This is a genomic window from Niabella beijingensis (assembly GCF_020034665.1).
GTDB lineage: Bacteria > Bacteroidota > Bacteroidia > Chitinophagales > Chitinophagaceae > Niabella > Niabella beijingensis.
Genome location: NZ_JAIQDI010000001.1, coordinates 2,068,439 through 2,126,109, shown reverse-complemented (window position 1 = coordinate 2,126,109; position 57,671 = coordinate 2,068,439). Strand labels below are relative to the sequence as shown.

The window sequence follows — 57,671 nt, the reverse complement described above, 5'->3', positions numbered from 1 at the left end:
CACTTCGCTGTAGTAAGCCAGGCGGTGCTTTGTGCTGGTGAACCGGGCATCCTCTGCAAATTTTGCCGTGGTAAGGGCACTGCCGGCTACCAGCACGACGGAGACGGGGGAAGCGCCTTTTCCACCAGTGGCCTGCTGAACAGGCCGGTATTTGATAAACCCATCCAGCTCCTTGCCGGCGGTGCTGCGCCCGACCCCTATTGTCAGGTTTTTGCCAAGGCCATAATCAAAGCCCATACGCATGGAAGCCTGATCCAGTCCGAATAGTTCCCCGATACCGTCATTGACCCTTCCGAAGCGGTGCAGGATGCGCACGTCCAGCACTTTTTTTCCGATAAATTCGATGGAGTGGCCATTGATAACACGGCTCGATTTAAAAGCGCCGGTGATCGCTGTTTTTGTGCCGGAGCCTGCTGAATCGACCAGACCGATAAGGTCGGTTTCCTGGGCCCTGATCAACGGTGCTATAAAGAGCAGGAATGCTGCTGCCAGATACTTCATGTGGTTTGGTTTTCAGGTGAACAGTTATTTTAAAACGGAGTAGTTACAGTTAACAGCCACCAGGGCTGTCTTCGCGATTTTATCGCGGACGACCCCCGGAATGGAAATGTTATAGTCACTGATGGTTACCGGAAATTTTGCAATGGCCTGTACGGTACTGCCGGAGACCTTCAGGGTTCCTGTGGTGGTGATCTCTTTTTTTACACCGTGCAGTTCCAGAGTGCCTTTTACAGTAACAGGATAGCTGCCGGGCTTCTGGAAGGAGATGCCCTGGAGGTTCATCCTGCCTTTAAATGCGGCCTTGGGGTATTTACTGCTTTCCATATAATTCTCATTAAAATGCTCCTGCATCAGCGCCCGCCGAAATTCAAAACCTTTTACCAGTACGGCAAATTCCAGCTGTCCGGTTGCTGCATCAAAAACGCTGGTGGCTGATTTATTGCTGGCCTCTATGTCTTCCAGTGCCGTTCCGGCTTCAAAGGAGATGGTACCGGTTTTTGTAAAATATCTTTGTGCGGGTACCGCTGCTGCGGATACAATAAGGATACAAATAGTGAGGGCTGTTTTTTTCATTGTAAAAAATTTATTGAACAATACTGCATTTATTAAGCACCACATCCATCAGCTTGCCGGTGCAAACTCCTTTGATGGTCACCTGTCTGCCTGCGGACAGATCTTTTACTGCGGCGGCTTCCGTATCATAAAAGCTGCAGGTAACCGATGCCAGCGGATCTCCGCTGTCGAGAAAAACGGTTGCCTGCCCGGCTGTGTCGATCTGTATGTCCGTGATCTTTCCCGTAACAGCAATGATCTTCTCCACATACTTCTTATTGGCTGTTGCTTCATCGTTATTAAATGCGGCAATCAGCTCACCGGCACCTGTCCGGATTTCGGCCTCCGCTGTTTTTATGTCGGCGGGCTTTCTGTTGTACTGATAATAAGCGTAGCCGGCGCCCAGCACAATGATGATGAGCAAGAGCAGCAAAACCAGTTTTCCTTTTTTCATGATGCTAGTTATTTATGGCTCCGCCGTCGATCCAGCAACCCAGGGTTTTCTTCTCTGCCGCGGTGAGGGCCGGCCCGCCCTTGGGCATCCGGCTGTTGGTAACAGCTGCATCTTTTATATTGGAGGCTTTTGCTTTTATCTGGTCATAGGTCTCCAGCGCAAAAGGAGCTCCGCCTCCGGTTTTATGACAGCCCTGGCATTTTGCCTGGATCAGGGGAAGCACGTTTGCTGCAAATTTTGCGTTAACACCATCGCAGGGATCTGCGGGAGGAGGATTGTCTATTGAATTTTCTTTGTCGCCGCCGCAGTTTGCGAGCGAAACGGCAATACATGCCAATAAGATTCCCGTTGAAAAAAAAGAATTTTTTTTCATGATTACAGATTTAAATTGAATAAGAGGATTATATGTTACTATACTATTGCATTACAGATCTTTTTTGATAGAAATTTGTGTGCCTACTCCGCCCAGGCTCAGATTTCCATATCCGATCTCACCCATCGGGATCTTTACATAGGGCGCGATCTGAACAGATACATGATTCCATTTCTGCTCGTAGCCGATGGAAAGATTGGCAACGGCATAAACACTTTTTCCCCTGCCGGAAACATCCCGGTTGATCTGGACCGGCCCATCCCCCTGATCCAGATCATAGATATAGCTTTGTTTTACGATCACAGTGGGCGATACGCCCGTGCTTATAAACGCTTTGTTCTTTTTAGAGGCCACTACGTCATAACGGACATTTACCGGTACATCTACCATGGTACAGGCTCCTTCGATATTGGATACCCGGGAGGACACCGGGTTTCCGTTGGGATTGAAGTCGGCGTTGTTCACATCATAGGTCATAGATTCATACACCACACCCGACTCAAGGGAGAAGCGGGACTGCCCCAGCTTTCGCTGCACCAGTACACCGGCATTCAGTCCCGGCTTACTGGAAACAGTACCCCGCACCATTCCCAGGTTGGAACCCGCCAGCAGTCCCACCTGCCAGCGGGTGGTCGCAGTTCTTCCCCTGGAAGTTTCCGTTGACGGAGACGGATCGTAAAAGCCGGGCAGGGCAGGCTGGGCCGGACGTTCGCCTGCCGGTTTATCACGTAATGAAAAGAACGGCTTCCGGGCAGCCGCAGTATCGGCATGCTGCTGCGTCTTTGCCCCCTTTTCCGGGATATTAAAAGCAGGTGGGCCGCTGCTGATAACCGGATAGAGGTTCTTTTGTGGAATCATGGCTGCCAGATCCGGTGCGCCGCCCTTCGCCGGGTAATTGTCTGCAGTGCCGCCCGGCATAAAAGCAGGAGGAAGACCGCCTTCTTCGACAGGTGGAGATGTTTCGCTTTTTAGGATACCGGAAGGCTCCCTGTCGTTTGAGCTGATTCCGCCAAGACCTGCCAGGGGGGCCTGCTTCAGAAAAAACACCAGGCCGGTGGCAATCAGCAGCAGCACGGCTGCTGCAAGCTGCATGTAACGCCATGGTATAAAGAACCGGCGTTGTCGGGTGTTTTTTTCGGCAGGGAGCATTTTCGTCCTGTAAAACGCTTCCCATGCGCCTTCCGGGGCATCCGGAGGCTGAAAACGGCTGGCTGCATCGCGAAAGAGTTGATCCAACTCTTCATCGTTCATATGTGAAAATTTTTTACTCATTTAATTGCTCCAGCATTTCCCTGAGATTTTTGCGGGCCTTCATGAGGTTGGTTTTTGACGTACCTACTGAAATGCCCAGTGTCTTTGCTATTTCTTCATGGCTGTATCCTTCGATGGCAAACAGGCTGAAGGTGTTGCGGTAGGCCGGACTTAACCGTTGGATCAGCTTTACCAGGTCCAGGTAAGCCATATCATCAACCGCGCTGCCTGCAGCCGCTACATCCGGATGGTCTGTGCTGCTATCGACCCGGTCTGCCGTTCGTTTAGCAGCTTTGTAATGGTTGATGCTAGTATGGATCATTATTTTCTTTAACCAGCTCATAAAGATTCTTGATAAAAGATCCTGGTCGCCCGGTTCCTGAAACTGCGCTATGCCCCTGAATACCCGCACAAATCCGTCATTGACCATTTCAAGTGCTTCCTCTTTTGAGGAGGTATACCTCATGCAAACCGAAAGGGCAAACCCGAAATACTGTTCATACAACCGCCTCTGCCAGGAGGGGGTGCCCAACTTACAGCCACCTACAATACTCGACAGGCTATACTCGGTCTTAGGAGGTACTGACAAACACTATGAATGAGGTTATGAAATGGTTTATATACTGTACATACAGCAATTTCCTGTCAGGGGTTGCCTCGGATTAAAAAAAACTGCACTAAATTCGGAAAAGCAAAAGTAACGGGTTTTGAAAACCGGGGAAGGGGAGGCGGGAAAATATATTTATACCGGGGTGGATGAGGTCTGTTGCTGCTCAAACTGCATTTTATGCAGCCGGGCATAAAAGCCATTCTGCTGCATCAGCGCTTCATGAGAGCCCATTTCTACCAATACGCCTTTATCCAGCACGATGATCTTGTCGGCCTTGCGGATGGTGCTCAGGCGATGGGCAATAACTATGGAGGTGCGTCCTTTTACAAGCGTCTCGGTGGCTTTCTGAATAAGGAGTTCACTTTCTGTATCAATGGAGGATGTGGCCTCATCCAGAATCAGGATGGAAGGATCATACAACAGGGCCCGGATAAACGAAAGCAATTGCCGCTGCCCCAGCGAAAGGGTGGCGCCGCGTTCTTTCACATTATAATCATAGCCTCCCGGAAGCCGCATGATAAAATCATGCATATCGATCATTTTGGCCGCAGCGATCACCTGCTCCCGGGAGATATCTGGATTCCGGAGCGTGATGTTATCAAGAACAGAACCGGAAAAAAGAAAGACGTCCTGCAATACCACACCGATATTTTTCCGGAGGTATTCCGGAGATAAGGACTGAATGTTCCTGCCGTCTACCTTTACAGTGCCCTTCTGAATGGTGTAAAAGCGGTTCAGCAGGTTGGTGATCGTCGTTTTGCCGCTTCCGGTATGACCTACAATCGCTACGGTTTCTCCCTGCCGGATGTGAAAGCTCAGGTTTTTCAGCACCCAGTTCTCTTCAATATAGGCAAAAGACACCTCTTCAAAATCAACCACACCCTGCACCCGTTGTTCCGGGTCCTGGTAGCCGCCGTCCGGAGGATGGTCCGTATCGGGATTGTCCATTACAGTGAAAACACGCTCGCTGGCGATAATGCCCATTTGCACAGTATTGAATTTATCTGCCAGCATCCGCAGCGGGCGGAAAAGCAGGTTAAGACAAAGGATAAAAGAAACGATCACGCCCTGCTGACCCTGCTTCAGTTCCAGCGCTTCCCTGGCAGTATACCAGATCACCAGCCCGATGGAAAGGGCAAGGACAATTTCGATCACAGGAAAAAAAACGGAATAGGCAAAAATGGAACGGATGTTCGCGTCCCGGTGCTGCCTGTTGATGGTATTGAATTTATCAAACTCTCTTTTTTCCGCGTGAAATGCCTGTACCACATTCATACCTGAAAGGTGCTCCTGTACAAAGGCATTCAGGGCTGCCACCGCATTCCGTACCTTAAAGAAAGAACGGTTGATGCTCTCTTTAAAATAATAGGTGGCGATGATCATAATAGGAAACGGGATCAGCGCAATAAGTGTCAGTTTCCAGTCGATCCAGAACATATACAGCAATACACAGAGGATGGACAGCAGGTCTGCTATGATCGGGATCAGTCCGTCGGAGAAGATCTCATTGATGGACTCAATATCATTGATGGTGCGGGTAGTAAGCGTGCCGATGGGTGTACGGTCGAACTGGCGCAGGTTGAGCCGGAGGATCTTTTTGTAAATGGAATCCCGCATATCCTTTACCACCGCCTGTCCCAGCCAGGCCGTTGTGAAGGAGAAGGAAAAGCGCATTACCGTTTCGATAAGAATAATGACCAGTTGGATGATGGTAACATAAACGACCATGCGGGGCAACGAGTGTGCTACATATTTATCCACCGTAAGCTGGATGAGCATGGGGCGCACCGGTGTGATTATGGCTAAAAAGATCGCCAGAATAACAGACAGGTAGAACTTTTTTTTGTACGGTGCTGCGTATTGAAAAACCCGTCTGACCTTTGAAACATCAAAAAATGCTTTTTTTGAATCCGCCATGGACCTGCAAGATAATTATTCTGAAGACAATTTTTTTTAAAGACGCGTAAACTTGTATCTTTCATGCTTCTAAAATGAAATGCATATGGCATCCATAACACTGGCAATCGACATTGGCGGCTCCAAGGTAAAAGGCTGTACGCTTGACGAAAAGGGTGAGATGATGCAGGAGTATACCAAAATGCCCACTCCTGTTCCTGCCACTCCGGAAAACCTGGTGCAGTCCATAAAAGATCTTGTAAAAGATTTCCGTTACGACCGGATCTCTGCGGGATTTCCCGGTTATGTGAGAAATAATATCGTATATACCGCACCCAACTTGGGTTCTCAATACTGGAACAAAGTAGATCTGGCAGCATTACTGACCCAGGTACTGGGAAAACCTGCAAGAGTGGTGAATGACGCCGATATGCTGGGACTGGGCTGTATTGCGGGAAACGGGTTTGAAATGATGATAACACTGGGCACTGGTTTTGGTACGGCTTTTTTTCTTGACGGGAAATTGCTGCCACACCTGGAAATAGGACAGCATCCCTGCTTTAATAGTAAAACCTATGATCAGTATATCGGCCAGCGGGCGTATGACGATCTGGGTAAAAAAGAATGGAACAAGCGCCTGCAGGCAGTACTGCGGATACTGCAGACCACTTTTAATTACGATCATTTGTTCATAGGGGGCGGACTGGCAAAAAAAATAACGCTGGAGCTGAAAGAAAATATGAGTATTGTAACCAACGTGGATGGTATTGACGGCGGTGTACGTTTATGGCACCAGTAACAATGAGCGGCTCCATTAACCATAAATAAAAAGGCTGCTTCAAAAACCGGTGCGTTATTGCTGAACCAGGTTCAGCATAACAACAAAGACTTTTAAAACAGCCCCCTATGCAAATACAGTATCAGGGTTTTAGATATCTTCTTCTCCCGTAGATTTTTTATAGGCTTTGATGAACAGCGCTCCCAGGTTCTTGTAAGGGGGAATATAGTCCTCCATTCCGGTTATATGCGCCGCAGCCCTGAATTCTTTCCAGAAAGGGATCCAGTCTACATCCTTCTTATTCCTGAGGTTTTCCAGGAATATCCGGATAAACGGCAGGTTGATATCCCGGTAACCTGTTTGCTTGGAGGAGATAATATGAGCATCGCTCGATTTTTTCAGGATCGAATCGATCAGGTTGAACCCGCCGCAGGATCCCATAAATACAACCCGGGAGGTGGGGGTGATATAACTGACGCTGGTAGGCGCATGATAACTGTGGCCGCGGTGAAATGTAACGGTCGGCGAAAGGTTATTGTTCTGTAAATAATCTTCCATGGCGGTCTGCGCTACATAATCCTGGTCCTCTTCATTCGGCAGCGGACGGTTGGCGTATACATAAACCGGAACCCCGCTGGTAGTTTTTGCCACCACAAATTTGCTGTTGCTCTGATCTACCTTCCATTTGGGGTCATTGGCGAATGTGCGCACAAAAATGTCAAAATCCATTTTACCGTCATCATCCCCGTAAAAGAACATCTGGGTAATGACCTCGCCCTTTTCGTTTGTCAGATTGGTAAAGGGTACCTTGTATACAGGCGGGATCCCCAGCTCCGTGGTAAGATTGATATTATTACGCTGGTCTGCGGACAGGAATAATTTGTACAGGATATTGTAAATGGCGATGCCCCGCTGGTTGCCGCTGCGCCGGTTGGCTTCCAGGTTGTTTCTGATATTGGCCAGCATCTGTTTTGCCAGGTCGGGGAGGGTTTCATAAACACTGGCATAGGAATCGGCTACATCCACTCCGTCCTCCAGTCCTTTTGATTTTTCGAGTCCTTTTGCAAAAGCCGACATCAGTCCCTGCACATCATTTTCACTTTTAAAGGTTGCAAAAAAGCTTTTCAGGGTATTATAAGAGGCTGCCTGACTGATAAATTTACGGTAATGATCAAAATGCATGGCCAGGAGCAGGGAATCACCACGGTTATTGATCTTTTTCATCATCAGCGGAAACACACCGCCTACATAGCTGCTGGTATAAATAAGCCCGTCGGTAAGCACCGCCAGGTAATACAGTTCCTGGGCATTCAGTGGCTGTATGCATTTATAACGTACGGCATCCGGTGACTCATGCAATCCATTGATCTCCGACACGAAATCATCAGCGGCTTTCCGCTGCAGCCGTTTTGTGAGCTCTGCAAAACCAATAGCGGTATCCCCATTCATGGCCCTGCGGGTATAATCGAGCTGTGTGTTCACCAGCAGGCGGTAGTATTTATAGCGGTCGTCCTTGGCGGCATCCAGTTCGGCAATAGAGATCTTTCCCTTTACCAGGTTGTCCAGGAAGGGAAAATAGATCTGACCGCTTTTTTGTTGAGACAGGTCCACCACGGTTTTTACAAATCCATCATCTTTGATGCTGCGGATCTTGCTGCCCAGCTTATTATAGGCCTGTGCGTAAGAATATAGCTGCTCCGGGTATTGCCGTCCCGCAATTTTGATCAGACTGTCGGCAGCCGGGGCATCCGGATAATTGGTCAGTGCCTGGAAGACCTTATGCGGATACTGATTGCAGTATTTGATCAGGAGAATGTCCTTTATTTGTTTGTAACTGGGGTTTTCCTCAAAAATCCGGGGTAATGTGGCCGTATAAACGATGTCGTAAGGGAAATAAGAAACAAAAGGCACCAGCGATTCCTTTTTTTGATTCACATCGATCAGCTTTTTATACAGTGCGATGATCTGGTCAAAATGGGTAGGGTTAACCTCTTTTTTCAGCCAACCGGTGCGCATATGGCTTAAAATAGACACTAAACCGGAAAGATAGCCGGTTTTCATGCGATTATCGATGCCGGAATTGGTCTCTATTTCATATTGCAGCCAGTCTACTTTTGCTGTAACCGCTTTTGTGGCAATCTGGCTGGCACTCTCATTGTTATCAATTGTAAAGCTGTCATTGGCCTTGCCATCGCTTCCCAGTAATAATTTCTGCTGCTTGTCCACGTTATCGTGGGCCAGCTGCCGGGTAATAGGGATTGTATATTCCGGGATAGCGCCATTTTCTGCCTGAGAAAAGGCCTGGGTAACGGAAACAACCACCAATCCTAAAACTAATGCCGATCTTTTCATAAAATACGTACTAAAATTCTTTGCAATGCGCAAAACTACCTCCTTTTTTGCAGGAAGCAGGTCTGCGTTCATCTTTTAACAAAACCAAGACGCAAAAAATCAGATATCGGTTTCCCCGGTTTCTTTTTTATAGGCTTTTATGAAAATGGCTCCCAGGTTCTTATAGGGGGGAATATAATCTTCAAACCCCGGAACGTTCGCCCGGCCTTTAAATTCTTTCCAGAAGGGAATCCACTCAATGTCTTTTCCCGTACGAAGTTTCTCTGTTAACAATAAAAAGAAGGGTTTGTTGATGGCGGTCTTCCCGATCTGTTTAGAGGCAATAATATGGGCATCCTCAGATTTCCTTAAGATGGAGTCGATCAGGTTAAATCCTCCGCAGGAGCCCATAAATACCAGTTTGGAGGAGGGAGACATATATTCAATGGTAGACGGTGCATAATAGCTGTGCCCCCGGTGGATGGTAACTGTGGGGTAGAGGTTGTTTTCCTCCAGGTAGGCGTTCAGCGCGCGCTGGGCCTTATCATCCTCACCTTTCAGCTCGTCCAGCGGGCGGTTGGCATAAATGGAAACCGGATTGCCTTTAATGGATTTGATAACAACCCATTGCTTGTTGCTGCGGTCGATTTTCCAGTTAGAATTGAACATATTCAGAAACCCGTTGAAAATATTGCGGCCGTCCTGGTCTCCGTAAAAGAATACCTGGCTGATCACTTCTCCCTTTTCATTGGCCAGTGAGCTGAAGCTGACATCATATACAGGAGGAATGTGCAATTCCTTGGTGAGGTCGATATGATTAGAGGAGTCTGCAGAAAGGAACAGGTTGTACAGGATGCTGTAAATGGCCACCCCTTTTTTATTACCCGCCTCTTTGTTGCGGTCAAGATTTCCCTTTACATCATTCAGCATCTGACCGGCCAGCTCGGGAAGCGTTTCATATACACTGGCATAAGAATCAGCCACATCCACCCCGTCTTCCAGTCCTTCGGTTTTTTCGAGGTTGCTTACAAATGTGGTCATCAGGTTCTTGGCATCATCCTTATTGGCAAAAGTGCTGAGGAATTGTTTTAATGTATTATAGGCTGCTGCCTGACTTAAAAACTTGCGGTAATGGTCAAAATTGAGGTTCTTCAGCAGCTCATCGCCCTTATTACCCGCTTTTTTCATCATCAGGGGGTATACGCCGTTCGTATAGCTGCTGGTATAGATCAGCCCGTTGGTGAGTACCGCCACATAATACAGCTCTTCTGCATTCAGGGGCTGCAATACCCGGAAGCGGATGGCATCCGGCCGTTCGTGCAACCCGTTTATGGGCGCCACAAATTCATCCCGGGCTTTTTGCTCCAGTTTGCTCAGCAGGCTTTTATAGCCGATGGCCGTATCCCCGGCAGAAGCACGCCTGGAATACTCGATCTGGGTATTCACCAGCAGCCGGAAATATTTGACCGGGTTGTCTTTCACGGCATCGATATCGTCGATGGTCAGTTTGCCGGTGGAGATGATATCCAGGAAGGGAAAATAGAACTGGCCGCTTTTGTTACTGCTCCGGGCCATGTTCACAATACTTTTTATAAGTGGATCATCTTCAATATTCTGGATCTTGTAGCTGAGTTTGTTGTTGGCCTGCGCATAATCATAAAGCTGCTGCGGATATTTATGGGCCATTACTCTTATCAGGCTGTCTGCATGGGGTGATTCCGGATACATTTTCAGTGCTCCAAAGGTCTTTTGCGGATAACGTTCACTCAGTTTGATCAGTATGAGGTCCCTGGTATCCTTATAGCCCGGATTGTCCTTGAAAACACGGGGCAGAATAGCGGTGTAGGCAATGTCATAAGGCAAAAAGCGGATGACCGGAGCAATGGACTGTTTATTCCGGTCGGCTTCAACACATTTTTTATAGGTGGCAATGATCTGAGGCAGGTAGGCCGCATCCACCTCTCCCCGTCCCCAGCCGGTTTTTACAAAACGCAGGATCTCGGAGATCCCCGACAAATAATTCGCCTTAAGCCGCTGATCCAGAGCCGGATCGGTTTCTATTTCGTATTGCAGCCAGTCTACCCTTTTGGTAGCGGCATCGCTTACCGCGTTATTTACCTGCTCATCAGAGGAAACTTTCAGGATGGCGTCGGCTTTTCCGTCACTGGCCATCAATGCCTTCTGATCTGCATCCACCGTTTCATGAAGTTTCAGCCGTATCATGGCAGGCGTATAGGCAGGGATGGTATCCACCGTTTCCACCGGTGCGGGGGCCTGCTTTTTTTTTCTTTTGGATCTTCTTTGTGCGTCTACCTGTACCGACAACAGCAGCAGTAAAAGGAAGGGTATAAACTTCTTCATATACATAAATCACAAGTTACGTAGCCTGGGTAAGAATATTTGGTTAAAAATCATGCAAAATTTATACCATGATACCGGCATCCGGCGATTGAGCCGTTTTCTGTGTAATTTTATAATTATAATTAGATTAATTTATTATTAACTCTATGTAATCAGGGCGCCCGGAATACGGCAGATCAAAAAAATACGGTTAGGTTTGCTTTAAATTTCTGTTAAATGGACAATAAAGGGTATAAAATTCTGGTTGCGGATGACGAACCTGACATCCTCGACATTTTATCTTATAACCTGATCAAAGAAGGCTATGATGTGACCACCGCCAAGGATGGCGAGGAGGCGATCGATCTGGCCAATAAGGTGAAGCCCCACCTGATCATCCTGGATATGATGATGCCAAAGAAAACAGGCGTCCAGGTATGCCAGGTGCTCAGGGCACAATCCACCTTTAAGGATACCCTGATCATGTTCCTTACTGCATTGAATGATGAATCCACGCAGATACGCGGACTGGAGACCGGCGCAGACGATTATGTGAACAAGCCGGTGAGCCCCAAAGTGTTATTGAGCCGGGTGAGCGCTTTGTTAAGACGGATCCACAAGGAAGATAATAAGATCATTAAGGTAGGGCCGGTAACCATTGATCCTGAAAAGTTTGTAGTGCAGAACGGGGATAAGGAGATCATACTGGCAAAAAAAGAATTCGAACTGCTCTACCTCCTGGCATTAAAACCGGGCCGTGTTTTTTTAAGAAATGAGATCCTGAACGCGATATGGGGCAATGATGTGATTGTGGGCGACCGTACCATTGATGTGCATATCCGGAAAATACGGCAGAAGCTGGAACTGGATTGCATCACCACTGTTAAAGGGGTGGGCTATAAGTTCGAGGTATAAAGCGGGAATTATTCAATGGACTGATCATGTTTGACCCTAAAAACCTTTCTCCCAGAAAATTATCCTTCTATACAGCGCTTGGACTGGCCACGCCTATCAGTATTGTCGACTATGTGCTGGAGCAGAAGTGGCAACCCGCGGTGGTCTCCTTTTTTGTGGTGCTTGTTGGTGGTTATCTTTTGGTGAGCTTTGTGCTGGAGCGTTTTATCTACCGCAAGATCAAAGTTATTTATAAGTTCATCTACCAGACAAAAGCCACCCGCCGGCAGGAGACCTATTATAAATACATCCTCCCCAAAAAAAGCCTGGATGAGGTAGCTGTTGATGTGGAAACCTGGGCACAGGAAAACCAGCAAAAAGTGGCCACCCTTCAGGCAAATGAAGAATTCCGAAGGGAATTCCTGCAAAATCTTTCCCATGAATTCAAAACCCCTGTTTTTGCGATACAAAGCTATGTGGAGACCCTTTTGAGCGGTGATATGGTAGATCCCGTTATCAGCCGGAAGTTCCTGGAAAAAACAGCCACCAATGTGGAACGGCTGACCAACCTGCTGCAGGACCTGGATGAGATCTCCAGCCTGGAACGCGGTGAGATCACTATTGTAAAACGGAATTTTGTGATCCAGGACCTGCTGAAGGATTCATTCGAAGGCATATCGATCAAGGCAGAACAGAAAAATATCCACTTCAGCATAAAAAAAGGGTGTGAGGCCCCCATCATGGTGAACGCTGATAAGGAAAAGATCCGGCAGGTAGTGATCAATCTGCTGGAAAATGCCATTAAGTACGGGAAGGTGAACGGGAGCATTAAGGCGGGTATTTACAAAACAGATGATAAGCGGATCCTGGTAGAGATCAGCGATGACGGAGTGGGTATTGCTGAAAAAAGTCTTCCCCGGATCTTTGAACGCTTTTTCCGTACGGAAACGGGCCGCAGTATGGACGTTACCGGCAGCGGGCTGGGACTGGCCATCTGCAAACATATTATTGAAGCCCATCAGCAAACCATCCATATCCGCAGTACGGAGGGGGTAGGTACTACTATTGGGTTTACACTGGCAGCCAAGAAGGATTGAGAACGGGAGGCGAAAAGTAAGAAGTGATGGTGCAGGCCGGCCTCGGGAATACAGGATCTGCGTTATTTAATACCGCCCAAAAATAAGCGAGCTGCAATTACCTCCGAAACCAAATGAATTGGACATTACATGCCTCAGAGGCCGTTGCTGGTAGCTTAACACCGGTGTAAGTCCTGTTTTTTCAACCGGTGTTTCAAAATTTAAAGAAGGGTAGACCTCCTGGTGATACAGGTTCAGGATGCTGTAAATGGCTTCCACAGCACCGGCGGCACCCAGGGTGTGGCCGGTGTAGGATTTGGTACTGGCAAATGCAGGAACCTGGTCAAACAGCCGCAACATGGCCACACTCTCCGTTTCATCATTGTTTTCTGTAGCCGTACCATGCGCATTGATGAAATCGATCGCGCCCGGTTCAAGCCCCGCTGTTTGCAATGCGCCCTGCATACAAAGAAAGGGGCCATCGGCATTCTCCGAAGTGGAGGAGGGGTGGTAGGCATCATTGTTGTTGCCGAATCCTTTCAGTTCGGCATAAACCGTATGGGAAGGGGTGATGTGCTCTTCTTTTTCAAGCACGATAAATCCGCCGGCTTCACCCAGGTTCAGCCCCTTACGGGCACTATCAAAAGGCCGGCAGGGCTCATTGGAAAGGATCATCAGCGCATTAAAGCCATTGATCGTGAACTTCGCAAGACTGTCGGTGCCGCCTACAATGGCCCGTTCTGCCAACCCGTTCTGCAACAGGCGTGCGCCATACATAATGGCATTGGCGGAAGAAGAACAGGCTGTATTGAACGTGTTGACGATACCCCCGATCGTAAAGAAGGATTGCAAAAAAAGTGTGCTGGCACTATTGGAATAGGAGCCCAGGAAGGGGCTGTTGTTGGCTTCCGTAGCATTGGCATCTGCATACATTTTGTCTGTAAGACACATGCCCCCCACAGTGCTGGCGCTGATAAAAGCAGTAGAACGGTCGCGCAACTGTGCAGCAGACAACCCTGCATCGGCAATGGCTTCCTTCATCGCATGCAGGGCGATCAGATCGGTGCGTGTTACCTCCGGATAGCTGCCCGGAAGGGCTTCCAGAAGGGTCTCCGTGCTTTTCTTTATTTCCCCGAAGGGAAGCAATGCGGCATATTTTGATTCCAGGTAAGTGGCTGCGCCGATACCGGAATTGCCGGCTGCGAGCGCCTGCCGGTTTGCCGCTACAGAATCGCCGATTGCAGAAATAAGACCCAGACCGGTAACTAAAATCCTGCCCAAAACAGAAACTTATTTTGTACGATGCTGTTCGATATAATCGACCATCGTATTAACGGTGGTCAGTATTTTCCGGCCTTCCTTGGGATCCTGGATGTTGATGCCGTATTCCCGGGAAAGCATTACGATGAGCTCGATAGAGTCGATCGAATCCAGGCCAAGCCCTTCGCCAAACAGCGGCTCCTCATCCTTGATGTCCTCGGGTTTGACATTATTCAGGTTCAGGAACTTTATGATCTGTTCTTTTACCTGTTGTTTCAGTTGTTCTTTTTCCATTATTTGTTCTATAAATAGTTATCAAAAATAAGCATCTTGGATGGTTACAGCCACCCGGGGTACAGATGCGGATTAAATAGGTATTGTTTTAAGTGGCAGCGGTAAATTGTTTCAGGAAACGGACATCATTCTCACTGAACAGCCGGATATCGTTGATACCATATTTCAGCATCGCCGGGCGTTCCACACCCATACCAAAGGCAAAGCCGGTATATTTTTCCGGATCGATGCCACAATTCTGCAGTACATTGGGATGCACCATTCCGCAACCCAGTATCTCCACCCAGCCGGTCTTTTTACAGATATTACACCCTTTGCCGCCACAGATAAAACAGCTCACATCCATTTCTGCACTGGGTTCGGTAAAGGGGAAATAAGAAGGACGGAAGCGCACCCGTACGTCTTTCCCGTACATTTCACGCACAAAGAAATACAGTGTTTGCTTCAGGTCGGCGAAGGATACATTCTCGTCGATATACAGCCCTTCCACCTGGTGAAAGAAGCAATGGCTCCGGGCGCTGATGGTTTCGTTCCGGTATACGCGTCCGGGGCAGATCACACGGATCGGTAATTTTCCCTTTTCCATTTCCCGGATCTGGGTATTGCTGGTGTGGGTACGCAGCAGCCAGTCAACGGCCGTGTTTTCGCCGGCATCCACGTAAAACGTGTCCTGCATATCGCGTGCCGGGTGGTGGGCCGGCATGTTCAATGCCGTAAAATTATGCCAGTCGTCTTCGATCTCCGGTCCTTCGGCCACAGCAAATCCCAGCCGCTGGAAAACGGAAATGATCTTCTGACGCATCAGGGATATCGGGTGGCGGCTTCCCAATGGCATTTCATCACCGGGAAGGGAAAGGTCCGGTCTGCTGTTCTGGGCGCCGTTGGCGGCAGCTTCAGCAGTTTCCTTCAGCTGTGCGTATTTTGCCTCTGTGAATAATTTGAATTCATTCAGCAGCTGACCGGCTTCTTTTTTTTGTTCAGCCGGTACATTCTTCATTGCTCCCATTACCTGTTTTACCTGGCCCTTGGAGCCCAGCCATTTGATGCGGAAGGCTTCGGCTGCCTGTTCGCCGGTACCGGAGAATTCAGTGATCTCTTTTTTATACGTCTCTAAGGTTTGAATCAAATCCTGCATAGCGGGCAAAGATAATTAAAATGGAGGAGGCAAGATACCGGTAATTTCGGGGGGATGAAACCATTTTTTGCAGGATGTGCATCACTCCGGGAATAGTATGGTTTGCGTATGGGCAAATGTGCCGGGAACGTTGTTTTCGCAGGGGGATAAAATGATGTAAATTGATATAGAAAACAGGCGAATCACTAAAAACAAATGAAAACACCATGCAATTAACTGTTATTCAGCAAAAAATTTGCGAAATAAGAGGTCAGCACGTAATGATGGATTACGATCCCGCTGAACTCTATCAGATCGACACCAGGCAGCTGAAGGAGTCTGTACGGAGAAACAGGAAACGCTTTCCGGAGGGTTTTATGACTGCGCTTACAAAAAGAGGAATACGATGCTTTACGGTCGCAATTTGTGACCTTAAAGCATTTCCCTGCTATTGACAATGAACCAGTAGCTTCAAAAAAAGGCCTGGAAAAACAGGGAGCGGATTGGTTATCAATGAACCGGTGCTGCGGCAGACAATAAACGATTATGGACTTTGGCAGGACTGGAGCGGGAAAGGGAGGATACCAGGAACAATAAAAAAACCTTACAGGGGTTACCTGTAAGGTTTTAAAAAGCTGTAGGGGGAGGGCTCGAACCTCCACGAGGCAGTTAGCCGCAACACAAAATCCGTGGTGGTCAACCCCGGTCGGTCCTGACCGAAATCAGCACCGGCTCTATGCTGTGTTTATCCTGTGCTCCTCACCCCCGAGACAAGAGGGCATGTCTGCCAAAAATTTCATCACCCCACAGTGTAAAAGAACGCCGCTTTTTTCAGCGTTTGATAGAACAAAAATAGACATTACAGGGGGATCATTCCAAATAATTCAATAAAAATTTTGAAAATATAGAAAATGTTTAAATATTTGCAATGATTGTTAAATTATTTAAAATCAATATTGCCTAAATGAACAATAAATTGAATCTAGACAAACTCGATCTGCAGATCATCCAGCACATGATGGAAGATGCTGAAATTTCCTATGCCGACCTCGGCAAAAAACTTTTTGTATCCGGAGGAACGATACATGTGCGGATAAAGAAACTGCAGAAGGACGGCATAGTGAAAGGTACAAAATTAAATACAGATTTAAAACTGTTAGGGTATGATGTGATTGCTTTTATCGGGATCTATCTGAAGGAAAGCTCACTGTACGACTCGGTGGCAAAAGAGTTGTATAAACTGAAAGAAGTGGTGCGACTGAACTATACGACCGGGAACTACAGTATGTTTGCGGAAATCATTTGTAAGGATATCAGTGAACTGCGGAACGTACTGCATGAGAAACTGCAAAAGATCAAAGGCATTGAAAGAACTGAAACGCTGATCTCTCTTGAGGAAAGTTTTGCCAGAAATGTAAGGGTGCTGGATTAGATGCTGTGGGCATCGAGGTGGGAGCATCCGGCATCAAAGGCCCGGCGCCCTCACAGTTTTCCTCTTACGTTCAGCGCATCCCGCAGTCCGTTTCCGAAAAGATTAAAGGCCAGCACAAGGATCATGATCGCGAAGCCCGGAGCCAGTGCCAGCATTGGGTTTTGAGTAATGATGAAATTGTAGTTCTCTTTGATCATCAGCCCCCAGCTGGGTTGCGGCGGTTGTACCCCCACACCTAAAAAACTCAGTCCGGCTTCAATAACGATCGCGGACGCAAAATTTGCTGCTGCAATAACCAGTACAGGACCCATAATATTGGGCCAGATATGACCTGCAATGATGCGGGCATTTTTAAAACCAAGCGCCTTTGTTGCTTCGATGTATTCCAGTTCTCTTACCGCGAGTACCTGCCCTCTTACAAGCCGTGCCACGTTTACCCACATGGTAAGTCCTACTGCAATAAATACCTGCCAGAATCCTTTTCCCAGTGCCAGCGTGATCGCAAACACCAGCAGCAGGGTGGGAATGCTCCAGATCACATTGATGAACCACATAATGATTTCATCGACCCGGCCGCGATAATATCCGGCCAGTGATCCCAGTATCAGTCCGATGCTGATGGAAATAAGCACGGTAATCATTCCCACACTTAAACTGACTCTTGTGCCTACGATCAGCCGGCTTAAAATGTCCCGGCCGTAGCTGTCGGTACCCAGCCAGAATGTTTTTGTTTCCAGGGGTACGGGGGCCAGCAGGGATTTTGCAAACCCAAGCCGTTCCGTGACGCCTTCGTCAATATACTTTTCTACAATGATACTGTCTGCGGTATAGTGATGTGCTGTGATCGGAATATAGTCCCAGCGGTCCGGGCTGCCGCTGACCAGCCGTTGAAAAAAACCGGCAGCGGGCGGTGCCTGTTCTTTTTTTACTTTGAGGAAGGATTGTTTCCAGCCGGGTTTGGCACCCCCTATTTCCAGGATGATCCGGTTGGCATTGGGGGAAGCGTCCTGCGCCAGGAAATAACAGAAGATCGCCACAAGGGCCGAAAAAAGGATCACATACAAACCAATAACCGCCCCCTTGTTTTTTCTGAGCCGTTTCCAGGCCGGCTGACGGAATATTGAGAAGAATTGCATGGATCTCAAATGTAAGAAAAATGGTGGTAAGCAGCTTATTTTACACGCCGGCCTTTCCACTCGTATTTACCAAAGCTGCCCAGGAACCCGGCAAGCACGGTATAGGCGATGTGCAGCGGCTGAAAAAAGAAAAAGTATTTTAATAATGCTCCTTTGTCAAAAAACTGCGCCACGCTTTTTATAAACGGGTATTCAATAATGGTCTTTAAGATCCAGAAAACAAGCAGGGCATAAAAATAACTGAAGTGTATAAACCCTGCAATGAACAACACCGGAAACGAGAGGTTAAAAAGATATACCAGGAACAATACTGCAAAAATCCGCTTGTCATCGTACGTGGTGGCCTTACTGGCCCAGCGGATGCGCTGGTTAATGAAGGCGTTCCAGGTGGGAGCAGCACCGGTTTTTACAATGGCCTGTTTTGATTTCAGGTAGGCTACCTGTTCGGGGTAACGCTTCCAGATCTTATGCATCAGAAGCATATCATCGCCGGAAGCGATCTGATCGATGCCGGCGAAGCCGTTTACATCATAGAAGACCGACCGCCGGTAAGCGAGATTGGCACCATTGCACATGGTGTGTATATTCTTATAAACGGAAGCCCCGGTGATGCCCTGTAATGTAAGAAAATCCAGGTCCTGGAACCTGTTGATCAGAGAAGGCTCCTCCATAAATGCAACGGGAGCTGCTATAAAAACCGCACGGGTTCCGGTGATCAGCCGGGCAAAACTTTGCAGCCAGTCCGGAGATACCAGGCAATCCGCATCCGTGCAAACAATCCAGGCATTTTGTGCGGCAGCGATCCCTTCTTCAATGGCTTTTTTCTTGTAGGAATTGAGCGCATCATTACGGAGTGAAAGCAACCGGACAGAAAACGCATCGTTGTTTTCAGCAAACTGTTTAACAACGGTTGCGGTCTGATCATCCGAATGGTCATCTACAACAATGACCTCAAAAAGCGATGAGGGGTAGGTCTGTTTCTTTATTGACTCCAGCAGACGGAGGATCGTTGCTTCCTCGTTCCTCGCAGGAATGATGACGGAGAAAGTGACAGGATGCCCCTTGTCCGCAACGGGAGCTTCCGTGGATTGCAGGGGGATCTGTTTCCAGCTTTTTGTATAAAACAGGATGAGCAGGGCATAAACGATCAATAAAAACAATACAATGCCGGTCAGCCACATGCAGCAAAACTAACGGTTCCGGCTGAAAACAGGAAAGTAAGGTAAGTGCAGAATGATACGGCATTCTATACTTTATGGGTCACACTATAAACCATAATTTTCTCCGGGAGCTAGGTGTTCTCAAAGAGCGCCTGTACGGTCCTGTCCTGCAATAACCGGTGCCCGGTTTCCAGTGCGGTTGTTTTTGCATAGGCTTCGATACCTTTTATAAAATCAATACCACGGGCTGCGGGGATCACCCTGTCGTATTTACCAAAATACAATTGAACCGGTGTCTTGTTGGCCGCAATGATTTTTTTTATCTGCGCAATATCCGGTTTAAAGAAACGAAAAGCAGTCCAGGAGTTATACAAGGTCTGCCGTACTTCTTTTGCATGCAGGTAGTGGGTAACAAATTTTTTTATCCCGGGATTAATAAATCCCAGCCTGCTCAGTATCCCTGCCAGTTTTATCAGCCATTGCGGGTACTTCATCGTAAGATAAAACAGCCGGTTGCCGGCCCGGGTATAAGCAGAGAACCCGTACCAGCAATTCAATGCCAGCCCATCCGGAGCCAGCAATATCAGGCGGCTGATGGTATGGGGGTAGTGCTGGTAATAGGAAAGGCTCATGCGCCCGCCCAGACTGAACCCGACAAAGATCAGTTGCTGTTCCGGAGAAAAACCTTCCGCTTTTAAAATATTATTTATAATTTCATGGAGGTTATCAGGTGTATAATGTAACCCCTGTTGCCAGTTGGTGCTTCCGTGAAAAGGAGCGTCAATCATGAGAAATGTATAACGATTGTCCGGATTTTTTAAAACGGAAAAAGATCTTGCCGATTCGTTGAAACCGTGCAGGCAGATCACCGGCTGCGGACCGTTTCCGTTGTGCCGGTAACTTATTTCAGATTGTTGATATGTAACAAATTTTTGAACCACCGATTTTGATTAAAATCAACCGGAAAATAAATCTTCTAATACAAAAATAGACTAACTTTGGTTAGTTGTCAAAACAACTATATGCCAAACAACCAATTTAAGAAAAGTGAGTTGTACAGCTTCATTACCGGTGTGGCAAGTACGGCAATTGCCCGGCGGTTGCAAAAAAAGTTCAACCAGGCCGACCTGAGCCTTACCATCGAGCAATGGAGTGTATTGTATCATTTGTGGAAGGAAGACGGCATCAGTCAGCAGGATCTTTGCAAGGCTACCTTCCGGGATAAGCCCAGCATGACAAGGCTGGTGGATAATCTTGAAAGGGCCGATATGGTAAAGCGGATCCATTCCAGAGCCGACCGCAGGAAGAACCTGATCTTTCTGACCGATAAGGCCAAGGAAATGCAGGACACCTGTTACGGCTTTGCGGAAGAAACCATTGAGGAAGCACTGGCGGGTGTGAGCGACGACAAGATCGATGTTTGTAAAGAAGTGTTGAAAATTGTATATGAGAACCTGAGATAGGAAGAACAGCCGGCCTGTTTTTTCCGGAGCAGATGACCGATTTTAAAAAACTTTTAAAACAAAAAACAATGGATGCTGCTGTTAAAAAAGAAGAGATCACCAGGGGCGCCGAGTGGCTGATAAAAGAACCCGTGCCGGCCCAAACATTTATAGCCAATGAATTTGATGAGGAGCAGATCATGATACGCGACCTGTGCAACCAGTTCCTTGAAGCAGAAGTGTGGCCCATCCTCGACCGCATCGATAGTATGGAGCCGGGATTGATGAAGTCGCTGGTACAAAAGGCCGGGGAACAGGGGTTGCTGGCAACCTCGTTTCCAGAGGAATACGGCGGACTGGGAAAAGATTTTGTGACCTCAACCATCATCAACGAATACCTGGGAGCGGGACACTCTTTTTCGGTGGCCATTGCCGCACATACCGGAATCGGCACCCTTCCCATTTTATATTTTGGCAACCCGGAGCAAAAGCAGCGGTATATTCCAAAGCTGATCACCGGCGAATGGACGGGGGCGTACGGTCTTACAGAGCCAAACAGCGGCAGCGATGCGCTGAGCGCCAAAACCACCGCCAGACTGAGTGAAGACGGCAAGTATTATCTGCTCAACGGACAGAAATGCTGGATCACCAACGGTGGCTTTGCCGATGTATATACGGTTTTTGCAAAAGTGGACGGCGATCAATTCACCGGTTTTATCGTGGAGCGGGGAATAGAAGGATTTACACAGGGCCCCGAAGAGCAGAAAATGGGAATCAAGGGATCCTCTACCGTGCAGCTGTATTTTCAGGATGCAAAGGTTCCCGTGGAAAACGTATTGGGCGAGATCGGTAAGGGGCATAAGATCGCCTTTAACATTCTCAATATCGGGCGGTTGAAACTCTGTGCAGCAGCGCTGGGCGGTGCCCGCAAAGCGTTTGATACCTCACTGGAATACGCAAAGACCCGTGAACAGTTCAAACAGCCGATCAGCAATTTCGGCGCCATTAAATATAAACTGGCGGAAATGGCCATCCGGATGTTTGCTGCGGAATCGGCGCTGTACCGTACTGCAAAATGGATCGACCAGTTCGAACAGACGCTGCTGGAAGAGGGCAAGCCGTTCAATGAAGCCCTGCTGGGCGCTGCAGAGGAATATGCCATCGAATGTGCGATGCTGAAGGTTTTCGGAAGTGAGCTGCTGGATTTTGTGGTGGATGAGGGGGTACAGATCCACGGCGGAAACGGGTTTAGCGCCGAGTATAATATTTCCCGTGCCTACCGCGACAGCCGTATTAACCGCATTTATGAAGGTACGAATGAGATCAACCGGCTGCTGATCCTGGACATGACCCTGAAACGTGCGATGCAGGGCCGTCTGAACCTGATGGGCCCCGCAATGGAAGTACAGAAGGAATTGATGAGCATACCGGATTTTGGCAGTGAGGAAGCAACGCCTTTCGGAGAAGAACGGAAGCTGATCGCGAACCTTAAAAAAGCCATCCTGATGGTAGCGGGTGCCGCTGCGCAAAAGCTGATGGCAAAAATAGAAGGAGAGCAGGAACTGCTGATGAATATTGCCGACATGGCAATGGAAGTCTTTCATGCAGAAAGCATGTTATTGCGCACGATGAAAACGGCGGCAACAAAAGGGGAAGCTGCCGCAGCGGATTATGCAGATATGACCCGCGTTTACCTGTACGACGCGGCCGATAAGATCAATAAGGCCGGGAAAGATGCCATTAACGCATTTGCGGAGGGCGATGAGCAGCGCATGATCCTGATGGGTTTGAAGCGATTTACCAAGGCTCAGCCCTTCAACAGCAAGGACGCACGGCGACGTATCGCTGATAAACTAATAGAAACGGGTTATTATTATTTTTAATACCTACATGAGGACGATAAGAACGGGGTTTGACCCCGTTTTTTTGTGCCCGGCTTTAAACCCACACATTAAAAATTTTTACGTTTTTGCCGGAGCTCTTTATATTTGCGCGAGAAATTAACTAATATGAGAACGACTTTATTTATCGGGGTCCTGGTGGCCGCGATCATTTTACCGGGACCCGTAACTGCGCAGGACAACAAGACGCTTAAATTTGGAAAAGTAACTGCGGCCGACTTTACACCCAAATCTCCCGTAATTGACTCCAATACCAATGCACTGGTTTTATCGGATGTGGGTACTTCCCGGATCGAAGGCAATAACAAGGGCTGGTTCTCGCTGATCCATAAACGGACCACGCGGATCAAGATTCTGAACAAAAAAGGTTTTGATGCAGGAAATGTTATTGTCGGCTTGTACAACTCACAGGATGGTGAGGAAAAGCTTACGGATATAAAGGGTATCACCTATAACCTTGAGGGTGGCACTGTACAACAGACAAAGCTCGAATCGTCCAGCATCTTCAAGGAAAAGCTCAGCCGGAACTGGTCGGTGAAGAAATTCACCTTTCCCAATCTGAAGGAAGGATCCATCGTGGAATACACTTATACCATCGAGTCGGAGTTCCTGTTTAACCTGCGTCCCTGGGAGTTCCAGGGAGAATATCCGCGGCTGTACACACAGTATACGGTCTATATCCCGGAATTCCTCCAGTATGTGTTTTTATCCCAGGGATATGTGCCACTGAAAAATACCAAGAAAGATGTGTATAAAACCTGGTCTGTCACCGAATCAAACACTACCCAGGCAACAGAACGGTACTCGTTATCGGGTTATGAAACACAAAATACCTGGACTGCAACGGATGTTCCTGCATTAAAAGAAGAGCCCTTTACTTCTGCCATCGACAATCATAATTCCAAAATCGATTTTCAGCTTTCCCAATACCGTTTCCCGAACTCACCGGTGAAAGATATAATGGGCAACTGGGCCACTGCCAGCGAGCAGCTGATGAAACATGAGAATTTTGGTGCCGAAATCACCCGCCCCAACTTCTGGCTGGGAGACGATGTGAAAAAGATAACGGAAAGCGCTGCCGGCAGCCTGGACGCTGCACGGATGATCTATGCGTTTGTAAGAGATCATTTTACCGCTACAAGAAAAAATAGTTTTTATATTTCTGATCAGACCTCTTTAAAAGATGTTTTTAAGAAGAAAAGTGGTACGGCTGCTGAGATCAACCTGCTGCTGATCGCCATGCTGAAACAAAAAGGCATTGCTGCCGAGCCGGTGCTGATCAGTACCCGCAGCCACGGCTGGGCCAATCCGTTCTATCCCCTGCTGGATAAATACAACTATGTCATCTGCAATGCCCGGATCGATGGCCGGCAATATTACCTGGATGCCGCTGAGTCCCGCCTGGGTTTTGCAAAACTATCGTCGGAGTGCTATAATGGTCCCGGTTTTGTGGTCAGCACAACACCGCGCAATGTCAACTTCGAACCCGATTCGCTGAAGGAGGCCAAGACCACACTGCTGTTCCTGGTAAACTCAAAGGACGGTAAAGGACTGACCGGTTCTTTTTCCACCACGCCCGGCTATTTCGAGTCGACGCATATCCGTGAACTGCTGGCCAAGAAGGATAAGGATGAGTATGTTAAAGAAGGGGAGAAGTCTTTTTCTTTCCCGATAAAATTCTCGGAAATAGAAGTGGACTCGCTGAAGCAATACGACTATCCGGTATCGGTAAAGTATAAGGTAGACTTTGACCTGGGGAACGAAGATATGGTGTACCTGAACCCGATGTTTGGAGAAGCTACTAAAACGAACCCCTTTGCTTCTGCTGAAAGAAAGTATCCCGTGGAAATGCCGTGTACCATGTTTGAACTGTATGTACTGAATATGGAGATACCAAAAGGGTATGAAGTGGAAGAACTGCCCAAATCGACCCGGGTAATGCTGAACGGTAATGAGGGAATGTTTGAATATATCATCAATGCTGCCGGTGGAAAGATCATGCTGCAGAGTAAGATCGATATAAAAAGGGCGACCTTCCCCTCCGAAGATTACCAGACCCTGCGCGAATTCTTCGGCCATATTGCAAAAAAACACAGCGAGCAGATCGTGTTGAAAAAAATAAAGTAATGATGAAGACTATTTTTTCGAAAAGTTTTTTCTTAGTGCTGATCACGGGTTTTTGCTGCTGTCTGCAGGCAGAGGCGCAATATCCGGTGAGTGCCATACCCGAAGCATTGTTAAAGAAAGCCAAGCTGGTCAAGCGTGCCGATGAGACCTCGATTGAGGTACGCAATAACGGTAAGGCCTTATACCGCCGGCATTATGTTTATACCATACTGAACGAGGCGGCAGAAGATAACGCAGGGCTTTGGGTGGGATATGATAAATTCCGGCTGATCCAGGATATTTCCGGAACGCTTTATAATGCAGAAGGAAAGAAATTAAAATCAGTGAAGCGCAAGGACATACAGGATGGAAGCGGTACAGATGGTTCCAGCCTGATCACAGACGGGAGGTATAAGCACCATGATTTTTATTATAAGGACTATCCGTATACCATAGAATATACGATCGAATTAGAGCTCAACGGTATTTTTTATTTCCCGGAGTGGATGCCGCAGAGCGGACCACAGGTTGCTGTTGAGAGCAGCAAACTCAGTTTTGAGGTGCCAAAGGACTATAACCTGCGTTATAAGATGTTTCATTATAACGGGGCGCCGCAGATAAAGGAAGGCAAAGGCTCCCGGACATTGTCGTGGGAGCTGGCGAATGTTCCTGCAAAGTCAAAGGAGGCTTTTGCACCGGAATGGAATCTTCTGGTGACCCGTGTATTGACGGCCCCCTCTGATTTTGAGATCGGGGGATACAAGGGAAACATGGACTCCTGGCAGAACTTCGGGCGCTTTATGACCTTGCTGTACGCGGGCCGGGATGTGCTGCCTGCCGGTACAAAAGCAAAGGTACGGGAGCTGGTACAGGGGGTGAAATCGGACCGTGAGAAGATCGATATACTTTATAAGTATATGCAGCAGAATTCCCGTTACATCAGCATACAGCTGGGAATAGGCGGGTGGCAGCCACTGGATGCGACCTATGTTGCGGAAAAAAAATACGGTGACTGTAAAGCACTATCGAATTTTATGGTGGCGCTTCTGAAAGAGGCCGGCATTAAAGCGCACTCCGTATTGATAACAGGCGGTACGGAGGATAAGGACCTGGTGCGCGACTTCCCGTCCAACCAGTTCAATCACGTGGTTGTTTGTGTACCGGAGGCAAAAGATTCTGTCTGGCTGGAATGTACCAGTCAAACCGTAGAGCCGGGCTATATGGGCCATTTTACCGGCGACCGCGAAGCCCTGCTGATCGATGATGCAAAAAGCCATGTCGTGCGGACTCCCGTTTATGCTAAAAATGACAATACACAGCGCCGTATGATTGAGGCGGACCTGGATGAAAAGGGAACGCTGGTGGCCTCCGTGATAACCAGCAGCACCGGGCTGCTTCAGGATGAACTGCACCATATTGTGCATGGCTTATCCGATGAGGAAAAACAAAAGCGTTTACGCAACAGCTTTTCGCTTCCCAGTTATGAGATCAGCTCTTTCGGGTATAAGGAGGCGGGCAGTAATATGCTTCCTGCCATTACCGAGAAGATACAACTGGTATCAAAAGACTATGCAACCATCACCGGAAAAAGGCTGTTCATCGCACCCAATATCCTGTCGGTTCAGTCAACGAAGCTGACCGAAGAAGAAAAGAGGGAACAGGAGATCGTTTATCCTTACGGATTCCGGATCATGGATACAGTGCTTATAAAGATCCCTGCGGGATATACGGTGGAAATGATGCCCAAATCCGTACAGGTGGATAATGCGTTCGGCGTATATGAGATCCGCTTTGAATTAAAGGATGAAAAGATCCGGATGATCCGCCGGTATGAGCGCAACAGCGGCCGGTTTCCCGCGGCTGACTATAACAAGATGGTCACTTTTTATAACACCATCTATGCCGCGGACCGGGCAAAGATGGTGCTGGTAAAAAAATCAGAATAACCGGTGGTCATTTTGCCGGCCATTTGAAAACGGCGGGTTGCAGGTTCTTATACCAGGTCGTTTCGCCCGGCATCGCCGTATTGCAGGCGGCAAAAATAATTTCAGGGACAAAATCTTTTGCTTGCTGGTCGCTGATGCGTCTGGCCCAGGCCACGCGCCCTGAAGCAGCTGCGCCCGGCCCCCTGCTTCTGTATTCCCCGTAATAAGCAGTTTTTTCGTTTTCCGGATTGCTCCAGTTGTGCCAGCCCGCCGGTGCAATGGCGGCGGCCATTTCGCAATGGAGGAACACCGTTTGTGCAAAGGCACGCCAGGGTCTGCCCAGGAATAATTTTTTCACGCCGGGGTCCGCAAGTATTTTGCAGTGGTCAAAGACAAGTCCGGATTTTTTCCCCTGTGTCGTGCTGGCAGCGGTAATGTACGAATCGGATTTAGCTTTTATGGTACAATTGCTGAAGAGGGCGGTAGCCGGCCCAAAAATAAAATCAGTGGTACCTTCAATATAACAGTTGAAAAAGAATTGCCGCGCATTTTCCCCTCCTGTGAATAGGGTGTCCTGGTTGCCGATGAACCGGCAGTTTTTAAACAGCGCCTGGTCTGCATCTACATATAATGCTACTGCCTGCCCCACAGGCCCCGCTGCATTTACAAATGTGATATTGGCTGCAGTAAAACGGTTACCCGATATCCGCGCAGTATAGGAAGTGAAGGTCCCGATAATACCTTTACCCGAATAATCGTCGTAGGTGATGACCGTATTTTCCACGCTTTCCCCGATAAAGGTCACGTCTGTGTTGTTTGCCGGCAATGTTATCTTTTCTTTATAAACGCCGTTCTTTATATACAGGGTGATGGGCGCCAGCGGATAAGCCCGCATGGCATCAATCGCTTCCTGGATCTTTGTGTAGTCGCCGCTTCCGTCCTGAGCTACCGTAAATATATATTTGTATTTTTCAGGATTTGCGGTTTGGGCTGCAACCGTCAGGAAAATGCAGCAGGCTATAAGAAGGGCAACAAGCGATCTCATTTTTATTTTTATTGAACAGGTTGATGATACAGCCGGCATCGCTGATGTATTATTTTACCAGGCTGTTGATGTACACTTCTATATTGGAATAGTTTTTATCAATGGTGCGAATGGCGGCATCCTGGTTGTTGCCGGGGTTTAAGCCATTGGCGGTTTCCCATGTATCCGGTATCCCGTCCTGATCTGCATCCGGGGCGGGTTGCTCCTGCCGGAGTACGGGCCAGGCCGTTATGGTTTGCTCGTAGGGCGTTCCGTGGGGGTAACCACCCTGTACGTCGATAAGGCTTCCGGTGCGGTGCTGCACGTCATTCACAATGCGCTGATCCAGGGTATCCCGTTCCGGCAATATGGCACCCGCATTTTTTAGTACAGCGGTATAAGCTTCAGCGGCAGACTGAAGAGAAAAGGTCATTACTTCAAACGGACGCGATCGTACTGCAGCTTTTTTATCCGCTTCCGTTCCGTTATTTCCCATGTGGATACCTTTATAATTGTCATCGGTAATTTCGGATGCCCCGTCCACAAAATTTCCGTCTACGTAATAATGCCCGAAAGGAGTGTTCCGCTGTTCTTCTTTGTTGGGATTGACGATACGATATTTTACCGCTGACCTTGTAGACGGGCCATATTTAAAATAGTTGTTGACAATATTGTAGCTGCCGCCTTCCCCGCCATAGATGCTGTTGCCTCCCCAGTTATAGATCACATTATTACAAAAATCGGCGAGCTCGGAACCGGCCCCCAGCCGGGCACCGTTAAACCGCGGATTACGGCTGTTGCAATGGGCAAACAGGTTATGGTGTGCCGTAAAATGAGCACCGCCCCAGATCCCGCCATAGCCATGATGTTCAAAATCCGTATCTCCTTTTTCAAAATGATAAGAATAATTCAGCGGTTCGGAAAGAATGTTCCATTGCAGGGTGGTGCTGTCGCCCCGGTAAACCGAACACACTTCATCAGTACTCCAGCTCATGCTGCAATGGTCGATGATGATATTCTTTCGGCCGGCACCTCCGAATGCATCATTGGCGCCTGCGCCGTCTTTCATTCCTCCGTTCTGATAACGGTCGCCCATACGGAAACGCAGGAAACGGACAATGATATTGTCACCGGACAGCACTACGGGCTGATCGGCCAGGCAAATACCGCCTCCCGGGGCGGTTTGCCCCGCAATGGTCTTATCCCCTTTGATGGATAACCTGCTTTTAAGATGTATGGTACCTGCAACGCTAAAAACAATAATGCGTGGTTCAGCAGTGCTCACGGCCTTCCGCAGGCTGCCTGCTCCCGCATCCTCCAGGTTGCTTACAATATACACGCTTCCGCCCCTGCCTCCCGTGGTATGTTTTCCGAATCCTTCTGCCCCCGGAAAGGCCAGAGGAAGTACTCCGGCGGCAGTGTTGTTTTGAGCACTGCAGCAGGTATACAGTCCGGCAAAAGCAAAGACAAGGCAGATCTTCATACCCATACATTTCAGCAAAACAGCATCATAAAGGACAACTGCCTGTCGCCGCCATGCGGAGGAAGCCGGTAATTCCCGCAATTGTATTATTTTTTTCATACGCGGTTTGAGACAGGAAAGGGATGACAGAATGTGCTTCTGTTACCCCGTTGAATGATTACAAGGTAGTATTATTCCGGTAATGGCAAAAACTCCGGCGGGGCACTATTTACGCAATCGTTGCCGTCGACGATGGTATAATGAGTATCTTCGTGTACCGTTAAGATTTGGGTATATGAAACTGGATGCCATTACAATTAAAGACATCGCCAAAGCGCTGGGCCTTTCCGCTTCAACTGTTTCAAGAGCGTTGAGGGATAGCTATGAGATCAGCGAAGAAACAAAGAAGCGGATAAGAGCATATGCAAATGAGAACAATTACCGCCCCAATCTTGCTGCTTTAAGTCTGCGCAAGGGTAAATCCAAATCGATCGGCGTTATCGTTGCCGATATTGCCAACAGCTATTTCAGCCAGGTGATCGGAGGTATTGAATCGGTGGCCAATGAAAAAGGCTATAATGTAATTATTACACAAAGCAAGGATTCGGCGGAACGGGAGCAGATGATCGTTACGGATCTGACCTCCCGTTCCATCGACGGCTTGATTGTTTCACTGGCGGCCGGTACAACGGACTATTCCATTTTTGAAGAAATGACCGACCGGGGCGTACCGCTTGTTTTTATCGATCGTATTGCTGAAAACATCGATACCCACAAGGTGACCGCAGATAATTTTACCGGGGGTTACCAGGCCGTGAAGCACCTGGCGGGGAACGGTTATAAAAAGATAGCACTCATCGCAAACAATAAGAACCTGTCCATCTCCAAAGAACGTATCGAAGGCTGTATCAAAGCCTTTGAAGAACTGGGCCTGGAGCAGCATCCTCAATGGGTGCAGTTCTGCGCGGCCGGCGGATCGGATGACCGCGAAATTGAGAAGGTGATCACTTCATTGCTGGCAATGGAAAGCAGCCCGGACGCCTTATTGACCCTTTCCGATACCCTTTCACTGAAGACCCTTCGCATCCTCAAACAGAAACAAATGAAGATCCCGGGAGATATCGGGCTGATGGGTTTTTCCAACTTTAACAACTCCGAATTACTGGATCCCGCATTGTCGGTGATCTATCAGCCTTCTGTGGAAATGGGCAGTGTAGCTGCAACACTCCTGCTTGCCGACATCGAAAGCAAACGCCCTGTTACAAGTTTTACCAAACAGGTGTTGTCCACCCGGATCATTACCCGGAAAAGTAGTGCGCCTGCGCATTCATAAATCACCTATTTTTGAACGAATCAGTATTTCTAAATAACAAAAGAGCATGAAACAAGCGCAATTTGCCATGATCCATACCATGCGTTGGTATGGCCCGAAAGATCCTGTAAGCTTAAGTGATATAAAACAATCCGGGGCCACCGGTATTGTAACTGCCCTGCATCATATTCCTGTAGGAGCGATCTGGGAAATTGAAGAGATCAACAGGCGGAAGCAGGAAGTGGAAGCCGCGGGGCTGACCTGGGAGGTGATTGAAAGTCTGCCGGTGCATGAAGATATAAAAAAGCAGAGCGGCGATTTTGAAAAATACATTGCTAATTATAAGGAAAGTCTTAAAAATGTTGCGGCCTGCGGATTAAAAGTAGTCACCTATAACTTTATGCCGATCCTGGACTGGATGCGCACCGATGTGAACTATACTGTTGCAGATGGCAGCAAGGCACTGCGTTTTGAGAAGGCTGCCTTCATTGCATTTGATGTGTTTTTACTGAAACGCCCCGGGGCGGAAAAAGATTATACAACGGAAGAGCTGGAAAGCGCCAAAAGCTGCCTGGAAAAACTGAGCGAAACGGAGAAGGAAACCCTGTACCGCAATACCCTTTTGGGGTTGCCGGGAAGCGAAGAGCGTTTTACCGAAGCGGAGATCCTGGCAGCGCTGAAGACCTATGAAGCCATTGATGCACAAATATTAAAACAACACCTGTTTCATTTTCTCCGGGAAGTGGTGCCGGTTGCTGAAGCTGCCGGCCTGAAAATGGCCATCCATCCGGATGACCCGCCTTTCCCGATCCTGGGCTTGCCCCGGATCGTAAGTACAGAGGCCGATGCCCTGGAACTGATCCAGGCGGCACCTTCACCCGCCAACGGGTTGTGCTTCTGCACCGGCTCTTACGGGGTGCGTGCGGACAATGACCTTGCCGGTATGGTGGAGCGTCTTGGTACATACATCCATTTCCTGCACCTGCGCAGCACAAAAAGAGATGCTGAGGGTAATTTTTTTGAAGCAGATCACCTGGACGGCGATGTGGATATGTATGCGGTGGTAAAAGAGATCGTGAAGATCATGCGGCAACGGCAGGTGTCCATTCATATGCGCCCGGATCATGGTCATCAGATGCTGGATGATCTCAAAAAAACAACCTATCCGGGTTATTCGGCCATTGGTAGATTGAGAGGACTGGCAGAATTACGCGGACTGGAACTGGGCATCCGGCGCGCGCTCGAGGCCTGAAGACCAGTATTGCCGCCCCGCTGCAGTTAACAGACCGGTTTCCTACCTTTACCGTTGATTTTTGTTACATTCATAAGGTATGAAAGCTTTTTTACTGGAAGATGATGTGGTGCTGTCGTCAGAGATCGTATTTTATCTCCGGACACATGCCATTGCGTGCGATACTGCGGCAGATGGAAAGGATTTCCTGGAGCGTGCATTTAAAGGGATGTATGATGTGTATATACTGGACATCAATGTACCCCTGCTGAACGGGCTGGATGTATGCCGGAAGATACGGGAACAGGATGCGCAGACCCCCATCATCATTATATCCGCCTATGATGATATTGTAGAAAAAAAAGAAGCATTTCTGCGGAATGCAGACGATTACCTGGTAAAACCCTTTGTACTGGAGGAGCTGCTGCTGCGCATCAATACCCGGCTGCGCACGGCGATACGTAATGGCGGCGGCACTAAAATAGTGGTCGAAGACCTGGAGATCTACCCGGATGAATACAAGGTTTTCCGGGCAGGGAAGGAGATCCAGCTGACACTGAAAGAGTTTCAGTTGCTGGTGTTGCTGGCAAGGGCGAACGGCCGCACGCTTTCCAAACAGTATATTTCGGACGAAGTATGGCAAAACCAGTTCCAGACCACCCATAATACCATTGAGGTGTACATCAACTTCCTGAGAAAAAAGATCGACCGGCAATTTGATGTCAAGCTGATCCATACCCGCCCGGGATTTGGCTATTATCTTAAACCGGCTTAGATGACATTAAAAAGAAGGATAGCACTCAGCTGGAGCGTTGCTTACTCACTGCTTTTCGGGATACTGATGGTAATCATCTACTATGCGTTTTATGATTTCAGAAGAGATGAATTCCGCCAGAACCTGAAAGACAAGTCGGTGGTAACCGCTCATTTTATAGCCCGGACCCCCGATTTTCTGAAAGGGGTTCCCCGGTTCCTGAGCGAGTCCGACGATGGATTGTACAAAGAAGAGATCCTGATCTTCAACCAGGACAAAAAACTGATCTACAGTACTGTTAAAGACAAGAATGTTTCATGGGATGCCAATCTGCTCCGGCAGCTGGATCTTAAAAAGGAGATCTATGTAGAACATACTTCCCCCGAGTATTTTGGCATGCTGATCGATATCGGGGATAATAAATATTACATTTTTACCAGGGCGGAAGACATCAGCGGCCGGTCGAAACTCCGTTTCCTGGGGTATATCCTCCTGCTTACTTATCTGATCAGTACGGCCGTGGTATGGCTCAGCAGCTACTTTTTTGTAAAGAAACTGTTGAATCCGCTGGACCATCTTACACAACAGATTGCAGATATAACGGCGCACAATATCAACGAACCGGTACCGGAAACAGGCACCAATAATGAGATCGCAGTGCTGGCACGTTCGTTCAATACCATGATGCGGCGTATCAATGATGTGTTTCAGTCGCAAAAAGATTTTACCGCCAGCGCGGCACATGAGATCCGTACACCGCTCACCCGTATTGCCTTTCAGCTGGAGAACCTGAACCACCTGGAGCGGCAGGGAGCACCGACACAACAGACGGTCTCCAATATCATCAAGGATGTGCACCAGCTTTCCGATCTCACAAAATCGCTGATGCTGCTTTCAAAGTTTGATAAAGAGAACATCAGCGTAGTCTATGAAACAGAGCGGATCGATGAGATCATTTTTGCTGCTTATGAGCAGGTGCAGAAGATCTACCCGCTGCTAAAAATGGATTTTACAATTGATACAGGAGCGGAAGCAGATCCGATGCTGACCGTAAAGGGCGTGCGCTCACTGCTGGAGATCGTATTTACAAACCTGCTGAAAAATGCAGCCGTCTATGCAACGGAACCGGTGGTAAGCATCACCATCACAGAAAGCGACCGGCAAATGGAAGTAGATGTATGCAGCCATGGCCCGCTGCTGCCGGAAGAAGAACGGGCGCGGCTGTTTGAACCGTTCATGAGAGGCCGTAATGCACATCACCTCACCGGCTCGGGTCTCGGGCTCCGCATTGTAAAGCGGATCGTGGAGTACCATAAAGGAACGATCACCTATATCGCAACGGCACCGGACCAGCATGTTTTCCGGATCACATTTCCCGGCATGCATTAAAGAATAAATGGGTCTTTAAGGTTATTTTAAGCTGAACTTAAGGCGGCTTTAAGACCGGCAGCTCAATTTTGCCCGAAATCGATCAGGTATGAGGGTGTCATTGTTTTTTTGTTGCTGGGTTATTGGTGGTACTGCTTTCAGTCAGGTGAAAATGACACTGGAAGCCTGTGAAGCAGCATTTTTAAACAATAATCTGCCGCTGCTGGCCCAGCGTTACCGCATCAGCCAGGCCGATGCGGATATAATTCAGGCGCGGATCTGGGACCTGCCGCAGGCTGCCTATCAGAATAATATATACAATCCGGAAAACCGGAAAGCGTTTGATCTGAACAAGGCCAACGGCCTGGAAGTACAGCAATTGCTGTATCTCGGCGGAAAGAAAAAGCTGGAGATCGCATATGCCGCCAGCAATAAAGAGATCGTTCTGCTGGAATTTGACCAGCTGCTTGCAGAACTCAAGACACAGCTGGCGGAAACCTATTATGCGTTGTACTTCGAAGAAAAAAAACTGAAAGACATCAATACCCAGCTGATCTATATGACCGATCTGCTGGAAGCCCTCCGGATACAGACGGCCAAAGGGAATACATCACTTAAAGAGCAGGTACGGTTACAATCGATGGTGCTGCAGCTGGGAAACGATAAGACCGACATCATCAATACCATTTTGCAACAGCAGCAATTACTAAAGCTCCTCACCGGTCTTACCGACAATATCAACACGGAAATTTCCGATGAGGCAGCCGGTGCTCTGCTGTCGAAACGCCCGCAGCTTTCACTGGAAGAGATCCGGGAAACCGCATTGACGCATAACGCTGATTACCTCCGTACCCTTAAACAGGTGGCCGCCAGCAAAGTGAACCTGAACTGGCAACGGGCGCAGAATGTTCCGGACCTTACTGTAGGCGGTCAGTGGGACCAGCTGGGAGGAGCCTTTAAAAATGAGATCAATCTTACAGTAGCCATGCCCCTTCCGCTGTGGAAAAGAAATAAAGGGAACGTATTAAAAGCGCAGTATGAAATAAAAGAAAATGAGACCGGGAGCGCAGAAAAAAAACAGCAGCTCGAAAGCAGTATTGAAATGGCCTATGCAACCTGGCGCAATCAGTATGATCAATACTACGCAGTAAGGCCGGAAGACCTGCAACACCTGCAAACCGTACACGCTGGGATGCTGGCCAATTTCAGAAAAGGGAATGTAACGCTTATTGATTTTACGGATTTTATGGACAGTTACCGCCAAACGATCCTGCAGCTGTATGAAATGAAAAAGCAGGTTATGATCGCCGCACAGGAACTGAACCGCCTGACACAGGCGCAAATTTTTTAAATATGAAGAGAACGATTCTGACAATAATAGTATCGGGGGTATTGGCAGGCTGCGGACCACAGCCGCAACAGCAGAACATTGTAAAGGGGTTTGAACTGAGCGAGACGATGATGCGATCGACCACAACCGCAGCAGCAACCCTGCAACCTGTTCAGACCGAAATGAATTTTTTTGGGAAGATCGCCGCAGACAAGAACAATTATATTGATGTATATCCCCTGGTAGGCGGTAATGTGATCAGTGTAAATGTGGAACTGGGCGATTTCGTTCGTAAAGGCCGGATACTGGCTACGATACGCAGCACGGAAATGGCCGGTATGCAGAAAGACCTCAGTGATGCCAGGACCGATCTTGCCGTGGCACAGAACAGCTTGCGCGTAGCACAGGAAATGTACGAAGGAAAACTGAGTACGGAAAAAGAAGTGCTGGAGGCGCGGAGCCAGGTTACAAAGGCACAGGACCAGCTGAAACGGGCCGAGGCCGTAGGCACGATTTATAATATCCGGAACGGGAATATTTATTCCGTTGTAGCACCCATCAGCGGCTATATCGTGCAAAAGAACATCAATAAGGATATGCAGTTGCGGAGCGACCGTTCGGACAATATTTTTGATGTGGCCAATACCGCTAATGTATGGGCGATCGTAAATGTGAATGAGGCGGATATCGATAAGATCGGCCTGGGAATGAAAGCGGAAGTGGCAACCCTTAGTTACCCGGATAAAAAGTTTTACGGAAAGATCGACAAGATCTTCAGGATCATTGATCCTGAAACCAATTCCATGCAGGCCCGCGTGGTGCTGAACAATTCAGAAGGATTGCTGATCCCGGACAGTAAGGCCACCATAAAAATTTTTAACACGGAGGACCATACCGCAATAGCAGTTCCTTCCCAATCCATCATTTTTGATAACAACAAGACCTATGTGGTACAGTTTATTACGCAAACAAACCTTAAGATAAAAGAGGTAAAAGTGCTGCAGCAGACCGGCGCGCTGGCTTACATAGAAGGGCTGAGCGAAGGTGACCTGGTGGTGACGCATAACCAACTGCTGATCTACCGTTCCCTGAACGATCAGTAACAAAAAGCCATGACGAAGACAGGATTGAATAAATACAGGTAGTAATGAACAGATTTATAAAAGGCATTATCACATTCTCGCTGAAGAACAGGGTATTTACGTTCGTATGGGTGGGCCTGCTGGCTGTGGCAGGGTTTATCAGTTTCAGAAGCATGCCCATTGAAGCATTTCCGGATGTTACCAATACCCAGATCGTAATCATTACGCAATGGAGTGGAAGAAGTGCAGAGGAAGTAGAACGCTTTGTGACCACACCCGTCGAACTGGCCATGAGTCCCGTTCAGAAAAAGGCAAGTGTACGCAGCACCACGATGTTCGGGCTTTCCATTGTAAAAATAATTTTTGAAGATGGCGTCGAAGATCTGATGGCCCGGAACCAGGTGAACAACCAGTTGCGGACCATTACCTTACCGGAAGGGGCAGAACCGGAAGTGCAGCCGCCTTATGGCCCTACCGGGGAGATATTCCGGTACACACTGAAAAGTGCTAAAAGGGATTCGCGCGACCTGCTGACCTTGCAGACCTGGGTAGTGGACCGCGCATTACGGGGAGTGCCGGGTGTAGCGGACATCAATGTTTTTGGAGGGCAGGATAAGATATTTGAACTGAGCATCGATCCGCGGAAGCTGGATAAATACAATCTTACCCCCCTGCAGGTATATGATGCTGTTGCAAACAGTAACCTAAATGTTGGGGGAGATGTGATCGAGAAGAACGGGCAATCCTATGTGGTGCGTGGCATCGGATTGCTGAAGAGTCCCGAAGAGATCGGGGATGTTACCATAGAGACCGAGAACGGGAACCCGATACTCGTGAGGAATATTGCGGATGTGCAGGAAAGCGCCCTGCCCCGTGTGGGCCAGGCAGGACTGGACAGTGCATCGGATGTGGTACAGGGGATCGTGGTGATGCGAAAGGGCGAAAACCCGCGGGAAGTGCTGGATGGCGTTAAGGCGAAGATCAACGAGCTCAATACCAAACTGCTGCCCCGGGATGTGAAACTGGTTACGTTCTACGACCGGGATCATCTCATGGACTTCACCACGCATACCGTATTACACAACCTGCTGGAGGGCATTGTATTTGTAACGGTGATCGTTTTCCTTTTTATGGCAGACTGGCGGACCACGCTGATCGTATCCGTCGTAATACCCCTGGCCCTGCTTTTTGCATTCCTTTGTTTAAAAATGGCAGGTATGAGCGCCAACCTGCTTTCCCTGGGGGCGGTAGACTTCGGTATCATCATCGATGGCGCTGTGGTAATGGTGGAAGGCATTTTTGTAATGCTGGATCATAAAGCCCGGAAATACGGAATGGAAAAATTCAACCGGCTGGCAAAAGGCGGCTGGATCCGTCAGACGGGAACCGGCCTGGGCAAAGCCATCTTCTTTTCAAAACTGATCATCATCACTTCCCTGCTGCCTATTTTTTCTTTTCAGAAAGTGGAAGGGAAAATGTTCGCTCCGCTGGCCTTTACGCTGGGTTTTGCATTGATAGGGGCATTATTGTTTACACTGACGCTGGTACCGGTACTTTCGCATATCCTGTTAAATAAGAACGTCCGGGAAAAACATAATGTATTTGTGAACTTCTGGGACCGGGTAGTTGAAAAAGGGTTCCGGTTTACCTTCCGGAATAAACGTACCAGTCTTATTGCGGCATTGGTGTTTTTGGCAATTACCCTTTTTTCTGCAAGATTTCTGGGAACGGAATTCCTGCCGCAGTTAAATGAAGGATCCTTATGGGTAACGGCAGAATTGCCGATGAGCACTTCTTTAAAAGAGTCGATGAAGACCACAGACGAGCTGAAAAATGTGATCCGCAGTTTTCCGGAAGTAACAGGTGTACTGTCCCAGACGGGCAGGAGTAATGACGGAACAGATCCCAATGGTTTTGGATTCGTTCAGTTTGCGGTGAACCTCAAACCCCGGGAAGAGTGGAAGCGCAGGATCACCATGGATGAGCTGATCAATGAAATGAACCGGAAGCTGAAACAGTTCCCGGGCATCACCTTTAATTATTCACAACCCATATCCGATAATGTTGCGGAGGCGGTGGCGGGGTTCAAGGCCGAGAATGGGGTCAAGATCTATGGTGATAACCTGGAAACACTCGATGGGCTGGCCGGCCAGGTGCTGGAACGCATCCGGTCCGTGCCGGGGGTAAGAGAGCCGGGGATCATAAAAAATATTGGCCAGCCTGAAGTAAGTGTACTGCTCGACCGTAATAAAATGGCGGCTTACGGCGTACAGCCCGCAGATGCCCAGGCGGTACTTGAAATGGCCTTTGGCGGAAAAACGGCATCCGAAATGTATGAAGGAGAACGTAAGTTCGATATCCGCCTCCGGTATGCCGCCGAGTACCGGAAAAATGAAGAGGATATCGCGCGGCTGATGGTGCCCACCAGGGAAGGCGCCAAGATCCCGCTGAAGGAAATCAGTACGATTGAAAAAAGTAATGGTGCTGCCTTCATTTACCGGGACAATATCAAACGGTACATCGGTGTAAAATTTTCGATACGCGACCGGGATCTCGGCAGTACCATCGCAGCCGCACAGCAACAGGTTGCAGGCATCAGCCTGCCCGAGGGATACAGCATTGGCTGGACGGGTCAGTTTGAGAACCAGGTCCGTGCGTCACACCGTCTGGCACAGGTGGTACCGGTAAGCATTGTGCTGATCTTTTTTTTATTGTTCATTCTTTTCGGTAATATGAAGGATTCCCTGCTGGTGCTGGCGAATGTGCCCTTTGCATTGATCGGCGGTATTATTGCGCTGCATCTGACCCGTATGAATTTCGGCATCTCCGCCGGTGTGGGTTTTATTGCCCTGTTCGGCATCTGCATCCAGAACGGGGTCATTCTTATTTCCCAGTTCCATAGTAATATCAGGGCCAACATGCCGTTGAACTATGCCATCCTTCAGGGTGTAAAAGTGCGTACGCGGCCGGTGGTGATGACGGCATTGATGGCCTCGATCGGGTTGTTGCCCGCCGCACTGTCAACAGGTATCGGTTCGGAATCCCAGAAGCCGCTGGCGATCGTGATCATCGGTGGCCTTATCACCGCGACGGTATTGACCTTGCTGGTGTTTCCGGTTATCTTCTGGATATTTAACAGAACCAGGAAAGAACAGTTAACTTAATCAATGGTTACGTCAGAGACAATCAACGGGGTGTGTTTTCCAGCACGCCCTTTTTAATTTGCAATGGTTCATTCTTCCCAGGGGCCCAGGCCTTTTCTCACCAGTACCATTTCGTTGCCGGTACAATCAACAATGGTAGACGGTACCATGCCCCCGATACCGCCATCCACTACAATATCCACCAGGTTCTGATAATTATCGTGAATGATCTCCGGATCGGTGTAATCCTCCACCAGTTCTCCGGGGAGTGAGGTACTCAATATCGGGTGCCCCAGTTCTTCGATCAGCGCTTTGGTGATCCTGTTATCCGGAACGCGGATACCTACGGTATTCTTTTTACTGTGCAGGATTTTTGGCACCTGCTTACTCGCTTCGAGGATAAAAGTATAAGGCCCCGGCAGGTATTCTTTCAGAACACGGTAAGTACTGTTAGAGATCTGTTTGGCAAAATCACTCAGGTGACTAAGGTCTGCACAGACAAAAGAGAATTGTGCTTTTTTGGGATCAATTTTTTTTATCCAGGCGATGCGCTCGATCGCTTTGGTCTGAAATATATCACAGCCCAGTCCGTAAATGGTATCGGTAGGATAAACAATAATGCCTCCTTCTCTTAATGTATCGGCCACCTGTTTGATCAAACGGGGCTGGGGATCTTTGGGATGGATGGAGATAAGCATACCGCAAATATCGGTTGATAAGTTAACAAGTTGAAAAGTTAACAGGTTTGACGGTTTATATAAGATATTACAGAGAAGTAATCCCTGTCAACCGACAAACTTTTCAACCAATTAACGAACGCTTCACCGCCGTTAGCGCATATACCATGGGGATCTTGTTTACCAGGTGCCGGATACCGTATTTTTTGGGTGCTATTTCCACAGTATCCTGGAAACAATTGTGAGGAGAATAATCAAACTCTTCGAAGCGGGTAATTTCAAGACCATTCCGGATCAGGCTGTTCATTACCTCACCCAGCCCGTGGTTCCACATTACATACGACTGGCTCAGGTTCGCATTTCGGTCGGCATACGTACCCTCATAAGTTTCTGTAATCGCCCCGGTATTAAAATAAGAATAGCCGATATTTTTAAAGTCATCATCGAACATCCATACCACCGGGTGAAATTCGGCGAACACGAATGTTCCTGCCGGCTTCAGGAACCGGGAAATAACAGCTGCCCATTTATCCAGGTCGGGCAGCCATCCGATGGTTCCGTAACTTGTAAAAACAATATCGAAGGTTTCGTTCAGGTGCTGCGGCAGCTCATAAAGATCGCAGCAGATAAAATCCGCGGCTGTAGTTGTTTTTTGCGTAAGCTCTTTTGCCGCATCGATGGCTTTATCGGAAAGATCGATCCCCGTAACCCGTGCACCCATTCGTGCCAGCGAAATAGTATCCTGTCCGAAATGGCATTGCAAATGCAGGATGCGTTTTCCTTCTATGTCACCGAGCAGGTTCAGCTCAATGGAATGCAGCGAGGAGGCGCCTTTCAGAAAACCGGCCACATCATAGAAATCCGATTCCAGGTGAAACCGCACTTTATTATTCCAGGAGGCCCGGTTAACGGCGATATAATCCTGTTTCCCGGAAGATGACGGATCGTTCATGATTTAGTCCTGTATGGTCCACACTTCCTTACCACGCAGCAGGGCATCCAGGTCCGGAGTCTTGCGTGCTTTGGCGTCTTCCAGTTGCAGCGCCATCATTTCTTCATAACAGGGGCGGTCTGCTTCATAAAATACGCCGAACGGCCGGGGCAAATGCCCTTCCAGTGCGGGGTTATCGAAAATGCGGGTCAGCAATTGTGCTTTGAAAATATCTTTCTCATCGTGTACCCAGAGGTCGTCTGCGCTGTAGTTATCGCCCAGCGTTACCACCTGGGGTTTAAACCCGTCCAGGCGGATACCCTGATTATTGTCTGCACCAAAGGTCAGTGGTTTACCGTGTTCCACAAAGATCGTTTCTGCAGCCTTGGTACTTTTTTCAGTAAATACCTCAAAAGCGCCATCATTGAAAATATTACAATTCTGATAGATCTCCAGGAAAGAAGCGCCTTTGTGCTGGTGCGTCCGTATCAACATGGCCTGCAGGTGCTTGGGATCCCGGTCCATAGTGCGTGCCACAAAGCTGGCATCTGCACCCAGCGCAAGCGCCAGGGGATTGAACGGGTGGTCGATACTGCCAAAAGGAGTGGACTTGGTGATCTTATTTTCCTCTGAAGTGGGAGAGTACTGACCCTTGGTCAATCCATAGATCTGGTTGTTGAACAACAGCACATTTACATCAAAGTTCCTCCGCAGCAGATGGATGGTATGGTTACCGCCGATGCTCAGTCCGTCGCCGTCACCGGTAACGATCCAGATGCTCAGCTCCGGGCGTGTGGCTTTCAGACCCGATGCAATAGCCGTGGCACGGCCATGGATCGAATGCATACCATAGGTATTCATATAATACGGGAAGCGGCTGCTGCAGCCGATACCGGAGATAAAAACAATATTTTCCCTGGGAATGCCCAGGCCCGGCATTACCCGTTGTACCTGTGCCAATATGGAATAGTCGCCGCAGCCCGGGCACCAACGCACTTCCTGATCGGTTGCAAAATCCTTGGCTGTTAAGGCGGGAGTGATAACTTCTGACATGATCTTAAGAAATAGGGTGCAAAGTTAATCATTATTGACATTGCACCGGGCATCGTTTGGCGAATGCTAACGGCTGTTTATGGTTTGTTCCGGCCGGAACTCCCTGTTTCTATTGATTTTCCCTAAATTGCAGCAACATGTCATTAAATTGTAAAATCGGATTTTATGCCGTATAAAAAAATCACAGCAGTATTTTCCGCTGTTTTGCTGGTTATCTGCGCCGGAGCCTCCTTCTCTTTTTATACCCCGCCGCATAATCTTAAAGTATTGCCACAGGATATTACCCACGAACGGCTGGACAGTATCATGGAGTCCTTCAACAAAGCACTGGGTGTAAAATGTGATTTCTGTCATGCCAAAGGAAAAAACACCGAGCGGCTTGATTTTGCCTCTGATGAGAACCCGGCAAAAGAAGTGGCGCGGAACATGCTGCGGATGACGATCGATATCAATAAAAATTATTTCCGTACCGATTCGGTGATCCATCCCGCCTATCTGAATACGGTGACCTGCAATACCTGTCATAAAGGAGATGCCTATCCGGAGCGCTGAGCTGCTTTAACGTGAAGTGCCGCGAATCCTGTAAGACAGGATATGGACAAAGGAATTTTCCCTCAATGTCTCCTGTTGGATGCCGCGGAAGACGGGAGGTACTGTAAGAACCATTGCTTATTGTAAAACAACGTATAACTTCAGTAAAACGAATAATGATGAACCAACCCCGGCCCCATGCCCTGTTCCTGTACTTCACGATATTGATCCTGGCTGCTTCCTGTGCGGACACCGATCAGAACAACCGGTTAACCACAAAAGAAAGAGAACAGGGATGGACCTTATTATTTGACGGAAGGTCTGCGGATGGCTGGCATTTATACAATAAGAAGAATACCACTGCCGGATGGATCGCCCGCGACGGAACACTGGCGGTGGATACAGTGAACAAAACGGAGGTCAACGACCTGGTAAGCGATAAGGTATTTAAAAATTTTGAGCTGCAGTTCGAGTGGAAGTTATCGAAGAACGGCAACAGCGGTGTATTTATAAATGTGCTGGAGCGCCCGGATCTTACAACGGCCTGGGCATCGGGTCCCGAATACCAGCTGCTGGATCCGGCACATGCTGACAATGCCAATCCTGTAAAAAGAGCCGGGACCCTTTTTGCGCTGGATGCACAGAAAAATCCTGCAGTTGCCAAACCTGCGGGTGAGTGGAACCAATCCCGGATTAAACAGACAGAAGGAAAAATAGAATTTTATCTTAACGGGATATTGACCGTGCAGCAGGATCTGACAGCTCCTGCATGGCAGGACAGCGTGGGGCGTACGCATTTTAAAAACTTTCCCGAATTCGGAAAACATACCAGCGGCCATATTGCCTTGCAGGACTGGGCCAGTGGTGTGGCATTCCGGAATATAAAGATTAAGGAACTTTAAAGCACCGATCTTTTTCTGATCGTCTTTGCCGTTGCTGTTGTCACCGGCAATATCAGCTGCCTGTACAAAACTGATGCATGTCTTTCAGAAAATCATAAAGTGATTTCATTGAAGGGATCGGTTCCGCCACCAGCAGGAACAATCTTCCCGTCTGTTTCAGGCGCGCCTTATTGGTGCCGGTCTGCACATACTGGATGATCTTCTGAAAAACATCCGCTTCAAAATAGGGTGAATCGGGGCGGTTAATGAAATGACAGCGCAGCGTTTCGTTCTTAAGGGTCATTTTCTCAAAACCCAGGTCCACTGCCAGTTTCCGGCATTTTATGGTTTCAAAGAGGTCGTCCACTGGAGCTGGAACGGGGCCAAACCGGTCCTGCAGCTCCTGGTGCATTTCGGCCAGTTCGTCTTCGGATTCGCTGTTATCCAGCCGCTGGTAGAGGGAGAGCCGTTCGGTAATGTTCTCCACATAATCATCGGGAATCAGTATCTCCAGGTCGGTATCAATGGTACAATCGCTTACAAAATCATCCTGCCTGCTGATCTCCTCCTTGAACAGCTCTTTGAACTGCGTGCGTTTCAGTTCTCTGATGGCTTCATCCAGGATCTTCTGGTAGGTCTCAAAACCGATCTCCGCCATAAAACCACTTTGCTCGCCACCCAGCAGGTTGCCCGCACCACGGATATCGAGGTCGCGCATGGCGATCTGAAAACCGCTGCCCAGTTCGCTGTGCTGCTCCAGTGTCTGCAGGCGTTTGCGCGAATCGGCCGGCAGGGTGCTCATGGGGGGCGCCAGGAGGTAGCAGAAAGCTTTTTTATTGCTCCGGCCCACGCGGCCCCGCAGCTGGTGCAGATCGCTGAGTCCGAAATGGTGCGCGTTATTGATGATGATGGTATTGACATTCGGGATGTCCACACCGCTTTCCACGATATTGGTACATACCAGCACATCATAGCGATGGTCGATAAAGTCCAGGATCTTTTCTTCCAGTTTGGAACCTTCCATCTGTCCGTGCGCATAACTCACCGAAAGATCAGGGCACAACCCCTGGATCAGGGCCGCCATTTCGCTCAACCCCGCCACACGGTTGTGAATAAAGAACACCTGACCGCCGCGCTCCGTTTCAAAATAAATGGCATCGCGGATGATGTCCTCATTATACACCTGCACTTCTGTTTGTATCGGCTGCCGGTTGGGCGGAGGCGTATTGATAATGCTGAGGTCCCTTGCCCCCATCAGGGAGAACTGCAGGGTCCTGGGGATGGGAGTTGCCGTCAGGGTCAAACAGTCCACCGTATTGCGCAGCACTTTTATTTTTTCCTTGTGGGCCACTCCGAATTTTTGTTCTTCATCGATGACCAGTATGCCCAGGTCCTTGAATTTTACTTCCTTGCCCAGCAGGCCATGTGTTCCTACCAGGATGTCGACCTTTCCTTCCTCCAGCTTTTTGAGGGTTTCTTTTTTTTCTTTTGCTGATTTGAAGCGGTTTATAAAATCAACGGTTACCGGAAATTCTTTTAAACGGTCGCTGAAGGTTTTATAATGCTGAAAGGCGAGGATGGTGGTCGGCACCAGGATGGCGGCCTGTTTGCCATCTACACAGGTCTTAAAGGCAGCGCGGATAGCGATCTCTGTCTTTCCGAAACCCACATCGCCGCAAACCAGGCGGTCCATAGGTGATTCCGATTCCATATCCTTTTTCACGTCGGCAGAGGCCTTGCTCTGATCCGGAGTGTCTTCATAAATAAAAGAGGCTTCGAGTTCGGTCTGAAGATAATTATCCGGAGTGTGGGCAAATCCCTTCTGCGCCTTCCGTTGAGCGTACAGCCGGATGAGGTCAAAGGCAATTTCCTTCACCTTTGCCTTGGTCTTTTCCTTCAGCCGGGTCCAGGCCTCACTGCCCAGTTTATTTACTTTGGGCACACTGCCATCCTTCCCGGTATATTTGGAGATCTTGTGCAGCGAGTTGATGTTCACATACAGCACATCCTTGTCCTTATAAATAATACGGACGGCCTCCTGTGTTTTACCATTTACATCCATCTTCTGCAGGCCGCTGTAGACTCCTACACCGTGATCGATATGCGTTACAAAATCACCGGGCTGCAATTCCCGTAAGGTACGCAGGGTGATCGCCTTGTTTTTGTTATAGGCCTGTTTGACCCTGTATTTATGATACCGCTGGAAGATCTCATGATCGGTGTAACAGAGGATCTTCCGGTCTTCATCCACAAACCCCAGGTGAATGGCTGCGGAAACGGGGTTGAATACGAGGTTGGCGTTCTGATCGTCGAAGATCGATTGCAGGCGTTGCAGCTGCTTGGGGTTCTCGGAAAAGATATACAGGGCAAACCCGCGCGCCTCGTGTGCTTTCAGGTCCCTGATCAGTAATTCGAACTGCCGGTTGAAAGCAGGCTGCTCTTTGGTGTGAAACTCAAACTCCTGGCTGACGGATGCCGGTACCTGTTCGATATGTACCACTATCCTTGATTCCAGTGCGGTTTCAAGATCAGTGGCCGTGATAAAATCGGTGCTGCGGATCTGCTGCTTTAACAGCCGGTCGTCGCGGTTTTCTTCCGGGCGCTTATCGGCAGAAGCCTGTTGCTCCAGGAAATGCTCCAGTTCTGTTGCATTTTCTTTCATACGCTCGCTGCAAAAAGCAGCGTCCTGGATCCAGAAGACCGTATTTTCCGGTAAAAAATCGAGCAGGGATACATGCGCTTCCGCTGCAAACTGGGTGTCCACATTTGGAATAATGGAAACCTGCAGCAATTTACGTTCACTCAGCTGGGTTTCGGGGTCGATGATACGGATGGAATCGATATCGTTACCAAATAATTCAACACGGTAGGGTTTGTCGTTGCCAAAGGAATAAATATCCAGGATGCCGCCGCGCAGCGCAAACTGGCCCGGCTCGTATACAAAATCGCTGCGTTCGAATCCGTAGCTGTCCAGTTTCAGCAGCAGGCCTTCTATGTCCAGCGGATCGCCGCTTTTGAGATGGATGATGTTTTGTGCGAGCGCGGAAGAGACCACCACCTTTTCAAAAAGGGCATCCGCATAGGTAACCAGTATCTTTTTATTTCCTCCTGATGCCAGCCGTGTAAGGGCTTCCGTGCGCAGCATAACGTGCGACGCATTCAGCAGCTTATAATTCCGGGTGGTTTTAAATGAGGAGGGGAAATAAAAAATATCCAGTGCACCGGTAATGTTTTCCAGGCTGTTCTGAAAATAGGCGGCGTCTTCCGGTTCATTGAGTATCACCACATGATTGAGTTCCGGTGTATGGCCCATACAGGCGCCAACGATGAACTGGGAGGCACTGCCCTGAACGCCGGTTAAGGCCAGATGGACGGGTTGAAGCATGGAGAGTTCGTTCGCTAGTTGTAAACAGCGGGGGTCATCACCATAAAAATTCTTCAACACTTCCGTTTGCATCGGGGCGCAAAGATACAACGAGTTTGAAAAAAATCCCAAAGCGAATCTTAACCGGAGCAATTGTTTGTTTTCAAACCGCTGTAAACCAGGCATTCCCGGCATAGCAAAAAAACATGGCGTCAGTGGTAATTAATGTGCTGCCGGAAGGGGTTTTACTAAAAATTATTTTATCTTACAAAGAAAAACACATGTCCCTCACTTGGCTTACAGGAACGATTGTAGACATTATTGAAGAGACCTATAATACCCGGCGGTATTTTATACAGGCTGATGCCACCGAACGGTTTGATTTTACCGCCGGCCAGTTTGTAACGCTTGATCTTCCCATTCATGAAAAGCCCAACAAACGATGGCGCAGCTACTCGATCGCCAGTGCACCCAACGGAACTGCGGTGTACGAGCTGCTGATCGTATTGGTGGAGGACGGACTGGGCACCCCCTACATGTTCAAAAACTGGGAAGTGGGTACTAAAGTAACATTCCGCGGCCCGCTGGGAGTGTTCACATTAAAAGAAGAGCAGTTGCAGCATGACCTGTTTTTCGTATGCACCGGTACGGGCATTGCACCATTCCGGAGCATGTTGCATACACTGGTGCGGGAAAACATCCCGCACCGGGATATTTATCTTATTTATGGTTGCCGCACAAAGCAGGACCTGCTGTATTATGAGGAGATGAAAGGTCTTGGTCTTGAATACTTCCATTATATTCCTACCCTGTCGCGGGAGGAATGGGAGGGAAAGACCGGCTATGTACATGCGATCTACGAAGCACATGCTGCGGGAAAGAAGGATGCCAGCTTTTTCCTCTGCGGCTGGAAGAACATGATCGATGAGGCCCGTCAGCGGATCGCACAAATGGGATTTGACAAAAAATCCATTCATTTTGAGCTGTATGGATGATCCGGAGCGGGCTGCCGGCGCAACAGGGCCGATTTGCCGGATTCTTGAGATTTCTTTACTATATTTGCCACCCTTTAGTTTATCGAAAGACGGCCCGGTAGTTCTCCCGATAGTTATCGGGAGGATAGAATACCACCCTGCAGTTCTTTTAGTTTGAAAAATTATTAATTGGCCCGGTAGTTCAATGGATAGAATAGGAGTTTCCTAAACTCTAGATACAAGTTCGATTCTTGTCCGGGCTACCAGACCGGAACTTTCTGAAAAATCCAGAGAGTTCCGGTTTTTATTTGATGTGTATTCTGCTAATATTGAGCTTGTTAAAAGCAAAAATCCATTAATTTTCTTAGTTAGATATTCGTGTTTTTCCGGAATATAAAAAACTCCTTCAGGAAACAGTATTTTGTGAAGCATGCGCTTGCCGGATAAATCGCTGGAACCCCAGTAAACACTAAGTTTTTGCAACTTTTTAAGAGCACTATTCAGCAGTTTTTCTAAGTTAGATATTTTGGAAGGAACAGTGTTTAATTCCTTATAAATTGACTGCATTTCGATTGTTATGTGCTCCAAAGTAATATTGTAGGTATCGGTGTCGATTTCACCCAAACCACGACGAATTGTCAGTTCCTTTTTTTTCTTCTCAAATTCTTTTAACCGTATTTCTAAAAGATGGTCATTTTCAAGATTCTCCTTTTGGTGATGGTTAAACAACTTGGTAAGCTGCTTTAAAACCAATGGAAATATTGATTTTGGAATTTCGAACTTTCTTAAAAAAGTCTGGAATAGCTCGAAAGCTCCAACACGTCTTGCTCTAAGACTTGGAGTTTTTGCTGTTAAGCTAACCCCCGGGCATTTTAAACACCTATAATAGTGAAGATCCTTTTTGGACACGTAGTATCCAACCAAATAACTTCCACAGTTATTGCACCGCAATAATCGCAATAAAGGGCGATTCTCTTCTTCTTTTTGATGCTTATATCCGCTATGGTGTCCACTCAAAATTTCCTGTACCTTCTTAAAATCATCTATACTGACTAAGGCTTCCCAATTGCCTTTGACAGGTTCTTCCAGAAGATGATGAGCTAAGACTCCGCAATAAAATGGTTTTTTCCAAATCGCGCTTATTTTTTGTGGCGTAAGTTTTAATCCCCGAGCTGACAGTTTTGACAATATTTGGGCATCGTTATAAATTCCTGATGCTTTCCAAGTCCAAGCTTCTCTCAATAATTGCCCGTAGTTATTGATCACAACTTTTTGCTCTTTGCTAAAGAATTTTTCTCTTTTTACCCTTGGTCCGTATTGGTCGTATCCGAGCGGCACATTTCCAAGCCAAAATCCTTTCAGTAATTTTCTTTTCATTCCAGGTATTATGATTTCCTTTCTTTCGATATTTTCTTTATATGCGTGAAAAAGACTTTCATATATGGCAGCCTTGCCTCTCTCTGAAGTAGTTGTAAGACCGGTGCTTACTTCAATTAAGTGAACTCCTAACTCCTCAACTAGTCGATTGACCAACCCTATTGCATTACCACCAGATCTGGAGAAACGGCTCATTTTATATACAAGAATTGCATACGGCCTTTTCCTGCTGGATTTTACTTTGTCGATAAGACGTTTAAATTCTTTTCGTGTAAAATCAGATTTCGCGCTTTCATAAGTTCCACCAAATTCTTCAGTAATGCTAAAATTCATTTGCTTAGCATAAGATCTGTTGGCCTCTAATTGATTTTCTACACTGGAGTTTTTTTCAAATTGCTCTTTTGAGCTAACTCGGGTATAAATCCAGACAAACATTTCCATTTTTGGTTGCTCTGACTGCCTGGGGACAAATTGTTTGAAATAGTCAAGTTGATTCATCATTATCAAAATAATTTTTATATAATACGAAACTCAAATCGTATATCAATTTTATTAGTTCCTCTTTTTGAACTGGTGTCAAATGTTTGTAGCATAATTGTGCATTGACATCGTCCTCGGTAAGCATTAACTTCTTTTTCTCTATAGTGTCGTGTTCTTTTTGTAGTATATTTTCCATTGGGTGTCTACTTAAGCCCCCAAATGTAAAAACCACTTCTTTTTTAGTTGTTAGATATTGCTATATGGGATAGTATTTCGATAGCTAAAATAATAATTTTTGACCATATAAACAAGGATATATATTTGTATATACTCTTGTTTATATGGTCCCTTATTTCAATTTGAGATTCTTATTTTAGCAGTATGGAAAAAAGAGATAAAGTAGTAAGGAAACCGGCCAAATTGGAAAACATCACTCCGAAAGATGAAGTGCTCAAAGAGTTGGGTCAAAGGCTAAAAGCGACTAGAAAAAAGCAAGGATTTTCCAGCTATGAACACTTTGCTTATCAAATGGATATTGCTAGGTCTCTGTATGCTAAGTATGAATCCGGGAGAAATGACATGAAAGTATCAACACTTATCCGGATATTACAAGGAATGGGAATGAAGTTGTCTGACTTTTTTAAGGGATTCGATTAAAAACAAATGGTGCTCCTTCCATAATTGAGATCACAATCCTTCATTTGATGCTTTTAATTGTTCTATTGTAAAGCTTATATTGCCAAAACAGCCAACCTGCTCAAATTTTTATCCTTTTTTGAGTTCTAACCTTTGTAGAATTAGTTACTGGTTACCGGTAATAATTGGCGTGAATTCAGAAAAGTCTTGTTTTTAACAATAGGAAAAACATTCTTACAAGACCCATATAAATTAACACTTCCGGCAAGCTATATCCGATAAATTAATTCCCATATACCAATATATCACCGTTTCTGCTTTTTCGGAACTTCAATTTTGTCTTAGGATCTATTTAAAAAATAAACATCCAAGGACATGAATACACAGAGGAAATTAAAAATCCCAGATCGGACAGAGGTAATCCTTTACTTCTTTCGCATGGGGCTCCGAATACGGCATGCAGAAGCTTTCTTTCTGTATTACCAATCAAAAAACTGGCAAATAGCGCAAGGTCAACCTGTAAAAAATTGGAAGGCTCTCGCATTTAATTGGGTCATGTCCTTCAAAGACAGTCGACCGTTGAAGGGAGTGAAAATTTTGTATTAATGGCACTTGCAAATGAAGCAAAAATGAAAATGGAGTTAAAAAATATCCGAATAGTAAAAGAGCTCAGTGAGGAAACAATCGCCTTCAGTGCTACACTATATGTAAATAACAAAAAGATTGCTGTTGCAATGAACAGAGGTAATGGCAGCTGCACCACCTATACGTTGTTAAAAAAAGAAGATGCAGAATTGCTTAGGGAGGCTGAGAATCATTGTAAAACACTTCCTCCGTATAAATTGAAGAATTATCCTTCCATGGGTATTGATACCGATTTTCCAATGGATCTCGAAACTTTTATTGAGGAACAAATTGATCAACAATGGAGGAAGACAGAGCTAAAAAAGTTCAATAGAAAACTATTAAAAGATCAGAAGGATAGTATTGTATTTGGTATTAAGAACAAAAGTTATCGCCGTCTTCAATTAACAAAATCCATTGAGGAACTACTGCATATCAAAAACGGGATCAAGCTTATTGAATTTAAAATTTTACACGGGATAAGCAAATATTTGAAGGAAGGGGAAAGCATCTTAAATACCAACCTCCCAAAGGAAGTAGTAGAACTTATCCGGCGCCCAAAGGTGCCATCACAGGGAAATTCTGATATAGAGAACCGGCCAAGATTCAGAAAGGCTAAATGATGGCGGAATGCTTAACAAAAGCAAAGAGATCGAAACAGGATTATTCAATAATAAATAACACCATGGAAAACAGAAATAATTCCCCTACTCAGGAAGATCTGCTGCAGGAACGAATGAATGGTCTTTTGCCGGTTATTGATATCGCCGGACACCCATTCTATGTGGATGTACGAATGAATGCAATTCGACCGCACGATGACTTTTCAACTCAGGGAATTCCCTTTTCAGAATTCAAGGACTTTGAGATGATTGCCAATTTTGCCTGGCTGTTTTATGATCCCCGGTCGCGCGAAATTGTTAAGGATATAAATCTTGAGCAACTTTATAAGATTCCGAAAGATTGGATTGTAATAGAGATCCCGCACCCTCAGTTTTTGGACCCGTATGGATGTGCTGTAAAAAATGGCTGGGATATAAATGAGACTTTAAAGATATATCCTATACGAACCAATTTAAAAGCCAGAATTGTACCGTGGGAAGAAACCACCATTCCGGACATAATTAAAGAGAATGTAAAACGTAGGGAAAGATTTAAAGCCCGCCCCAGAATTTTGAAGTCAGACCATAATATTGGAGGAAGGGGGCTAAACCGGTAGCAGGCAATGAAACACTATGCGACACGGGAGTCTTTTTTCTGGTATTGGTGGCTTTGATTTGGCCGCGGCCTGGATGGGCTGGCAAAATGTTTTTAATGTCGAAATAGATCCATTTTGCCGGAGCGTGCTGAAATTCCATTTTCCCGGTGCTTCTCAGTTTGAAGATATAAGAAAATTTAATGGAAGAAAGTTTTATGGATCAGTTGACATTATTTCCGGGGGATTCCCCTGCCAGCCGTTTTCCATTGCCGGAAAAAGACGAGGTGCGTCAGATGATCGTTACCTCTGGCCGGAAATGCTCCGGGTTATTGACGAGGTCCGGCCCACTTGGTTTGTTGGCGAAAATGTTGCTGGAATCCTCAGTATGGTACAACCCGGTGTGCCGGTTAGCCTGGGAGGCCAAACCAATTTTGGAAAAGAAGATCAGGAAATCATTACGGAGCATGAATATATTGCCTGGACCATCTGTAAGAATATTGAGCGAATCGGATATTCGGTCCAGCCGTTTATTATTCCAGCTTGCGGCACAGGCGCGCCCCATCGGCGAAACAGAATCTGGTTTATTGCCAACTCCAATGGCATCATACAGTACCCGGAATTTCCAAAAGAATCAGAAAGTAATAGTTACCAAAAATGGCCAACGCTTTCGGCCGGATTTGCATCAGCTGGCGGCGGCCGGATTATTGCCGACCCCTACAGCACGGGACTGGAAAGGCCCGCAGGCGCGATCTTATCACCAGCAGCAAATGGACAATCTTCCGGGATTGGTTCGATTCCAACTTGGAGCAACTGGCCTTCTGAATCCCCTGTTTGTGGGAGAAATGATGGGATTTCCTCTGAATTGGTTGACATTACCTTTTCGAAATGGAGGAAAGAGTCTCTGCGATCCTTTGGAAATGCAATAGTACCCCAGGTCGCCTACCAGATATTTTTTGCAATAGACAGGATACACAATTCATTACAAAACAGAAATGCGCAATGTTAATAGAAAAAGATGCGGTGAAAAAGTTTGTGCAGACTGTAAAGGCTAAGTTTGAAATAGATTCAGACACTGTGTTTTGCCCGCAGGGAATTGTTGATACCGGAGACCTACACTTCTGCTGCGGACTTTATGACGAAGCGCTATTCCGTCACGATCACCCAATGGATATTTACTATTATAAGTCTTATGATGTACGCACTCTTTATGAAACACTAACACTTCTGGGTAAGCATAAAATACCAATCAGTGAATTTACCCACAAGGATCATTTTGGAAAGGAGCTCATTGATGTTGGTGGTATTGTCCAGAAACGCCACGAAGACCAATTATTACGAATCCGGAATAAGCCGAGAATTATTGGAGATCACAATAACACCAATAAATTAAAAAGAAGATAAAAAAAGTATTTAAATGAGTCTGTTCTATAACCTACTTGAGGAACAAATTAGCATATTAAAACAGAAAGGATACGAGGAAAAAATGATCAATAGTCCGGATCGGGAGGGCTTATTGTTTTCTCAACTCCATCAAAAATTTTCTTTTGCCCTTCACCAAAGTTTTGCTGAAAAGGATTCAATAGAATTTGAGATCAGGGCAACGGGATTTTATGAGAATCATAAAAGCATTGTCTGTTTTAAGTTCAATTACCTGTTCAACCCTGACACCATCGACCTTTCGTTGGTTGAACTTGAACTGCTCAGCCAGGGCATGATCTCAAGAATACCAATAACGACAGCAGATGATATTCCTCATTCTTCTGATGCCCTTGAACTACTACAGCGTAATCACAAGCCTCATTTAAAACAGAGGATGTTAGATAATGCTACTAAAGTTGGAAGCGGCATTAAAAAACGATAGATCAAAGATCACCATCTAAAAAAGAAAAATATGGCAGAAATAAAAAGGCGTACAATACTATTCTCTACTGGTAAACAAATCCGGATTTATGGAAACAGTGTGGGAATAGGAAAAACTTTAGAAGTTGGCGAAGTTTATATGCCCAACATCTTTTCTTTAAATAATGAAACGAACCAGGAAGAAAAATCCAGAATAGTACAAAATGCGCATCGTCTAACAGCAGAGGAATTTATGGAACTTGCGGATCTTATGATGCAATACTGGCTGCAGCTAAAGGACAATATTCGCAAATTTGGCGTTGAAAATCCAAAGGTATTTATACGCGATAGTGGTAAATAATTCTTCATCCTGTAAAATAAAAGCTTTATGAACGAAGAGAAGATTGCAGCGTTAGTTACCTATTTGAAATCATTAGGATTTGAAAAGCCGGATTTCGAAGAAAAAATAAGGCAGGCCTTTGAGAATAAACTTCAACAATTCAGTATGGAGCAAACTGTATTATTTGACAGTGAGTCAATAAAATTTGACCTGAATTTTTGGTGGGACTACCAATTTGAATCATTTAAACTTGTGAAATACCTGGCAGCGTATATGGCTTCGCCTGATGCCGAAATGGTTTGCGCAGAATATGGCCCTTTAGCCAGGGGGATACATAATGTAAACCAGGTTTATCATGATCTATCCGGGAGGTTTGAAGATCTTTACGACAAAGTCTTTCCTCTGGAATTATCATATTTTCCCGGGATGGAGATCTATCCCGTGTTACGTGAACATATCGCTTCTAATCCGGATAAGTTTGAGATCAGATATGCCAAAAATGAACCGGATGGCTTTTTTCAATACGTTATTCCAGTGGAAAAGCTAAATGGCCAATACACATTAAATACCTATACCGCAACACTGGTGCCATATCCTCCAATTGAACATGCAGTGTTTAATGGCATAGATACAAGCATTTTGGAATGTGAAATGAGCAGAATTAATTGGAGTAACAGACGGGAAACGCACATTTTTCAGGGAGATCTCAGATCAGAATTCAAATTGAAGGTTCTGGATATAATTGATAAAATTGATCGGCTTGCTATGGAGCCAACGGGAGCATTTATTGCGGACCAACTCAAATTAAAATATTGGAAAGATATTCCGCTGCTCGAAGACACCCTGACTAAAACAGCACTATTATATTTTAAAAACCTGTCTAAAAGAAAACTGATTTTACCTGTCGATTATTCAGTTAGAATAGCTTTTAATGCTCTTTGTGGCCGTGCAATATTCCGCGAAAGAATCAATCCTTTAATGGATAATGATCCCGGATGGATGCGGTTTGATTTTTCAGTTAAGAGTAGCAACGGCAAATACTCCTTTGAAGTTGTACGGGGATTTGGCAGAAAAGAAGTAGAAATATTACTTGGTTGCCTATCCATGCCCCCAAAGTGTAATTGGGTCACTGCAATCGATTTATTGAAAGGAGATCGTACCTGGGTAACATATGATGGTGAAAAGAAAATCTATCTTGAAGCTAATCCGGAGCAGAAAACGATAAATGTTTATTCGGAAACAATGGCGCCCATTATGGTAAACTTCCTTCTTGATCCGGATTGGACACCTCTTCTAAGTCGGGAAGTAGCAGCTAACAACCCAAAAAAAATGGAGCGCAAATCGATTAAGAAACGCCGGATTTTACCTGATAAACCTATTAAACAGGCGCGAAAAAGATAGCATTGTTCCGCTCTATCGTTGCATCTAAAATACTGCCAGAATAGCAGTTTTGTTCAGCTAAAACAGATTTACTCGTTTTAGCGGCGGTTCCGAACGCGCGAAGGCGCATTCAGCGAGGTGTATAGTTGTGCACAACTAAAATACCGTGCCTTCAGCGTCGGCACGGTATAAAGCCTCCGAAGTCGGCTTTTATGACAGGGTTAGTCAATGCAATATAACAAATGCGAAGGAAAGTGAACGATAAGGATGCACTTAAATATGATATAAAGCTACGGGTAAACCAGTGGCATTATGATCGTTTGTGCAGGTTGCTTTCTGAGTCACATTACAAAAACATGAGTGAGTTACTCCGGGATATTGTTTGTGAACGGCAGGTTGTTATCTATACCAGAGACGAATCCATAGGAGTTGTTATGGAAGAGCTTACCCGGATCCGCAGGGAGCTCAATGCCATTGGGCAAAATATCAATCAGGCTGTAAAACAAATTAATACTACTGTTGATAAAAACAAAATATTGGTATTCGGGCTGGAACTTTCAGCGCAACATCAGCAGGTGCTGCAGCTAACGGAGCAATTATTTCCTATCATTTCTCAACTGGCAAAAAAATGGTTGCGAGGATAACAAGTGGTAAAAATATAAGAGGTGTTCTTAGCTATAATGAGAACAAAGTAAAGGAAGGAGCCGCATTGTGTATTGATGCGGTTGGCTTTGGTTGCCTGCTGGAAGAACTGAGCTTTGCTAATAAATTGAACCGCTTTATAGGTTTGACTGAGCGCAATAGAATTGCCAAAACTAATACAATTCATATCTCACTGAATTTCCATCCTGATGAAAAGCTGGAGGATAAAGTGCTCAGGGATATTGCCGGAACTTACATGGAAAAGATTGGCTTCGGGGATCAGCCGTATCTTGTTTACCGGCATAATGATGCTGCTCATCCCCATATTCATATTGTCACAGTTAATATTCAATCCAACGGGGATCGCATAGATATACATGATATTGGCAGGAATGAATCGACGAAGGCCCGGAGGGAAATAGAAGAGATGTTCGGATTGGTTAAGGCGGACGAGCAAAAAGAAAATGGAGATTCCGGATTAAAGCCTGCTGATATTTCCGTTGCGGAATATGGGAAACGACCCACTAAAAATGAGATTTCCAATATCGTTCGCACTGTTGCAAAATTTTATAGATATGCCAATTTCGAGCAATACCAGGCAATCTTAAAGGAATATAATATCCTGGCAAATCGTGGGGAACCGGGTACCCGTATGCATAAAAATGGCGGTATGGTTTATCAGATGATGGATAGAAAGACCGGGAATGTCGTAGGAGTTCCAGTTAAATCGAGTAGTATTTACGAAAAGCCAACATTAAAAAATATAGAAGCCCAATACGAAAGAAATGAACAGATCCGAAAAAGGTACCGCCAAAGAGCACAGCAAACAATCGATGGTGTTTTAGAAAAGTACACAGATAAAACCTCTTTTCTTGAAGCATTAAAATCTGAAAATATTATAGCAACGTTTAAGAGAAATGAAAGCGGATATATCTATGGCATTACCTATTTGGATAAAACCTCCTGTTGTTTTTTTAATGGGAGTGATCTTGGAAAATCTTACAGTGCTAAGGCTGTTCTTGATCGGTTGCAAACTGGGACGTCAAACGAAAATGCTCAAAACAGGGACTTTGTGGGGAAACTAATCTCAGAAACGGACTTCTCCAAAGATTTTAAAGAGGTTCTTTATGACTGGATGCGAACAGGAGCACTGATAGAAGCGTTCGAGTCCGGGGATGGAGAAACTCATTATAAAATGGGGAATTTACAAAC

At 46.9% G+C, this 57,671-nt stretch carries 51 protein-coding genes and 1 tRNA gene (2 of these 52 running past the window's edge); 30 read left to right on the top strand and 22 right to left on the bottom strand.

Going from position 1 to position 57,671, the window contains the following annotated elements; translation table 11 throughout:
• From K7B07_RS08955 to K7B07_RS08925, 7 genes are all read right to left on the bottom strand, one after another.
• Positions 1-501, bottom strand: the 5' portion of a protein-coding gene (locus K7B07_RS08955; protein WP_223709049.1) for a DUF5777 family beta-barrel protein. 405 nt of this gene lie to the left of the window's left edge; the window shows 501 of its 906 coding nt (coding positions 1-501); it begins with the start codon at positions 499-501; the stop codon falls past the left edge of the window.
• A gap of 24 nt (positions 502-525) precedes the next feature.
• A complete protein-coding gene (locus K7B07_RS08950) occupies positions 526-1,074 on the bottom strand; it encodes a YceI family protein (RefSeq protein WP_223709047.1) in 549 nt (182 codons plus the stop codon).
• Positions 1,075-1,084: 10 nt separating this feature from the next.
• Entirely contained in the window at positions 1,085-1,507 is a 423-nt protein-coding gene (locus K7B07_RS08945) for an OB-fold putative lipoprotein (protein WP_223709045.1), read from the bottom strand.
• Positions 1,508-1,511: 4 nt separating this feature from the next.
• The gene (locus K7B07_RS08940; protein WP_223709043.1) at positions 1,512-1,880 is read right to left on the bottom strand and encodes a c-type cytochrome; all 369 of its coding nucleotides are present in this window, start codon (positions 1,878-1,880) and stop codon (positions 1,512-1,514) included.
• Positions 1,881-1,931: 51 nt separating this feature from the next.
• Complete coding sequence (locus K7B07_RS08935; protein ID WP_223709041.1) at positions 1,932-3,131, bottom strand: outer membrane beta-barrel protein; 1,200 nt, start codon at positions 3,129-3,131, stop codon at positions 1,932-1,934.
• A 13-nt stretch (positions 3,132-3,144) separates the two neighbouring features.
• Positions 3,145-3,720 (bottom strand): RNA polymerase sigma factor, encoded by a 576-nt coding sequence (locus K7B07_RS08930; protein ID WP_223709039.1) that lies wholly within the window; start codon positions 3,718-3,720, stop codon positions 3,145-3,147.
• Positions 3,721-3,873: 153 nt separating this feature from the next.
• The gene (locus K7B07_RS08925; protein WP_223709037.1) at positions 3,874-5,658 is read right to left on the bottom strand and encodes an ABC transporter ATP-binding protein; all 1,785 of its coding nucleotides are present in this window, start codon (positions 5,656-5,658) and stop codon (positions 3,874-3,876) included.
• Positions 5,659-5,743: 85 nt separating this feature from the next.
• On the opposite strand from K7B07_RS08925, the gene K7B07_RS08920 reads away from it, so the two are divergent.
• Positions 5,744-6,436 (top strand): ROK family protein, encoded by a 693-nt coding sequence (locus K7B07_RS08920; RefSeq protein ID WP_223709036.1) that lies wholly within the window; start codon positions 5,744-5,746, stop codon positions 6,434-6,436.
• A gap of 129 nt (positions 6,437-6,565) precedes the next feature.
• Here K7B07_RS08920 and K7B07_RS08915 read toward each other — a convergent pair whose 3' ends face one another.
• Positions 6,566-8,839 carry a hypothetical protein gene (locus K7B07_RS08915; protein ID WP_223709034.1) on the bottom strand — a complete coding sequence of 758 codons (2,274 nt, stop codon included), beginning with the start codon at positions 8,837-8,839 and terminating at the stop codon, positions 6,566-6,568.
• A gap of 27 nt (positions 8,840-8,866) precedes the next feature.
• Positions 8,867-11,107, bottom strand: coding sequence for a hypothetical protein (locus K7B07_RS08910; protein ID WP_223709033.1), 2,241 nt, complete (start codon positions 11,105-11,107; stop codon positions 8,867-8,869).
• A 216-nt stretch (positions 11,108-11,323) separates the two neighbouring features.
• Between K7B07_RS08910 and K7B07_RS08905 the strand changes: the two genes are divergently transcribed.
• Positions 11,324-12,001, top strand: a complete 678-nt coding sequence (locus K7B07_RS08905; protein ID WP_223709031.1) for a response regulator — start codon at positions 11,324-11,326, stop codon at positions 11,999-12,001.
• 26 nt (positions 12,002-12,027) lie between these two features.
• Positions 12,028-13,077: a sensor histidine kinase gene (locus tag K7B07_RS08900; protein ID WP_223709030.1), complete on the top strand. Its 1,050-nt coding sequence runs from the start codon at positions 12,028-12,030 to the stop codon at positions 13,075-13,077.
• A gap of 66 nt (positions 13,078-13,143) precedes the next feature.
• Here K7B07_RS08900 and K7B07_RS08895 read toward each other — a convergent pair whose 3' ends face one another.
• The 3 genes from K7B07_RS08895 to pheS form a co-directional block, all read right to left on the bottom strand.
• The gene (locus K7B07_RS08895) at positions 13,144-14,337 is read right to left on the bottom strand and encodes a beta-ketoacyl-[acyl-carrier-protein] synthase family protein (protein ID WP_223709028.1); all 1,194 of its coding nucleotides are present in this window, start codon (positions 14,335-14,337) and stop codon (positions 13,144-13,146) included.
• 9 nt (positions 14,338-14,346) lie between these two features.
• Complete coding sequence (locus K7B07_RS08890; protein WP_090392273.1) at positions 14,347-14,610, bottom strand: phosphopantetheine-binding protein; 264 nt, start codon at positions 14,608-14,610, stop codon at positions 14,347-14,349.
• Positions 14,611-14,698: 88 nt separating this feature from the next.
• Positions 14,699-15,745 (bottom strand): phenylalanine--tRNA ligase subunit alpha, encoded by a 1,047-nt coding sequence (gene pheS, locus K7B07_RS08885; RefSeq protein ID WP_223709026.1) that lies wholly within the window; start codon positions 15,743-15,745, stop codon positions 14,699-14,701.
• 206 nt (positions 15,746-15,951) lie between these two features.
• On the opposite strand from pheS, the gene K7B07_RS08880 reads away from it, so the two are divergent.
• Positions 15,952-16,179 (top strand): ORF6N domain-containing protein, encoded by a 228-nt coding sequence (locus K7B07_RS08880; RefSeq protein WP_223709025.1) that lies wholly within the window; start codon positions 15,952-15,954, stop codon positions 16,177-16,179.
• 509 nt (positions 16,180-16,688) lie between these two features.
• Positions 16,689-17,156, top strand: a complete 468-nt coding sequence (locus K7B07_RS08875; RefSeq protein WP_223709023.1) for an Lrp/AsnC ligand binding domain-containing protein — start codon at positions 16,689-16,691, stop codon at positions 17,154-17,156.
• Positions 17,157-17,206: 50 nt separating this feature from the next.
• Here the strand turns inward: K7B07_RS08875 and K7B07_RS08870 are convergent, their stop codons facing one another.
• The 3 genes from K7B07_RS08870 to K7B07_RS08860 all read right to left on the bottom strand — a co-directional run bounded on the left by K7B07_RS08870 (position 17,207) and on the right by K7B07_RS08860 (position 20,321).
• Positions 17,207-18,292 (bottom strand): ABC transporter permease, encoded by a 1,086-nt coding sequence (locus tag K7B07_RS08870; RefSeq protein ID WP_223709022.1) that lies wholly within the window; start codon positions 18,290-18,292, stop codon positions 17,207-17,209.
• Positions 18,293-18,327: 35 nt separating this feature from the next.
• Positions 18,328-19,473 carry a glycosyltransferase family 2 protein gene (locus K7B07_RS08865; protein WP_223709020.1) on the bottom strand — a complete coding sequence of 382 codons (1,146 nt, stop codon included), beginning with the start codon at positions 19,471-19,473 and terminating at the stop codon, positions 18,328-18,330.
• Positions 19,474-19,583: 110 nt separating this feature from the next.
• Complete coding sequence (locus K7B07_RS08860) at positions 19,584-20,321, bottom strand: alpha/beta hydrolase (protein WP_223711354.1); 738 nt, start codon at positions 20,319-20,321, stop codon at positions 19,584-19,586.
• A gap of 153 nt (positions 20,322-20,474) precedes the next feature.
• On the opposite strand from K7B07_RS08860, the gene K7B07_RS08855 reads away from it, so the two are divergent.
• The 4 genes from K7B07_RS08855 (at position 20,475) to K7B07_RS08840 (ending at position 26,847) form a co-directional block, all read left to right on the top strand.
• The gene (locus K7B07_RS08855) at positions 20,475-20,915 is read left to right on the top strand and encodes a MarR family winged helix-turn-helix transcriptional regulator (protein ID WP_223709019.1); all 441 of its coding nucleotides are present in this window, start codon (positions 20,475-20,477) and stop codon (positions 20,913-20,915) included.
• A gap of 68 nt (positions 20,916-20,983) precedes the next feature.
• Positions 20,984-22,777, top strand: coding sequence for an acyl-CoA dehydrogenase family protein (locus K7B07_RS08850; RefSeq protein WP_223709017.1), 1,794 nt, complete (start codon positions 20,984-20,986; stop codon positions 22,775-22,777).
• A 126-nt stretch (positions 22,778-22,903) separates the two neighbouring features.
• A complete protein-coding gene (locus tag K7B07_RS08845; protein WP_223709016.1) occupies positions 22,904-24,922 on the top strand; it encodes a DUF3857 domain-containing protein in 2,019 nt (672 codons plus the stop codon).
• Positions 24,922-26,847, top strand: a complete 1,926-nt coding sequence (locus K7B07_RS08840; RefSeq protein ID WP_223709014.1) for a DUF3857 domain-containing transglutaminase family protein — start codon at positions 24,922-24,924, stop codon at positions 26,845-26,847. Before K7B07_RS08845 ends, K7B07_RS08840 begins: the two co-directional genes overlap by 1 nt.
• A gap of 7 nt (positions 26,848-26,854) precedes the next feature.
• Here K7B07_RS08840 and K7B07_RS08835 read toward each other — a convergent pair whose 3' ends face one another.
• Positions 26,855-27,871 (bottom strand): pectinesterase family protein, encoded by a 1,017-nt coding sequence (locus K7B07_RS08835; protein ID WP_223709012.1) that lies wholly within the window; start codon positions 27,869-27,871, stop codon positions 26,855-26,857.
• Between the two features lie 49 nt (positions 27,872-27,920).
• A complete protein-coding gene (locus K7B07_RS08830) occupies positions 27,921-29,432 on the bottom strand; it encodes a pectate lyase family protein (protein ID WP_223709011.1) in 1,512 nt (503 codons plus the stop codon).
• Positions 29,433-29,607: 175 nt separating this feature from the next.
• On the opposite strand from K7B07_RS08830, the gene K7B07_RS08825 reads away from it, so the two are divergent.
• From K7B07_RS08825 to K7B07_RS08795, 7 genes are all read left to right on the top strand, one after another.
• A complete protein-coding gene (locus K7B07_RS08825) occupies positions 29,608-30,645 on the top strand; it encodes a LacI family DNA-binding transcriptional regulator (RefSeq protein ID WP_223709009.1) in 1,038 nt (345 codons plus the stop codon).
• Between the two features lie 46 nt (positions 30,646-30,691).
• Positions 30,692-31,876 (top strand): mannonate dehydratase, encoded by a 1,185-nt coding sequence (gene uxuA, locus K7B07_RS08820; protein WP_223709007.1) that lies wholly within the window; start codon positions 30,692-30,694, stop codon positions 31,874-31,876.
• A gap of 79 nt (positions 31,877-31,955) precedes the next feature.
• The gene (locus tag K7B07_RS08815; RefSeq protein ID WP_223709006.1) at positions 31,956-32,630 is read left to right on the top strand and encodes a response regulator transcription factor; all 675 of its coding nucleotides are present in this window, start codon (positions 31,956-31,958) and stop codon (positions 32,628-32,630) included.
• Entirely contained in the window at positions 32,631-33,998 is a 1,368-nt protein-coding gene (locus K7B07_RS08810) for a sensor histidine kinase (protein WP_223709005.1), read from the top strand. It begins immediately after the preceding gene.
• 88 nt (positions 33,999-34,086) lie between these two features.
• Positions 34,087-35,328 carry a TolC family protein gene (locus tag K7B07_RS08805; protein WP_223709004.1) on the top strand — a complete coding sequence of 414 codons (1,242 nt, stop codon included), beginning with the start codon at positions 34,087-34,089 and terminating at the stop codon, positions 35,326-35,328.
• A gap of 2 nt (positions 35,329-35,330) precedes the next feature.
• On the top strand, positions 35,331-36,410 hold the full coding sequence (locus K7B07_RS08800; protein ID WP_223709003.1) for an efflux RND transporter periplasmic adaptor subunit: 1,080 nt from the start codon (positions 35,331-35,333) through the stop codon (positions 36,408-36,410).
• Between the two features lie 44 nt (positions 36,411-36,454).
• A complete protein-coding gene (locus K7B07_RS08795) occupies positions 36,455-39,553 on the top strand; it encodes an efflux RND transporter permease subunit (RefSeq protein WP_223709002.1) in 3,099 nt (1,032 codons plus the stop codon).
• Positions 39,554-39,621: 68 nt separating this feature from the next.
• On the opposite strand, the gene K7B07_RS08790 is transcribed toward K7B07_RS08795, so the two are convergent.
• The 3 genes from K7B07_RS08790 to K7B07_RS08780 form a co-directional block, all read right to left on the bottom strand.
• On the bottom strand, positions 39,622-40,230 hold the full coding sequence (locus K7B07_RS08790; RefSeq protein WP_223709001.1) for an L-threonylcarbamoyladenylate synthase: 609 nt from the start codon (positions 40,228-40,230) through the stop codon (positions 39,622-39,624).
• A gap of 103 nt (positions 40,231-40,333) precedes the next feature.
• Positions 40,334-41,161, bottom strand: a complete 828-nt coding sequence (locus K7B07_RS08785; protein ID WP_223708999.1) for a class I SAM-dependent methyltransferase — start codon at positions 41,159-41,161, stop codon at positions 40,334-40,336.
• A 3-nt stretch (positions 41,162-41,164) separates the two neighbouring features.
• Positions 41,165-42,193, bottom strand: a complete 1,029-nt coding sequence (locus K7B07_RS08780) for a 2-oxoacid:ferredoxin oxidoreductase subunit beta (RefSeq protein ID WP_223708998.1) — start codon at positions 42,191-42,193, stop codon at positions 41,165-41,167.
• A 165-nt stretch (positions 42,194-42,358) separates the two neighbouring features.
• On the opposite strand from K7B07_RS08780, the gene K7B07_RS08775 reads away from it, so the two are divergent.
• Both K7B07_RS08775 and K7B07_RS08770 read left to right on the top strand, forming a co-directional pair.
• Positions 42,359-42,745, top strand: a complete 387-nt coding sequence (locus tag K7B07_RS08775; RefSeq protein ID WP_223708997.1) for a c-type cytochrome — start codon at positions 42,359-42,361, stop codon at positions 42,743-42,745.
• Between the two features lie 155 nt (positions 42,746-42,900).
• Positions 42,901-43,626, top strand: coding sequence for a 3-keto-disaccharide hydrolase (locus tag K7B07_RS08770; protein WP_223708995.1), 726 nt, complete (start codon positions 42,901-42,903; stop codon positions 43,624-43,626).
• 52 nt (positions 43,627-43,678) lie between these two features.
• Here K7B07_RS08770 and mfd read toward each other — a convergent pair whose 3' ends face one another.
• Entirely contained in the window at positions 43,679-47,062 is a 3,384-nt protein-coding gene (gene mfd / locus K7B07_RS08765; RefSeq protein WP_223708994.1) for a transcription-repair coupling factor, read from the bottom strand.
• Positions 47,063-47,250: 188 nt separating this feature from the next.
• Here mfd and K7B07_RS08760 point away from each other — a divergent pair, with 188 nt between their 5' ends.
• Together K7B07_RS08760 and K7B07_RS08755 are read left to right on the top strand one after the other, a co-directional pair.
• Entirely contained in the window at positions 47,251-47,964 is a 714-nt protein-coding gene (locus tag K7B07_RS08760; protein WP_223708993.1) for a ferredoxin--NADP reductase, read from the top strand.
• Positions 47,965-48,134: 170 nt separating this feature from the next.
• Positions 48,135-48,209: transfer RNA gene (locus K7B07_RS08755), tRNA-Arg, on the top strand.
• Here K7B07_RS08755 and K7B07_RS27880 read toward each other — a convergent pair.
• Positions 48,169-49,755 (bottom strand): recombinase family protein, encoded by a 1,587-nt coding sequence (locus K7B07_RS27880; RefSeq protein WP_223711353.1) that lies wholly within the window; start codon positions 49,753-49,755, stop codon positions 48,169-48,171. The genes K7B07_RS08755 and K7B07_RS27880 overlap by 41 nt on opposite strands.
• Before the next feature lie 426 nt (positions 49,756-50,181).
• On the opposite strand from K7B07_RS27880, the gene K7B07_RS08745 reads away from it, so the two are divergent.
• The 10 genes from K7B07_RS08745 to K7B07_RS08700 all read left to right on the top strand — a co-directional run.
• Complete coding sequence (locus K7B07_RS08745; protein ID WP_223708992.1) at positions 50,182-50,457, top strand: helix-turn-helix domain-containing protein; 276 nt, start codon at positions 50,182-50,184, stop codon at positions 50,455-50,457.
• 584 nt (positions 50,458-51,041) lie between these two features.
• On the top strand, positions 51,042-51,683 hold the full coding sequence (locus K7B07_RS08740; protein ID WP_223708991.1) for a hypothetical protein: 642 nt from the start codon (positions 51,042-51,044) through the stop codon (positions 51,681-51,683).
• Positions 51,684-51,745: 62 nt separating this feature from the next.
• Complete coding sequence (locus K7B07_RS08735) at positions 51,746-52,279, top strand: hypothetical protein (protein ID WP_223708990.1); 534 nt, start codon at positions 51,746-51,748, stop codon at positions 52,277-52,279.
• 16 nt (positions 52,280-52,295) lie between these two features.
• Positions 52,296-53,264 carry a DNA cytosine methyltransferase gene (locus tag K7B07_RS08730; protein ID WP_223708989.1) on the top strand — a complete coding sequence of 323 codons (969 nt, stop codon included), beginning with the start codon at positions 52,296-52,298 and terminating at the stop codon, positions 53,262-53,264.
• Positions 53,258-53,659: a hypothetical protein gene (locus K7B07_RS08725; protein WP_223708988.1), complete on the top strand. Its 402-nt coding sequence runs from the start codon at positions 53,258-53,260 to the stop codon at positions 53,657-53,659. Before K7B07_RS08730 ends, K7B07_RS08725 begins: the two co-directional genes overlap by 7 nt.
• Before the next feature lie 13 nt (positions 53,660-53,672).
• Positions 53,673-54,119 (top strand): hypothetical protein, encoded by a 447-nt coding sequence (locus tag K7B07_RS08720; RefSeq protein ID WP_223708987.1) that lies wholly within the window; start codon positions 53,673-53,675, stop codon positions 54,117-54,119.
• Between the two features lie 30 nt (positions 54,120-54,149).
• Complete coding sequence (locus K7B07_RS08715) at positions 54,150-54,458, top strand: hypothetical protein (RefSeq protein ID WP_223708985.1); 309 nt, start codon at positions 54,150-54,152, stop codon at positions 54,456-54,458.
• Positions 54,459-54,485: 27 nt separating this feature from the next.
• Positions 54,486-55,838: a hypothetical protein gene (locus tag K7B07_RS08710; protein ID WP_223708983.1), complete on the top strand. Its 1,353-nt coding sequence runs from the start codon at positions 54,486-54,488 to the stop codon at positions 55,836-55,838.
• Positions 55,839-56,059: 221 nt separating this feature from the next.
• A complete protein-coding gene (locus K7B07_RS08705; protein ID WP_223708981.1) occupies positions 56,060-56,461 on the top strand; it encodes a plasmid mobilization protein in 402 nt (133 codons plus the stop codon).
• On the top strand, positions 56,446-57,671 hold the 5' portion of the coding sequence (locus K7B07_RS08700) for a relaxase/mobilization nuclease domain-containing protein (protein ID WP_223708980.1). The gene runs 289 nt beyond the window's last position; only the first 1,226 of its 1,515 coding nucleotides appear in the window; the start codon lies at positions 56,446-56,448; its stop codon lies off the right edge, out of view. The genes K7B07_RS08705 and K7B07_RS08700 overlap by 16 nt, the downstream gene beginning before the upstream one ends.

Excerpts from the sequence above, each read along its gene's own strand:
- K7B07_RS08920 (WP_223709036.1), top strand. The coding sequence starts at position 5,744 with ATGGCATCCATAACACTGGCAATCGACATTGGCGGCTCCAAGGTAAAA.
- K7B07_RS08720 (WP_223708987.1), top strand. The coding sequence starts at position 53,673 with ATGAGTCTGTTCTATAACCTACTTGAGGAACAAATTAGCATATTAAAA.
- K7B07_RS08900 (WP_223709030.1), top strand. The coding sequence starts at position 12,028 with ATGTTTGACCCTAAAAACCTTTCTCCCAGAAAATTATCCTTCTATACA.
- K7B07_RS08875 (WP_223709023.1), top strand. The coding sequence starts at position 16,689 with ATGAACAATAAATTGAATCTAGACAAACTCGATCTGCAGATCATCCAG.
- K7B07_RS08780 (WP_223708998.1), bottom strand. The coding sequence starts at position 42,193 with ATGTCAGAAGTTATCACTCCCGCCTTAACAGCCAAGGATTTTGCAACC.
- K7B07_RS08880 (WP_223709025.1), top strand. The coding sequence starts at position 15,952 with ATGCAATTAACTGTTATTCAGCAAAAAATTTGCGAAATAAGAGGTCAG.
- K7B07_RS08840 (WP_223709014.1), top strand. The coding sequence starts at position 24,922 with ATGATGAAGACTATTTTTTCGAAAAGTTTTTTCTTAGTGCTGATCACG.
- K7B07_RS08890 (WP_090392273.1), bottom strand. The coding sequence starts at position 14,610 with ATGGAAAAAGAACAACTGAAACAACAGGTAAAAGAACAGATCATAAAG.
- K7B07_RS08910 (WP_223709033.1), bottom strand. The coding sequence starts at position 11,107 with ATGAAGAAGTTTATACCCTTCCTTTTACTGCTGCTGTTGTCGGTACAG.
- K7B07_RS08785 (WP_223708999.1), bottom strand. The coding sequence starts at position 41,161 with ATGAACGATCCGTCATCTTCCGGGAAACAGGATTATATCGCCGTTAAC.
- pheS (WP_223709026.1), bottom strand. The coding sequence starts at position 15,745 with ATGCAGGATTTGATTCAAACCTTAGAGACGTATAAAAAAGAGATCACT.
- K7B07_RS08855 (WP_223709019.1), top strand. The coding sequence starts at position 20,475 with ATGCCAAACAACCAATTTAAGAAAAGTGAGTTGTACAGCTTCATTACC.
- K7B07_RS08730 (WP_223708989.1), top strand. The coding sequence starts at position 52,296 with ATGCGACACGGGAGTCTTTTTTCTGGTATTGGTGGCTTTGATTTGGCC.
- K7B07_RS08795 (WP_223709002.1), top strand. The coding sequence starts at position 36,455 with ATGAACAGATTTATAAAAGGCATTATCACATTCTCGCTGAAGAACAGG.
- K7B07_RS08735 (WP_223708990.1), top strand. The coding sequence starts at position 51,746 with ATGGAAAACAGAAATAATTCCCCTACTCAGGAAGATCTGCTGCAGGAA.
- K7B07_RS08865 (WP_223709020.1), bottom strand. The coding sequence starts at position 19,473 with ATGTGGCTGACCGGCATTGTATTGTTTTTATTGATCGTTTATGCCCTG.
- K7B07_RS08850 (WP_223709017.1), top strand. The coding sequence starts at position 20,984 with ATGGATGCTGCTGTTAAAAAAGAAGAGATCACCAGGGGCGCCGAGTGG.
- K7B07_RS08705 (WP_223708981.1), top strand. The coding sequence starts at position 56,060 with ATGCGAAGGAAAGTGAACGATAAGGATGCACTTAAATATGATATAAAG.
- K7B07_RS08825 (WP_223709009.1), top strand. The coding sequence starts at position 29,608 with ATGAAACTGGATGCCATTACAATTAAAGACATCGCCAAAGCGCTGGGC.
- K7B07_RS08925 (WP_223709037.1), bottom strand. The coding sequence starts at position 5,658 with ATGGCGGATTCAAAAAAAGCATTTTTTGATGTTTCAAAGGTCAGACGG.
- K7B07_RS08775 (WP_223708997.1), top strand. The coding sequence starts at position 42,359 with ATGCCGTATAAAAAAATCACAGCAGTATTTTCCGCTGTTTTGCTGGTT.
- mfd (WP_223708994.1), bottom strand. The coding sequence starts at position 47,062 with ATGCAAACGGAAGTGTTGAAGAATTTTTATGGTGATGACCCCCGCTGT.
- K7B07_RS08715 (WP_223708985.1), top strand. The coding sequence starts at position 54,150 with ATGGCAGAAATAAAAAGGCGTACAATACTATTCTCTACTGGTAAACAA.
- K7B07_RS08815 (WP_223709006.1), top strand. The coding sequence starts at position 31,956 with ATGAAAGCTTTTTTACTGGAAGATGATGTGGTGCTGTCGTCAGAGATC.
- K7B07_RS08760 (WP_223708993.1), top strand. The coding sequence starts at position 47,251 with ATGTCCCTCACTTGGCTTACAGGAACGATTGTAGACATTATTGAAGAG.
- K7B07_RS08905 (WP_223709031.1), top strand. The coding sequence starts at position 11,324 with ATGGACAATAAAGGGTATAAAATTCTGGTTGCGGATGACGAACCTGAC.
- K7B07_RS08830 (WP_223709011.1), bottom strand. The coding sequence starts at position 29,432 with ATGAAAAAAATAATACAATTGCGGGAATTACCGGCTTCCTCCGCATGG.
- K7B07_RS08870 (WP_223709022.1), bottom strand. The coding sequence starts at position 18,292 with ATGCAATTCTTCTCAATATTCCGTCAGCCGGCCTGGAAACGGCTCAGA.
- K7B07_RS08770 (WP_223708995.1), top strand. The coding sequence starts at position 42,901 with ATGATGAACCAACCCCGGCCCCATGCCCTGTTCCTGTACTTCACGATA.
- K7B07_RS08805 (WP_223709004.1), top strand. The coding sequence starts at position 34,087 with ATGAGGGTGTCATTGTTTTTTTGTTGCTGGGTTATTGGTGGTACTGCT.
- K7B07_RS08810 (WP_223709005.1), top strand. The coding sequence starts at position 32,631 with ATGACATTAAAAAGAAGGATAGCACTCAGCTGGAGCGTTGCTTACTCA.
- K7B07_RS08710 (WP_223708983.1), top strand. The coding sequence starts at position 54,486 with ATGAACGAAGAGAAGATTGCAGCGTTAGTTACCTATTTGAAATCATTA.
- uxuA (WP_223709007.1), top strand. The coding sequence starts at position 30,692 with ATGAAACAAGCGCAATTTGCCATGATCCATACCATGCGTTGGTATGGC.
- K7B07_RS27880 (WP_223711353.1), bottom strand. The coding sequence starts at position 49,755 with ATGTTTGTCTGGATTTATACCCGAGTTAGCTCAAAAGAGCAATTTGAA.
- K7B07_RS08915 (WP_223709034.1), bottom strand. The coding sequence starts at position 8,839 with ATGAACGCAGACCTGCTTCCTGCAAAAAAGGAGGTAGTTTTGCGCATT.
- K7B07_RS08945 (WP_223709045.1), bottom strand. The coding sequence starts at position 1,507 with ATGAAAAAAGGAAAACTGGTTTTGCTGCTCTTGCTCATCATCATTGTG.
- K7B07_RS08835 (WP_223709012.1), bottom strand. The coding sequence starts at position 27,871 with ATGAGATCGCTTGTTGCCCTTCTTATAGCCTGCTGCATTTTCCTGACG.
- K7B07_RS08790 (WP_223709001.1), bottom strand. The coding sequence starts at position 40,230 with ATGCTTATCTCCATCCATCCCAAAGATCCCCAGCCCCGTTTGATCAAA.
- K7B07_RS08845 (WP_223709016.1), top strand. The coding sequence starts at position 22,904 with ATGAGAACGACTTTATTTATCGGGGTCCTGGTGGCCGCGATCATTTTA.
- K7B07_RS08740 (WP_223708991.1), top strand. The coding sequence starts at position 51,042 with ATGGCACTTGCAAATGAAGCAAAAATGAAAATGGAGTTAAAAAATATC.
- K7B07_RS08940 (WP_223709043.1), bottom strand. The coding sequence starts at position 1,880 with ATGAAAAAAAATTCTTTTTTTTCAACGGGAATCTTATTGGCATGTATT.
- K7B07_RS08725 (WP_223708988.1), top strand. The coding sequence starts at position 53,258 with ATGTTAATAGAAAAAGATGCGGTGAAAAAGTTTGTGCAGACTGTAAAG.
- K7B07_RS08745 (WP_223708992.1), top strand. The coding sequence starts at position 50,182 with ATGGAAAAAAGAGATAAAGTAGTAAGGAAACCGGCCAAATTGGAAAAC.
- K7B07_RS08935 (WP_223709041.1), bottom strand. The coding sequence starts at position 3,131 with ATGAACGATGAAGAGTTGGATCAACTCTTTCGCGATGCAGCCAGCCGT.
- K7B07_RS08800 (WP_223709003.1), top strand. The coding sequence starts at position 35,331 with ATGAAGAGAACGATTCTGACAATAATAGTATCGGGGGTATTGGCAGGC.
- K7B07_RS08950 (WP_223709047.1), bottom strand. The coding sequence starts at position 1,074 with ATGAAAAAAACAGCCCTCACTATTTGTATCCTTATTGTATCCGCAGCA.